We start from the raw sequence: 57,092 nt of genomic DNA, 5'->3' as shown, positions 1-57,092 counted from the left end.
ACCGCCAACCGCCAACAACCCCTAGTGCTGGTGGTAGTCCACCAGGAAGTTGCCCAGTCGCTCGATGGCGTTTTCCAACTGTGACGCCCACGGCAGGGTGACCACGCGGAAGTGGTCGGGGGTGGGGTAGTTGAAGCCGGTGCCTTGGACCATGAGGATCTTCTCGGATTTGAGGAGGTCGAGCATGAAGCGTTCGTCGTCGTGGATGTTGTACATTTCGGCGTCGATTTTGGGGAAGCAGTACAACGCACCCTTGGGTTCGACGACGGAAACGCCGGGGATTTCGCGCAGTTTGCGGACGGCGATGTCGCGCTGTTTGCGTAGGCGGCCGCCGGCGCCGGTGAGTTCGTAGATGGACTGGCGGCCTCCCAACGCGACCTGGATGGCGTGTTGGCCGGGCACGTTGGCGCACAGGCGGGTACCCGACAACAGATCAAGCCCTTCGATGAATCCCTTGGCGCGGCGGCGCGGGCCGGTTACGACCATCCATCCGGCGCGGTACCCGCAGACACGGTACGCCTTGGACAGGCCGTTGAAGGTGATGCAGAGGAGGTCGGGGGCGACTTCGGCCATGGAGATGTGCTTGGCGTCGTCGTAAAGTACGCGGTCGTAGATTTCGTCGGCAAGGACCATGAGCTCGTGCTCGCGGGCGATGTCGGCGATGCCTTCTAGGATCTCGCGGGAGTAGACGGCGCCGGTGGGGTTGTTGGGGTTGATGACCACGATCGCCTTGGTGCGGTCGGTGACCTTCTCCCGAATGTCTTCCAGGGATGGGTTCCAGTTGTCCTCTTCGTCGCAACGGTAGTGGACGACGTTGCCGCCGGCGAGCGTGGAGGCGGCGGTCCACAGCGGGTAGTCGGGGGCGGGGATGAGGATTTCGTCGCCGTCGTTGAGCAGGGCTTGGGTGACCATGCTGATCAGTTCGGACACGCCGTTGCCGAGGTAGACGTCGTCGATGTCGAAGTGCGGGAAGTCTTCGATCATTTCGTAGCGGGTGACCACTGCGCGGCGGGCGGAGGTGATGCCTTTGGAGGTGGTGTAGCCCTGGGAGGTGGGCAGGTTGGCGATCATGTCGCGCATGATCACGTCGGGCGCTTCGAAACCGAACACGGCGGGGTTGCCGGTGTTGAGTTTCAAAATGGTGTGCCCGTCACGTTCCATCTGCTCGGCGGTGGCGGTGACGGGGCCGCGGATGTCGTAGAAGACGTTCTTGAGTTTTTCCGCCTGGTCGAAGTGGCGGTGCGGTTTCAGTGGCTCGCTCATGGGTTACCACTGTAGGCCGGGTCTACTTCCGGCGGAAGCGATTGACGGTGTCTTGCGCGATGTTGAGCGCGTCGTTGGTCATTTGGTTGATTTGGTCTTTGCGTTGTGCGCGCATGAGGGCCTGCTGGTGGACCTGGGCGGCTTCGATTTCGAGTTGTCGGCGTTTGATTTCTTGGCGGCGCTGTTGTTCGAGTTGGCGCAGGCTGGGGGTGTACCAGGAGTCGGGCCCAACCTTCATTACGTAGAGCAGGATGAACAGGGTGGGGATGATCAGTAGCGACAGGCCGGACAGCGCAGTTGATCCCGCGGCTCCGAAGATGCTCACCAGGCCGATGGTGCCGATGGTGCCCAGCCAAAATACGCCGGCGCGAGTCCTGCGTCCGGAGCGTCGTGCTTGCATGATTTCGGCTTGGCTGTACAGGATCGCATCGTCGGGCATTTGCTTATCGACGACCCCACCGCCCCGGCCCGTCGGCAAATCCCCCAAAATCGGCTGCAGGTCCTGCTGCGTTTGGGCCTCGGCGACGGCTTGGCACCGGTTGTCAAACTCGGCCATGTCCAACCGGCCTTCGCCGAGTGCACGGCCGAGGATGTCCATGGCGTCCATGCGTTCTTGGTCGCCGATGCGGAAGTTGCCGTAGGGGGTGCTCATGGACGTGATGTTAGTTCAATGCGTGCCACTGTTCGTCGATACCTGTGGTGCCGTCGGCGAAGCGCTGCTTTGTGGCGTCGTAGACCTCCTCGGGCAGTTGGTAGAAGTACACGCGCGGCATGACGGCTTCGGCGTTGTCGAGGTAGGTGGTGACAAACTCGCCGACGTTGTCCTTCTTCGCCGATTCCGCGTTGACGTAGATGAACAGCGGGCGCGACAGGGGGTAGTTGCCGCTCTTGGCTTCGTCGGCGGTGGGGGCGATGCCGTCGACGAGTACGTTGTCGATCTTGTTGCGCACCGTGCCCTCGGTGGCTAGGTAGTTGCCGATGCCCATGAAGCTCAGGCCGTTGACGTCTTCGGAGACCCACGTGGACAGTTCTTGGATGTCGTCGCTGGATTGGTAGTCGTCGCGGATGGTGTCGTTGCCAAGCACCATGTCCTCGAACACGCCGAGGGTGCCGGAGCCGGTGGGGCGCCCGTAGAGGTTGATTTTCTCGTTCGGCCAAGATGGGTCGATGTCGGACCAGGTGGTGACGGTGGATTCCTTCGACCAAATGTCGTGGAGTTGCTCGACGGTCAGGTCGGTGGCCCAGTCGTTGTCGGCGTGTTTAACGATGGTGATGGCGTCCAGACCTATCGGCAACTCGAAGAAGTCCACGCCGGCCTCGGCGCATTGTGCCTGGTAGTCGATGGAGGATTCGCTGCCGGGAATGGCGACGGAGGCGTCGTTGATGTCGGCGTCACCGGCGCAGAACTTGTCAAAGCCGTCGGTCGAACCGACCGCCTCAAGCTCGGCGTCGAAGTTGTAGCGGTTGAGCATGTAGCGGGTGATGGGCTCGACTGTCGACGACCCCGTGATGGTGAACGCCTCGCCGGCACCGGAACCGGAGCCAGTGCCAGAGCCGGAACCGGCGCAAGCGCCCAGCGTCAGCGCCGCCGCGGCCGCGAGTGCGGCGGTGAGGGTTTTACGCATCGTTGTGACCCTTTCGCATTTCGACGCGGAACTCGCGAAGCAGTTTGAACAGGCTCGACCAGGACCCTTGCGCGTTGGCCCAGTATTCGGGGAAGTTCTCCAGCTCTTCTTCCTGCTCTGGGGTGACGTTCGGGTTGACCTTCTTGTAGCGCGCGTGGTGGTCGGTGTCGGCGTCGGTGTCGTCGCTAAGCAGTGCTTGGTTGGTGGCGTGGCGGGCGGCGAGTTCGTCGCGAAGTTCTGCGGCGGTTTCCTCGAGCTCGTTGAGCAGTGCCACAAGTGCGTTGTCGGGGGCTTCGTTCTGGATGAGTTCCTGCGCCATGGGCGACAGGTCTGGCGTCTGGTTCGCGTCGGTCATGGTGCTGCTCCTTAGGTGAGCGCGTTGGAGATGAAAACGGCGAGGATTGGGATGGCGAAGAACACTCCGCCGATCCAGAGGAAGACGTAGAGCTTGTTCTTTACGGCGAGGCCGGCGAGCCAGTCAGAACCGGCCGGCGGCAGTTTGCTCATGAACGGGATGCCAAGGATGACGGCTGCGGCGCACACGTTGAATAGGGTGTGCACCAGCGCGCCGGCCATGGCGGCTTCGGCGTCCGCGCCGGAGGCGGCGAACGCGGCGATCAGGCCGGTGACGGTGGTGCCGATGTTCGCGCCGACCACGAACGGGAACAGCGTGCGTACCTCGAACTTTCCGGAGGCCGCCAGCGGCACCGTCAGTGCGGTGGTGGTGGAGGAGGACTGCACCAGGGTGGTGATTACCGCGCCGGAGAGCAGACCAACAAACGAGTTCTTACCCAGCGCGGCGTAGAGGATCTCTTGGGCCTTGCCCACCAGCAGGGCGTTGAGCAGGTTGCCGATGAACTGGATGGACCACAGAATCAGTGCGATGCCGACGATGGACAGGACGATGCCGCCCCACATATCCCCAAGCGGGGAAACAAGACTGCCAGCCAGGGCAACGAGCGGTTCGGTGATGGTATCCAGCCCGTCGCCGATGGCCTCGAAGGCACCGGCGACAACACCTTCGCCCTGGCCGCTCAGCGACGGCGCGATCGCCGACGCGGTGCGCGACAAGAAGCCGGTGAAGATCTCCAGCGGGAAGAAGATCAAGATGGCGATGAGGTTGAAGAAGTCGTGCACGGTCGCCATGGAGAAACCGTTTTTGAACTGGGTCTTGTTACCCGCCAGGCCGAGCGCGACCAGGGTGGAGGTCACCGAGGTGCCCATGTTGGCGCCGAACAGCATCGGCACCGCAATGCTCAGCGGTAGGCCACCGGCGATCATGCCGACCACAATCGAGGTGGTTGTCGACGACGACTGAATAATCGCCGTGGCCACCACACCAATCGCAAGGCCAACGAACGGGTTCTCGGCGAATGAGAACAGTTCTTCGGCCTGGTCGCCGGCGACCATTTTGAAGCCGTCGCCGATCATGCCCACGCCGTTGAGCAGCAGCCACACGCCGAGCGCTACGGCAATCCAGTTCGCGGCTTGCTTGGCGGCGCCGTCGAAAGGCAAAAAGCCCAGTGGATCCTTGGGAGCGTCATCCTCCCGGGTGGCGGTGTTCTCCGGGTTTTCCGGTGCTGCTTCCTTAAGCGCGGTGCCCCCGCCCGCTGCGTGTGTGTTCATGCTCGCCCAATCACTCGTGTACGGCAGTCGTTCGCGCTGACCGTACACACGCAGAGTGAAATCTGGGTGAACGCTGGGAGAACTTTCTAGTCTTCTCCGAACTGCGATTGGTGCAGTTTCCAATACGCGCCTTGCTTTGCGACGAGCTCAGCGTGACTGCCCTGCTCCACAATCGTTCCGTGTTCCATGACGAGGATGGTGTCGGCGCCGCGGATCGTCGACAAGCGGTGTGCGATGACGAACGAGGTGCGGTTGGAGCGCAGCGCGTTCATCGCCTGCTGGACCAGCACCTCGGTGCGGGTGTCCACGGAGGAGGTGGCTTCGTCGAGAATCAGCAGCGCAGGCTGGGAGAGGAACGCGCGCGCGATGGTGATCAGCTGGCGCTCACCTGCGGAGATAGACCCGCCGTCTTGGTCGACGATGGTGTCGTAGCCCTCTGGCAGCGCGTGCACGAAACGGTCCACGTAGGTGGCCTTCGCAGCGGCGATGACCTCCTCGTCGGTGGCGTCGAGGCGGCCGTAGCGGATGTTTTCCATGATCGTGCCCTTGAACAGCACGGCGTCTTGCAGCACCATGCCGATCCGGCTGCGCAGCGCGGCGCGTGGCATGTCGCGGATGTCGGTGCCGTCGATGGTGATCGCACCCGCGTCGACGTCGTAGAACCGCATGATCAGGTTCACCAGCGTGGTTTTGCCGGCGCCGGTCGGTCCGACGATCGCGGCGGTCTGGCCCGGTTCGACGCGTAAGTTCAGGTGTTCGATGAGTGGGGGAGCGTCGCTGCGATCCGTCCCGTAACCAAAGGAGACGTCGTCCAACTCCACCAGGCCTTCGACGCGCTTGCCCTTGCGGTCCGGGGCCTGGTCTTCGGGTTCCTCCTCAGCGTCGAGCAGTTCGAAGACGCGCTCAGCGGACGCGACGCCGGATTGCAGCATCTGCATCATGCCGGCGATTTCGCCGAGCGGCTGGTTGAACTGGCGGGAGTACTGGATGAACGCGGTGGCATCCCCAAGCGTGAGCCTGCCGGAGGCGACCTTCACACCACCGAGTACCGCGATGGCCACGTACGACAGGTAGGAGACGAACTGCATGATCGGGTGCATCGAGTTGGCCAGGAACTGCGCCTTCTGGGCAGCGCCGGCGAGTTCCTCGTTGCGTTCGTCGAACTGGGAGCGCAGCTGGTCGGTGCGGCCGAAGATGACCGCCACGTCGTGGCCGGAGAAGGACTCCTCCACATGCCCGTTGACGTCGCCGGTGGCCCTCCACTGGGTGGTGAACTGCTGCTGCGAGCGCGTACCTACAACCGCCATGGCCAGGCCGGTCAGCGGGATTGCCAGCAGGGCGACCAGTGCCAACTGCCACGAGATGGCGAACATCATCACCAGGATGCCCACCACGGTCAGGATCGCGTTGAACAGTGAGGACAACGACTGCTGCAGGGCTTGCTGGACGTTGTCTACGTCGTTGGTGGTGCGCGACATGACGTCGCCACGCTGACGGGTATCAAAGTAGGACAACGGCAGGCGGTTGATCTTCGCTTCAACCCGTTCGCGCAGGCTGAACACCGCTCGGATGGATAGTTTGTTCAGGATCGCGCCCTGCGCCCACATCAACATCGCAGAGGCTAAGTACAGCGCCAGGACCAGCACGATCAGGTCGCGGAGACGGTCAAAGTCGATGCCGCTGCCCGGGGTGAGGTCCATCGCGCCGGCCATGTCCGCGAACCGATCCTGCCCGGCCGCTCGCATCGCTTCGACGGCTTGTTCCTTGGTGGTGCCGGGCGGGAGTTGCTTGGACACCACGCCGGAGAAGATCACGTCCATGGCGCGGCCCATCACGCGAGGTGCAAGCACGCCCAACAGGACAGACAGGGCGTTCATGACAAACACCGCCGTCAGCGCAGCCTTGTAGGGAGCGAGCAGCCCGAGCAGGCGTTTCGCGGACGGCCAGAAGTTCTTCGCCTTGCGCGGCGCCTTGCCGGAGTAGTCGTCGCCGGCCATTTTCGCTTCGTATTCGGCGAGTTGCTCGTCAGACAACTCGGTCATCTGCTCACTCATGCGTCCACCTCCGCCTGGCTGCGCTCGATCTGACGGTAGGTCTCGGACTGCGCCAGCAGTTCTTCATGCGTGCCGCGGGCGACGATGCGCCCGGCCTCCATGACCAGGATCTGATCCGCATTGCGTATCGACGCCACCTTTTGCGCCACCACAATCACCGTCCGGTCCTGTACCGTCTCGCGCATCGCGGCGTTCAGGTTTGCCTCGGTGGTGGCATCCAGTGCGCTAAACGAGTCGTCGAACACATACACCTTCGGATCCGCCACCAGCATCCGCGCAATGCACAGACGCTGGCGCTGACCACCGGAAACGTTCGTGCCTCCCTGGGAGATCGGCATGTCCAGATCCTCCACGAACGACGCCTGCGCGGTCCGCAGCGCCGCCCACAGTTCCGCATCGGTCGCCTCAGGGTTGCCCATGCGCAGGTTCGACGCCACGGTTCCCGAGAACAGCCACGGTTTCTGCGGCACCATCGCCACCGCCCGCACGAGATCGGGGCGGGGGATGGTGGTCACCGGGGTGTCGTCGATAAGCACACGCCCTGACGTGGGCGAATACAGCCGCGGCAGCAGTCCCACCAGCGTGGTTTTGCCACTGCCGGTCGCGCCGATGATCGCCGTGGTCGTGCCCGGACGCGCCTCAAACGAGATCCCCTCCAGCACTGGCTTTTCCGCGCCGGGGTAGGTGTACGACACATCCTCGAAGCGCACGACGCCATTGCTTATCGACGACCCCATCGTCGCCTGCGCCTTCACCTCATGCCGGAGCACCTCTTCGATGCGGGTGGCGCACACGATCGCGCGCGGCAGCATCATGAGCATGAACACACCCATCATCACCGCCATGAGAATCTGCATCAGGTACTGCATAAACGCGGTAAGCGAACCGACTTCGACCAGGCCGTCGTCGACACGATGCCCGCCGAACCACAACACCGCCGCCGTGGCCAGGTTCAGGATCAGCATGATCGCCGGGAACATCGTCACAAACACCCGGCCGATGTTCAGACTCAGCCTGGAGATGTCCTCGTTGGCCTCCGTGAAACGCTGCGCCTCGAACTCCTCGCGGCCGAACGCACGCACCACACGGATGCCGGCGATCTGCTCACGCAACAGACCGTTGATGTTGTCCAGCTTCGACTGCATCTTGCGGAACATCGGCATCAACAACCCCGCAGTGATACCGACAACCACGGTGAGCACCAACACCGCCGTGACCACCAGCCACGACATACCCGCATCCTGGCGCAACGCCATAATGATGCCGCCGATAGCCATGATCGGCGCCGCCACCATAAAGTTCATGAACAGCAGAAACGTCATCTGCACCTGCTGCACGTCGTTCGTCCCGCGCGTGACCAAGGTGGCGGTGCCGAAGTGTGACATGTCCTCGTGGTCAAAGCCCGTCACGCGCTCGTACACCGCCGCGCGGATGTCGCGGCCGGTGTCCATGGCCACCTGGGAGGCGAACCACACCGCCGCGATCGCCGCGGCGACCTGCACCAGCGCCACCACCAGCATCGTGCGGCCAACCCGCCAGATATACGGCACGTCAGCCTGTGCGACACCGTTGTTGATGATGTCCGCGTTCAAATCCGGCAGGTACAGCGTGGCCAGGGTCGTGACCAGCTGCAGCACGATAACCAGCGCAATCGTCGGCGCGTAGCGTTTTCCAAATCGCGTGGTTAAGCGGATGAGATCCACGTGGGTGCCCTTTCTGTAGGTAACCGGGCAAGTGTAGACGTTTCTGGCGTGCTGCTGCCTAAAAGACGATATCGCCTTTTACAGGGTGCGCCGTTGCAAAACCCCAGGTCGCGGTCCGGTGGTTGGTGTAAAAGACGATATCGCCTTTTGGGCTGTGGTTGTAGCAGCGGTCCGCGGGGTGCGTCATGTCGATTTTGCAACAAAAAATCGACACATCGCGCGGACGTGTTTATTCTTTCGACATGACTGGAAACACAGCGGCGTTCGACCCTGCGAAGCCGTACAACGATCTTCCGCCGCTGCCACCACAGCACACGCTTGAGACCGCAAAGGTGCTCAAGGCTGTTATCGACGCTCGCAGCGAACTGGCCGCCCTCAACACCGCATGCCGGTTGATCCCGAACCCGGAGATCATCACCTCCACTATCCCGTTGCGTGAGGCGCAGGCATCGACAGAGATCGAAAACATTGTGACCACGAACGATGAGCTGTTCCGGGCTCAGTGGAGCATCGATCTGGAGCCTACGCCGGCAACCAAGGAAGCGCTGCGCTACCGCGATGCTCTGCGGCGCGGCGTGGACCTGATCGTGGATAGGCCGGTGTCGGAGAAGGTTGCGGTTGAGGTGTGCTCGACCCTGCAGGGTGGGCAGGCCACGCTCCGCTCAACACCGGGTACCTACATCGGCGACCCGGTCACGGGCACGCGCGCGTACACCCCACCCGAAGGCCTCGACGTGCTGCAACGCCACCTTTCGGCGTGGGAACGCTACATCTACTCGGACCACGGGTTGGATCCGCTGGTGTTGATGGCGGTGACGCATTACCAGTTCGAAGCTATCCACCCGTTTTACGACGGCAACGGCCGCATCGGCCGCATCCTCAACATCTTGTTGTTGCTGCAAGAGCAGGTGTTGTCACTGCCGGTGCTGTATCTGTCAGGGACGATCGTCGATAGGAAAGCGGAGTATTACCGGCTGCTGCGCGCGGTCACCGCAGACGGTGGGTGGGAGCAGTGGATCCTGTTCATGGTCAACGCGGTGACTGAGTCGGCCCGGAGCACAAGCTTGCTTATCGACGACCTCTGCACCCTCCAGGACACCACCACCGCCCGTGTCCGCGAAACCGGCATCTCGCCAGCAGCCGAACTGGCGGAGCTGCTGTTCGTTCAGCCGTATGTCCGCATCACGGACGTGATCGATGCGGGACTGGCGAAGCGGCAGACAGCATCGATGTGGCTGTCGCAGCTGGTCGAGGCCGGCATCCTCGAAGAACAGAAGGCGGGGCGGTCGAAGGTGTTTCTGAACACGGCAGCGCTCGAGGTGCTGACCCGACGCTAAACCCCGATATCGTCTTTTACAGGGTGCGCCGTTGTAGAACCCCAGGTCGCGTCTCGCCGGTCGGTGCAAAAGGCGATATCGCTTTTTGGGCTGTGGGGGCCGCTACGGTGCGCGGGTGCATCATGTCGATTTTGCATCAAAAAATCGACACGTCGCGCGGACGTGTCGATTCGGTGTACATCAAGCGGTGCGCGCTGTTGGGTGTGCGCGGGCCGCGCACCACACGGCGTTACTCGCCGGCGCGGGAGTGACCCAGCATGTCTTCCCACTCGACGATCTTCTTGCGCTCACGCGGGAAGGTCGCGTCGGCGGCGCCGAGGGCGCGCTCGGCCTCGTCGAGCTTGTACCAGCCGGCCCAGGTGGCGTAGTCGATGCCGCGCTCGCGAAGCAGGTCGAGGATCTCGTCCTTGCCGGTGTGGGTCGGGGTGGCGAGCTTGCCGGCGTCGGCGTCGGCGATGAGCATGTCGGTGGTTTCCTTCGCGTCCGACTTGGTGTTGCCGATCAGGCCGACCGGGCCGCGCTTGATCCAGCCGGTGACGTACAGTTTCTCCTCCGGTGCGGCACCCTCTTCGGCGGTGACGAGGACGCGGCCGCCGTCGTTAGGAATGACGTGGCGCTCGAGGTCGAACGGCACGCCCTCGACAGGCTCGGAGCGGTAGCCGACGGCGTGGTAGACCTGCTGGACTGGCCAGTCGGTGAACTTGCCGGTGCCGCGGATGCCGCCTTCGCCGTCGAGTTCCTGGCGCTCGGTGCGTAGGCCGGTGATGTTGCCGGCGTCGTCGGTAAGCACCTCGACCGGTTCCTCGAAGAAGTGGATGTAGATCTTGTGCGGGGAGTCGTCCGGCTCGCGCATGGCGTACTGCTCAAGCACCTGGCAGTTGAGGTCGATGGACTTGTCGGCGCGACGGACCTCTTCGGAGAGCTGGTCGTAGTCGATGTCCTCCGGGTCGACGAGCACCTGGATGGTGTCGGACTCGTCGAGTTCGCGCAGTTCCTTCGGGGTGAACTTCGCCTGGGCGGGGCCGCGGCGGCCGAACATGTGGACCGTCTCGGCCTGGTTCTTCTTCAGGGACTCGTAGACGTTGTCCGGGATCTCGGTGACGGCGAGCTCGTCGGCGGTCTTGGCCAGCACGCGGGAGATATCCAGGGCCACGTTGCCCACGCCGATAACGGCGACTTCCTTGGCCTCGAGGTTCCAATCGCGCTCGAAGCGCGGGTTGCCGTCGTAGAAACCGACGAACTCGCCAGCGCCGATGGACTTATCGCCGCCCGGGATGAGCAGTTCACGGTCGCGTACAGCGCCGGTGGAGAGGACGACGGCGTCGTAGTAGTCGCGCAGCTCATCGATGGTGATGTCGCGGCCGACGGTCACGTTGGCGATGAGGCGCAGCTTGTCCTTGTCCAGCACGTTGTGCAGGGATTTCACAATGCCCTTGATGCGCGGGTGGTCGGGCGCAACACCGTAGCGGATGAGGCCGAACGGGGCGGGCATCTGCTCGAAAAGGTCGACGTGGATGTCGTGCTCTTCGTTGCGGATGAGCAGGTCAGAGGCGTAAATGCCGGCGGGGCCGGCGCCGACTACGGCGACGCGCAAGCTCATGGGTGATGGTCCTTTCGCAAAAGGGGGATTTTCTCGTTGGCCGTTACTATAGCGCATAGACAGAGCGGTCTTAAAGTTTTGGCGATTTACATTCGTGCCCTCAGGGGTGCTTAAAGCTGGCTCGTAAACAAACATTCAATGCATTACATTCACGCGCTTAACCGGCAGTTTCGGCGTTTTGGTTGTGCTAGACAGGCCGGTACGGCATGCTTGCCCATCAACACCGAAATGAACAACATCGCCGAACCGACCGGTCTACTTTTGGAGGGCCCGTGACCGCACCAACGAAAACCGCGAAACCGCGCGCAAAGAAGCCGCAGGGGCAATGGCTTATCGACGGCACCGCGCCGCTCAACCACGATGAAGAAATCAAGCAGGCGTCCCCGGTCCTCGACGTGAAGCAGCGTGTGATCGATACCTATTCCAAGGGCGGCTTCGACTCGATCGATCGCGAGGACCTGTACCCGCGCTTCAAGTGGCTTGGCCTGTACACCCAGCGCAAACAGAACCTGGGTGGCGAGTTCACCGGCGAGGACAACAAGGTGCTTGAGGACAAGTACTTCATGATGCGCATCCGTTTCGACGGAGGCATCTGCTCCACCGCGCAAGCCCGCGCCGTCGGGGAGTTGTCCCGCGATTACGCCCGCTCCACGGTGGACCTGACGGATCGGCAGAACATCCAGTTCCACTGGGTGCGCATCGAGGACGTCCCGGCGATCTGGGAGAAGCTGGAGGCGAACGGCCTGAACACCTGGGATGCCTGCGGGGATGTGCCGCGCGTGATCCTAGGCTCGCCGGTGGCCGGCATTGCCAAGGATGAGATCATCGACGCCACGCCCGCGATTCGGCAGATCCAGGAGATCGTTACCGCAGAGGAGTTCCAAAACCTGCCGCGCAAGTTCAAGTCCGCGATCTCCGGCAACGCACGCCAGGACGTGGTCCACGAGATCAACGATCTCGCATTCATCGGCGTCGAGCACCCTGAACTCGGCCCCGGCTTCGAGTGCTACGTGGGCGGAGGCTTGTCGACGAACCCGATGCTGGCACAATCCCTCGGCGCCTTTGTCGCCCTCGAGCAGGTCCCGGACGTGTGGGCGAACGTGGTGCGCATCTTCCGCGATTACGGCTACCGTCGCCTGCGCAACCGTGCACGTCTGAAGTTCCTGGTTGCGGAGTGGGGTGTGGAGAAGTTCCGCCAGATCCTCGAGGAGGACTACTTGGGGTACAGGCTCCCGGACGGCCCGCACGCCCCGAACAACCTGGTAGACCGCGACCACATCGGTGTGCATGAGCAGAAGGACGGCAACCTGTACATCGGTGTGAAGCCGACGCTGGGCCACATGTCGGGCGAGCAACTCATCGCCCTGGCTGACCTGGCGGAGAAGTACGGCGTGACGGATCTGCGGTTCACCCCGTTCAAGGAGGTCCTGCTGCTCGGGGTTGCGCCAGACACCGCAGCAAACCTCCAGGCGGACCTGGAGGAGATGGGCCTGTACTCCAAGCCCTCCGAATTCCGCCGCGGCCTGCTCAGCTGCACCGGTCTGGAGTACTGCAAGTTGGCGCACGTAACCACCAAGTCCCGCGCCATCGAGCTGGCCGACGAACTGGAGGAGCGCTTCGGGGACCTGGACTCGCCGATCACCATTTCGCTCAACGGTTGCCCGAACGCCTGCGCCCGCCACCAGGTCTCCGACATCGGTTTGAAGGGCCAGATGGTGGATAACGGCCACGGCGAAAAGGTCGAAGGCTTCCAGGTACACCTTGGCGGCACGATCGGCGAGGGCGCGAACTTTGGCCGGAAGCTGCGTGGTCACAAGGTGTTGTCCAGTGAGTTGACGGAGTATGTGGCACGGGTGGTGCAGCGCTTCGTCGATAAGCGTGAAGGCGCTGAGACATTCCGTGACTGGGTCGCGCGCGCCGACGAGGAGGACCTGCGATGAGCTTTCGCCGCGAACCAAACCCGAACCGCAACTTTCCCACCTTCTGCCCGTACTGCGGCGGCGAGGATCTGTGGCCGAACGAACAGACCGAATTCGCGTGGAAGTGCTGCGAGTGCCTCCGCGTATTCGAGGTGAAGTTCCACGGCCAGGACGACCCCGAAGCCGCGCCGTCGAAGGCGCCATCCACGGAAGAGGCGCTGCAGGCCTCGCTCGCACGCCACGGCCACACCGGCGCATTGAAAGGCAACCAATGATCAACCTGCTCAACCAGTCCAGCAACTTCCGCGACCCCGAGGTCAGCCCAAAGGGGCCGAGGCGGACATCGCCGCTGCCACACAGGGTGGCGCAGCAAAACGCATTGCTTGTCGACGACTGGGCCGCAAAACTCCACAACGCCCCCGCCTCCGAGATTCTTCAGTGGGCGAACGAGTACGCGCCGGGCCCACTCGTCGTGACCCTGTCTATGGAAAACACGGTGCTCGCCGAACTGGCCGAGCGCCACCTTCCCGGCGCGGACTTTCTGTTCCTGGACACCGAGTACCACTTCCCGGAAACCCTGGAGGTGGCCGACCAGGTGGAGGCGCGCTACCCCTCGCACCGCTTGGTGCGGGCGAAGGCGCAACTGACCCGCGCACAGCAGGACGAGACGTACGGGCCCAACCTGTACCTGCGCGCCCCGGGTGCGTGCTGCCGCATGCGCAAGGTCGAGCCGCTGGCGGTGCATATGAGCCCGTACGCCGGCTGGATCACGGGGCTGCGCCGCGCCGACGGACCCACCCGCGCCGACACGCCCGCGCTCAGCCTCGATGCGACCGGCCGGTTGAAGATCTCCCCGCTGGTCACCTGGTCCCTGGAAGACACCGCCGCCTTCGAGCGCGACAACGACCTGATCATCCACCCGCTGACCCGACAGGGCTACCCCTCCATCGGTTGCGCCACCTGCACCCTGCCCGTGGCGGAAGGGGAGGACCCACGCGCCGGGCGCTGGGCGTTTGCCACCAAGACAGAGTGCGGCCTGCACGAGTAGCCGAGAAGCGCAACAACCGGACAACAAGGAGCAACACAATGACGCAAGCAACGGCAACGGCAACGCAGCTATCGCCGCACCTGAAGGATTTAGAAAACGAGTCGATCCACATCATCCGTGAAGTGGCGGGGCAGTTCGACAAGATTGGCCTGCTGTTTTCCGGCGGGAAGGATTCCTGCGTGGTGCTGGAACTCGCGCGCCGCGCGTTCTACCCGGCCAAGCCGCCGATTGAGCTGCTGCACGTGGATACGGGGCATAACTTCCCGGAGGTGATTGAGTTCCGGGATGGTGTCGTCGATAAGCATGGGCTCCGCCTGCGAGTCGCCCACGTGCAGGATTGGATCGATCGCGGTGACCTGCAGGAACGCCCCGACGGCACCCGTAATCCGCTGCAGACCGTGCCGCTGGTGGAAACCATCGCGGAGGTCGGATACAACGCCGTGCTGGGCGGGGCGCGTCGCGACGAAGAACGTGCCCGCGCCAAAGAACGCGTCTTCTCCGTCCGCGACTCCTTCGGCGGCTGGGATCCACGCCGCCAACGCCCCGAACTGTGGGACCTCTACAACGGCGCAACCCTGCCCGGCGAAAACGTCCGCGTGTTCCCAATCTCCAACTGGACCGAAGCCGACGTGTGGGAATACATCGGCGCGCGAGGCATCGAACTGCCATCCATCTACTACGCCCACGACCGCGAAGTGTTCGGCCGCGACGGCATGTGGCTCACCCCCGGCGAATGGGGAGGCCCCCGCGACGACGAACAGCTTCACACGCGCCGGGTGCGCTACCGCACTGTCGGCGACATGTCCTGCACCGGCGCCGTCGATTCCGACGCCGAAACGATCGACGAGGTCCTCGTCGAGATCGCCAATTCCACCCTGACCGAACGCGGCGCCACTCGTGCCGACGACCGCCTGAGCGAATCCGCCATGGAAGACCGCAAGAAGGAAGGCTACTTCTGATGACCGCCCCAACCATCGCACCCGCTACTACCTCCGAAAACGCCCCTGAAACCGGCGCTGCCGAAACTGCCACCGCCGCACTGTCCGCCCGCGAGACGCTGCGCCTGTGCACCGCCGGCTCCGTCGACGACGGCAAGTCCACCTTCGTCGGCCGCCTGCTGCACGACACAAAGTCGGTGCTCGCCGACCAACTCGCCTCCGTGGAGCGCACCTCCGCCGACCGCGGCTTCGAGGGCCTGGACCTGTCGCTGCTGGTTGATGGCCTGCGCGCTGAGCGCGAGCAGGGCATCACTATCGACGTGGCCTACCGCTACTTCGCCACCGACAAGCGCACGTTCATCCTCGCCGACACCCCAGGCCACGTGCAGTACACGCGCAACACCGTCACCGGCATGTCCACGTCGCAAGTGGTGGTGCTGCTTGTCGACGCCCGCAACGGCGTCGTCGAACAAACCATCCGCCACCTCACCGTGGCCAAACTGCTCGGCGTGCGCACCGTGATCTTGGCGGTGAACAAGATCGACCTCGTTGACTATTCGCAGCAGCGTTTCGACGCAATCCGCACCGAGTTCGACGCCAAGGCCGCAGCGTTGGGCATCGAAGACCCTCACGTGGTGCCGATCTCCGCCCTGCGGGGCGACAACGTCGCGGAGCGCAGCGACGCGACGCCCTGGTACACCGGCCCGACCGTGCTCGAACTGCTGGAGAGCATCCCCGTGCAGCGCGGCCGCGCCGATGACCTGGACTTCCGTTTCAACATCCAGGTCGTGCTGCGTGAACACGCCTCCGACTACCGTGCCTATGCTGGCCGCGTCAACGCCGGCTCGATCACGGTTGGCGACGAGATCCTCGCCCCCTACGGCCGCACCACCACCGTTGCCGGCATCGACACCGCCGACGGCCCCGTGGACACCGCCCATGCCGGCGACTCCGTAGCGCTGCGGCTGACCGACGATATCGACCTGACCCGCGGTGACCTGCTGGCCTCCGGCTCGCGCCCCGAGGACGTTCGCGAGTTCGACGCCACCGTCGTCGGCCTCAACGAGAAGGACCTGCGCGCAGGCCAGGCCGTGAAGCTCCGCATCGGCACCACGTTCGTCCGCGCCCGCGTGGCCAGCGTCGAGCGTGTCTTAGACATCGACGGCGCCGACGGTGACAACACCGCACCCGAGGCGGTTGCGCTCAACGACATCGCACACGTGACCATCCACACCGCCGACGAACTGCCCGTCGAGCAGTACGCCGCCCGCGGTGCGGTGGGTAACTTCCTGCTCGTCGACCAGTCAACTGGCAACACGCTGGCGGCTGGGCTCGTCGGAAAGCGCCTGCGGTAACACCCATGACCGCGCTGATCACCCTTTCCCACGGCTCGCGGCACCCCCGCGCCAAGGAAGGCATCCGCGCGCTCACCCAAGCCGCGGCCGCGCAACTCGGCGTGGAGTGGGCCGACGCCCACCTGGAGTTCGATACACCCACACTCGCAGAGGCAGCTGCTTGCTTATCCTCGTCGCGCGCGATCGTGGTCCCGCTGCTGTTTACCCGCGCATTCCACGCCAAAGTCGACGTGCCGCGCCACCTCGCCGAAGCCCGCCAGCACTGCGACCTCGTGCTCGCCGAGCCGCTCGGCACCGGCAGCGACATCGCCGATGTCCTTGCGCGCCGCTTGCGTATCGACGACCCCACCGCCACCCACGCAACCCTCTTCCCAGTCGGCACCTCCAACCCTGAACAAGCCGCCAACTACGACCGCCTCGCCGCCGAAGTGGCCAAGCGTGCCGGGGTGGAAACGGCAGTGGTGTCGGCGACGCGAGGCCAGCGCCGCTTCGGCAATACACATGTGCTCCCACTGTTTGTCACCCACGGAACCCTGCTCGACCGGATCCCAGACCACCTGCCGGCATCCGGGCCGCTGACCACAGACCTCGCGCGGATCGTCGCCAACCGATACCGCGCCGCCGAGAAAGGCGCCTGACATGTACAAACTCGAAACACTGCTGCTCATCGCAGTCACAGGTCTTGCCGCGCAACTTGTCGACGGCGGCCTCGGCATGGGCTTCGGCGCCACCTCTTCCACCATGCTCATCGCGCTCGCCGGTATCACCCCGGCCGCTGCGTCCGCCGTCGTCCACACCGCGGAGCTGGGCACGACACTGGCCTCCGGCGTAGCCCACACGCGCTTCGGCAACGTGGACTGGCGCACCGCCTGCGCGATCGGCATCCCCGGCGCCATCGGGGCGTTTATCGGCGCAACCGTGCTCGTGCGACTCTCCACCGACGCGGCGCGCCCGGTGATGTCGCTGATCCTCGCACTGATCGGCCTGAACCTCATGCTGCGCTTCGCCCGGGGGCTCACCCAACGCAAACTCGCCGCGAAGCCTCACTCGCGCGGCTTTCTCGCAGGCCTCGGGCTCTTCGGCGGGTTTATCGACGCTACCGGCGGCGGAGGCTGGGGACCCGTGACCACCTCCACGTTGCTTACCGCAGGGCGTGCCGAGCCGCGCCGCATCGTCGGCACCGTCAACACCGCCGAGTTTTTGGTCACCCTCGCCGCAACACTCGGGTTCGCGGTTGGGATGTGGCGTGACCTCGTCGCAAATCTCGCGGGCGTGCTGGCCCTGCTCATCGGCGGCGTGATCGCAGCACCCATCGGAGCGTGGATGGTCAGCCGTATGAACCCCATCGCGCTCGGCGGCGTCGTCGGCACCCTGATCGTGCTGCTGAACCTGCCCGTCGTCCTGTCGTATGCCGGCATGACCAGCGGACTCTGGGTCGTCCGCTTGCTTATCGTTGCAATCGGAGCCGCCCTCTCCTGGCGAGGCATCCAACGCGCCCGCGCCAACTCCCGCGCCGCATCCGAGCGCGAAGGCGCAACAGTGGTGGAGCCGCAGCCCGCCCGCATACGATAAGCAACTATGTCTGATTTGCTCATCGTTGCAGCCATGAAAGAAGAAGCCGCCGACATCATGTCCGGAGGCGACCATGAGGTACTCATCACCGGCATCGGCACCCTGCCCGCCGCGATCGCCCTGACCCGCCGCCTCTCCGAAGGCCCACTGCCGTCGCGCGTGATCAACGTTGGCACCGCAGGCGCGCTTGTGGACCTCGCCCCCGGCGTCTACGAGATTTCCGACGCCGTCAAGCACGACTTCAAGGTTGGCGGCACCTCCGACATCACCGACTTCGTCTACCCGCGCTGGTTCTCCTTCGAGCCCCTCACCGACCTGCCGAAAGCGAAGCTGGCCACCGGCGATGCGTTTGTGAACCGCTCCGATCTTCGCGACGAGCTCGCCAAAGAATGCCAACTCGTCGACATGGAGGGCTACGCGCTTGCCGCCGTCTGCTCCACCTTCAACGTTCCGCTGACCTTGCTCAAGCAGGTTTCGGACTCCGCCGACGAAGGCGCCTCCGCTGTTTGGGAAGCAGCCCTCGAGCGCGCCCGCGTCGAACTCGAGCAGGCGCTGCGTGAGCACCTTCGCTGAAGACGCGGGCATTTCGCTTGACGACGACCCCACGTCCCTCTTCCAGCTCCTCGTCCTGTGCATGCTGCAAGCGAAGCCCATACGCGCCACCGTCGCCGTCGACGCCGCACGCGGACTGTTCGACGCCGGCCTGACCTCACCATCTGCACTGGTTGAAGCGCCGCGCTCGCAATTGATCCGCATCTTCGGCGCCGCCGGCTACGCCTGCGCAACCATGTTCGCCCGCGAGGCGCAGGGGGTGTGGCCGGAGTTGGCGCCGGTCTTCGACAAGAAGGCACTGCAGGGGGCCGCGAAGTTGGGACTGCCGGAAGATGCGCAGGAGCTCGAATCGCACGCCCGGTCCGAGGGTGTTGCCTTGCCCGCTTTCGCTGCCCACCTAGTCAAAGTGTGTCATGTCTCATGACTTTTTGGACATGGAGTCCAGTCACTTATTGGACACGATGTCTAGAGACTTTTTGGACACTGAACCGGTGAAATGGTCGGATGGCTATTTCATCGCACACACGCAGAAAGATCGCGGATTTCGATCCGGTTCGCGACGGAAAAACTATCAAGCAGTTTTGCAAGGATGAGAAGACCTCTCGGCAGACGTTTCATAACGTCAGGGATCGTATTGCTCGCCGTGGGCGGGCGGGTATTTTGCCGGACAGTACCGCGCCGAAAAATCCCGCCCGCAAATACACCGAAGCGGATCGCCAAGCAGTCATCGACGCTAGAGTCACGTTGCAAGAGCAGGGGCTAGACTACGGCCCGTTGTCGATCTTTTACCACCTGTTCGACACAATCGGCCCGGAGCGCACTCCATCTCGGTCGACCATCGCGGATTGGCTGCACGACGCTGGAGTAGTTGACGCGAATGCCCGCAAGCGCCCACGCAGTTCGTATAAGCGGTTTGCCCGCGACTTTGTGTGTGAACTGTGGCAGATCGATGCTGTGGTCTACCGGCTATTCGACGTCGAACATACCCAGGTCACGATCTATCAAGTTATTGATGACGCCAGCAGATTCGATGTTGGCACAAAAGCGTTTCCCCGGCCTGAAAACGGCGAGGATGCTCGCATCACCTTGAAAGAAGCATTCGACCGATACCGCAAACCGCAGGAAATCTTGTCGGACAACAGTGAAGCGTTTGCCACCTACCACCGCGGTCGTCTATCAGCCACAGAAGTTTGGTTGGCGAAGCAAGGTGTGCTGGCAATTGCTGGCTTCGCCCCAACTACGCAAGGCAAAGACGAACGCTCCCACCGCACGTTGGTGCAGTTTCTCGACGCACGCACACCGGAAACATTCGACGAACTGCAAAAAGCGCTTGCGGCCTACCGCGAGGTCTACAACAAACATCGGCGACATCAAAGCCTGCTCGTCGGCAAGATGCACATCACGCCCGAACAAGCCTGGGAAACGTTCCCGCAGGCTGAATCACCTACAACTCCGCTTGATCCTGAAGCGGTCTGGCAGCGCGTTGTCGACTACAACCTCGCCAACAACCCCCATGCAAAGCCGAAGCATGCATACACAAACGACCCCGGGGAAGCTGCCACTTCACCCAGGGTCAACACCGATCGTGCAATCACCACGCCAGGTGCATCGCATACGGATACGACCAGCATAGACCCGTATGAAGCAGTCAAAAAGCAGCGCTTTGATATCCCCTTGGAACTGACCATCAGCCGCCACGGGGCAGTTCACATCCTCGGATACCCGCTGTATGTCGGATTGAGATTCAAAAGCCGCAAACTGCTCAGCCACGTTACTGCCGATAACGTCGCTGAATTCTTCACCGCACACGACGGAGAATTCCTCTTCAGTGTGCCGCTACCGATCAAGCTCAAACACCGCCCAGCCGGCGGAGTAATCAACATCAACCACGTCGAAGGCATGAAACACCGCCAACCACCCCAGCTGCGCCCCAACCTATCCAAACCCCGGCCAAAAAGACGCAAACCGAAACACTAGCCAAAGTCCAAAAAGCTCCTGGACTCCGTGTCCAATAAGTGGCTGGACTCCATGTCCAAAATGTTCATGGACATAACACGTCTAGCAGCATCAGAAGCGAGCTAGACGATCCGCTCCGAACAGCTCCCAGACATGCAGAAAGCCCGCCGGCGTAAACGCGCCAGCGGGCTAAAAGCAGCTACCTCGCAGAAGTTACTTTGCAAACTCCTCGACGAGTGCGGCGTTGAAGGCCGGCAGGTCGTCCGGGGTGCGCGACGAGATGACGCCGGAGTCGATGACAACTTCCTCGTCGACCCACTCGGCACCGGCGTTGACCAGGTCGGTCTTGACGTTGGCAACGGAGGTGATCTTCACGTCCTTCAAGATGTCGGCATCCGTCATGATCCAGCCTCCGTGGCAGATCACGCCGATCGGCTTGCCTGCGTCCTTGAACGCCTTGACCAGGGCGACGGCGTCGGAATCAACGCGGATGGCATCCGCGTTGAGGGTGCCGCCCGGGAGGATGAGGGCGTCGTAGTCGGCAGCCTTGGCATCGGCGGTGGTGACGTCGACGGCGACCTTGGCGCCCTTCTTGCCCTCGATCTCACCGGTTTCGGTGGAGACGACCTTGGTGGTTGCGCCGGCTTGTTCGACGGCCTCCTTCGGGGAGGTCAGTTCGGAATCTTCAAAGCCGTCGGTCGCGAGGATTGCGATGGTCTTGTTATTCAGATCGGCCATTGGTATTTCCTTTCGTCGATAACCAATTGCGGCACACCACCGTACCTAGTCTTCGTCGTTCACGCCGGGGAGGCGTCCGGGTGGGTTGGTGTCGATGTCGGACGGGGTGTCGTCGTCAAGCGGGACGCGCGTGGAGCCAAGCCCCTCTTTCACGGGCTCCTTCTCGCGTTTGGCCAGGCGCATCATGTGGTCGCGCACGGCGAGGAAGGATTCCTTGGAATCCATGGTCTGAGTTTGTTGGGTGGCCATGGCTATCTCGTCGGCGGTGATCTCGCCGGAGCGCAGCGAGACCATTTCAGCCCAGTAACGCAGCCACACGGCGGCGACAGCGGCAACCGGAACCGCGAGGAACGCGCCGACGATGCCGAACAGGGTGCCGCCGACAGCGACGGCGAGCAGGACCACGGCGGCGTGTAGGCCCATCGCCTGGGACTGCAGGATCGGCGAGAGAACGTTGCTCTCCAGCTGCTGTACGGCGATGATGAGGATGAGCACGAACACGGCGTTCATGAACCCGTTGGACACCAACGCGATGATCACCGCCAGAGCGCCTGCAGAAATCGCACCGACGATCGGGATGAAGCCGGCGAAGAACGTGATCACCGCGAGCACCGGCCACAGTGGCACGCCGAGGAACAGTAGGCCGAGACCGATGAAGATGGCGTCAACACCGGACACGATGGCCTGGGTGCGGATGAATCCGGACAGGGTGTTCCAGGAGCGGCTGCACACTTCGGTGAGGTGCCAACCAGCGCGCACGCCGGTGTACTTGCGCACCCATGGCAGGAAGCGGTCGCCGTCTTTGAGGAAGAAGAAGGTGAGCACCAGGGTCAGTGCGAGCGTGGTGCCTACCGACGCAATCGCGCCCAGGCCCGAGAACACTCCCGACGCAATGTTGGAGGCCTGGCCCTTGGCAAAGGCGGTGACTTGATCGACGGTTTCTTGGATCTTTTCCGGCTCAAGGAATGCCAGGTCGCGCTGTTTCAGCCAATCGACGATCTGATTGAGGCCCTGCTCAGTCTGACGTACGAGCTCGCTGCCTTGGCTTTTCACGGTTGGGGCCATGGCGGCGAAGATGCCGCCGATGATGCCGAAGAAGCCGATCAGGGTGATGAACGTGGCCAGGGATGCGGGGACCTTGTGGTCGCGCATCCAGCGCACCGGTGGCCACAGGACGGTGGACACAATCAGTGCTAGAAGAATCGGCAGAAGGCCCATCCAGACCCATTTGAGCAGGTAGAGAAGGATGGCCGTGGCTGCGACAACGATGATGAAGCGCAGTGCCCACGCGGCGGCGGTGCGGCCGTCGGAGGCGATGACCTCGCCGCGGTCAACCGGCTCGCGGGAGAGGTCTTGGGCGGCGTCGGCCGTGGTGGGCAGTGTCTGGATCGGGTCTACAGCCGTATCCAGAGCTCCCACATATTTTGGTTTTTTACGTTCACTCACGTGGTCATTGTGTCAGAGATGTGGGGTTATGCATAAGGGGAAGGGGCGTGGGGTCGTCGAAAAGTGCGCGCAAGGAAGAGTTGTCCTAGACCACAAAGAGATTTGGGTGTAGTGTGGCCCACAATTCATTCCACGACCGAGAAAGGCCACAACGATGACTGTGTTTCCCAACCCTGGCACCGAGGGCTCGAACGTCAAGTTCCGCAAGCGCTACGACAACTACATCGGCGGCGACTGGGTTCCGCCGGTAGATGGCGAGTACTTCGAGAACATCACCCCGGTCACCGGCGAGGTGTTCTGCGAGGTTGCACGCGGTAAGGAAGCCGACATCAACCTGGCGCTCGACGCCGCACACAAGGCCGCACCCGCGTGGGGGAAGACCTCCCCGCAGGAGCGTTCCGGCGTCCTGCTGAAGATCGCGGACCGCATGGAGGAGCACCTTGAGGAGCTCGCCGTTGCGGAAACGTGGGAGAACGGCAAGGCTGTGCGTGAGACGCTCGCTGCCGATATTCCGCTGGCGATTGACCACTTCCGTTACTACGCAGGCGCGCTGCGTGCACAGGAAGGTCGTCTGAGCCAGATTGACGAGGACACCGTCGCCTACCACTTCCACGAGCCGCTCGGCGTTGTTGGCCAGATCATTCCGTGGAACTTCCCGCTGCTCATGGCGGCCTGGAAGCTTGCTCCGGCGCTGGCTGCAGGTAACGCGATCGTGCTCAAGCCGGCGGAGCAGACCCCGGCGTCGATCCTGTATCTGATGGATCTGATCGGCGACCTCATTCCGGCGGGTGTGCTAAACATTGTCAACGGTATGGGCGACGAGGCCGGCGCGGCACTGTCTGGTTCTGACCGCATTGCCAAGATTGCGTTCACCGGCTCGACTGAGGTGGGCAAGATCATTAACAAGGCCGCGGCCGACAAGATCATCCCGGTCACCCTCGAGCTTGGTGGCAAGTCCCCGGCACTGTTCTTCGAGGACATCTTTGCCAAGGATGATGACTTTAAGAAGAAGGCCATCGAGGGCTTCGCTATGTTCGCCCTGAACCAGGGGGAGGTCTGCACCTGCCCGTCCCGTGCGCTGGTGCATGAGTCCATTGCCGACGAGTTCCTTGAGCTGGGTGTGCAGCGCGTCAAGCAGATCAAGACCGGCAACCCGCTGGACACCGAAACCATGATGGGTGCGCAGGCCTCCACCGAGCAGATGGACAAGATCAAGTCCTACCTCGAGCTTGGGCCCCAGGAAGGTGCTGAGGTGCTCACCGGCGGCGGCGTGAACAAGATTGAGGGCCTGGAAAACGGCATGTACATCGAGCCGACCGTGTTCAAGGGCACCAACGACATGCGTATCTTCCAGGAGGAGATCTTCGGCCCGGTCATGTCCGTCACCACGTTCAAGGACTTCGACGAGGCCATCCGCATTGCCAACGACACCATCTATGGTCTCGGCGCCGGTGTCTGGGCGCGCTCCGGCACCACCGCATACAAGGCGGGTCGCGCGATCCAAGCGGGTCGTGTGTGGGTGAACCAGTACCACTCCTACCCGGCTCACGCGGCGTTCGGTGGTTACAAGAAGTCCGGCATCGGCCGCGAAACCCACCTGATGATGCTCGACCACTACCAGCAGACCAAGAACCTCCTCTGGTCCTACTCCGAGAAGGAAACCGGCCTGTTCTAAGAGCATTTGCTTAGCGACGACACCCTCATCGCCCACTTATGCTCCCGGTCGGTGAGGGTGTTTTTGCGTGCTTCTACCTGCGGAAACAAATAAAGTTGCGTCGAGTGGGAACAACTTTGGGTACAGTGTCGTTACATAGATTGAGTGCAACAGGCTCAAGGATGTGTCCGCCGGTGTTATAGTGGTGGCCGTCAAGTTGAGCCGGAGCGCATCAACTTACTGATAAACCACATTTCAACAGGAGGAATTACTTTTATGGCACGCGCAGTTGGTATTGACCTTGGCACCACGAACTCGGTTGTTTCCGTCCTTGAGGGCGGCGAGCCGGTAGTTATCGCTAACGCTGAGGGTTCCCGCACCACCCCGTCGGTTGTCGCTTTTGCGAAGAACGGTGAGGTGCTTGTTGGTCAGTCTGCAAAGAACCAGGCGGTGACCAACGTCGATCGCACGATCCGCTCCGTGAAGCGTCACATGGGCGAGGACTGGACCGTAGATATCGATGGCAAGAAGTACACCCCGCAGGAGATTTCCGCTCGTACGCTGCAGAAGCTGAAGCGCGACGCGGAGGCTTACCTGGGTGATGAGGTCACTGAGGCTGTTATTACCGTTCCGGCTTACTTCGAGGACGCTCAGCGTCAGGCCACCAAGGAAGCTGGCCAGATCGCGGGCCTGAACGTCCTGCGTATCGTGAACGAGCCGACCGCTGCGGCTCTGGCTTACGGCCTGGATAAGGCTGAGAAGGAAGAGACCATCCTGGTCTTCGACCTCGGTGGCGGCACCTTCGACGTGTCCCTGCTGGAGATCGGCGACGGTGTCGTTGAGGTCCTGGCTACCGCTGGTGACAACGAGCTCGGTGGCGACGACTGGGATAACCGCGTAGTCGAGTGGCTCGTGGACAAGTTCAAGTCCCAGAACGGCGTTGACCTGTCCAAGGACAAGATGGCTATGCAGCGTCTGCGCGAGGCTGCGGAGAAGGCCAAGATTGAGCTCTCGTCTGCACAGCAGGCTTCCATCAACCTGCCGTACATCACGGTTGACTCCGAGAAGAACCCGCTGTTCCTCGACGAGACCCTGACCCGCACCGAGTTCCAGAAGATCACCTCCGACCTGCTGGATCGCACCAAGAGCCCGTTCAACCAAGTGATCAAGGACGCTGGCCTGTCTGTCGGCGATATTGACCACGTTGTTCTGGTTGGTGGCTCGACCCGTATGCCGGCTGTGACCGAACTGGTCAAGGAGCTCACTGGCAAGGAGCCGAACAAGTCCGTGAACCCGGACGAGGTTGTGGCTCTGGGTGCTGCTCTGCAGGCTGGTGTCCTGCGCGGCGATGTCAAGGACGTGCTGCTGCTCGACGTCACCCCGCTGTCCCTCGGTATTGAGACCAAGGGTGGTGTGATGACCAAGCTCATCGAGCGCAACACCACTATCCCGACGAAGCGTTCGGAGACCTTCACCACGGCCGAGGACAACCAGCCGTCCGTGCAGATCCAAGTCTTCCAGGGTGAGCGCGAGATCGCTTCCGCGAACAAGCTGCTCGGCTCCTTCGAACTGGCAGGTATCGCTCCGGCACCGCGTGGTGTTCCGCAGATCGAGGTCACTTTCGACATCGACGCCAACGGCATCGTGTCCGTGTCCGCGAAGGATAAGGCCACCGGCAAGGAGAACACGATCAAGATCCAGGACGGCTCTGGTCTGTCTGATGAAGAGATCGATCGCATGATCAAGGACGCTGAGGCTCACGCTGACGAGGACAAGAAGCGTCGCGAGGAGCAGGAGACCCGCAACAACGCGGAGACCATGGCGTACCAGACCCGCAAGTTCATGGACGAGAACGGCGAGAAGCTTTCCGAGGACATCAAGACCCGCGTCACCGAGGCTGCCGATGCTGTCGACGAGGCCCTCAAGGGCGAGGACCTGGATGCCATCAAGTCTGCAGTGGAGAAGCTGACCACCGAGTCCCAGGCAATGGGCACCGCGCTCTACGAGGCTCAGGCCAACGAGGGTGCTACCCAGGCTGATGCTGGCGACGACAACGTTGTGGACGCCGAGGTTGTCGAGGACGACGACACCGACGCCGACAACAAGTAATCCAACCCAGTACGTGTAAGGAGGCGACGTCTGATGACGAACCCGAACAACGAGCAGATGCCCGACAACCCGGGTAATCCGGAGGCGACGGACGAACAGTACGTCTCCCCGGATCAGGCGGAAGCCCTGGCCGACGAGGCGGCTGAGTCCGAGGCACTGTCCACGGACGAGGACCCCCTCGTTGCCGCGGAAGCTGAGTTGAAAGACTTGGAAGATGCAGCGCAGATCGCCGACGGCGAGGTAGACCCGGACGCCGATGGCGACGGCACGGTCAGCGACATCGAGTTGCAGCTCGCAGAGCGCACCGAGTCCCTGCAGCGCGTCAGCGCCGAATACGCCAACTACCGCCGTCGCACGGAGCGTGAGCGTGGCGAGATTGCCACCACCGCGAAGGCAAAGTTTGCCACCGACCTGCTGCCGCTTCTCGACGATCTCGATCTCGCCCAGCAGCACGGCGACCTGGAAGAAGGCCCGCTGAAGGCTTTCGCGGATAAGTTCCGTTCCATCGTCGCTGGCCAGGGTGTGAAGGAGTTCGGTGCCGAAGGCGACGAGTTCAACCCGGAGGTCCACGAGGCCGTGCAGGATCTGTCCCAGGGCGATGAAAAGGTTCTGGGAACGGTGCTGCGCAAGGGCTACACGGTGGGTGACCGCTTGGTGCGAAACGCCATGGTGATCATCGCCGATCCGGCCGAAAGTGCCGATACCACCGAGTAACAACAACTTGGTGGCAGGGCCGGGGAATGGGTACACGCAAACAAGAAGCGGCCTGATCCCCGGCCTTTTTACTTAGATTATTTAGTGAACGAAATTTTAGAAGACAACAACTCCACACCGATATACAGCGAAAGGAGGGTGCGAGATGGCTATGCAACAGGAATGGGCCGACAAGGATTATTACGGCGACTTAGGCGTGTCGTCGTCGGCAAGCCAAGCTGATATTAAGAAGGCGTATCGCAAACTCGCACGCGAAAACCACCCAGATTCGAACCCCGGCAACAAGAAGGCTGAGGAGAAGTTCAAGCGGGTCGCGGAAGCGTACGACGTTATTGGCGACGAGCAGAAGCGCAAAGAATACGACCAGTTGAAGTCCATGATCGGCTCGGGCGGCTTTGGCCGGTTCGGGCGGGGAGGAGCGTCCGGTTTTCCGGGCGGGTTTCGCGGCACGGAAACGGAATTCGACCTCTCGGACATCTTCGGATCAGCCACTGGTGGACAAGCTGGAGACGGCGGCCTTGGTGATATCTTCGGTGGCTTCTTTGGCGGCCGCGGCGGTGCTGGCAGGAACGCTCGGCCGTCGCGGGGGGCCGACGTCGAAACGGAAATAACCCTCGACTTCCGCGAAGCAGCCAAGGGCACGACGTTCCCCGTCGAGCTCACCGGCGACGCACCGTGCACCACCTGCCACGGCTCTGGTTCGAAGTCCGGCAAGACGCACACGTGCGAGGTCTGCTCCGGCTCCGGTTACATCCGGGAGAACTCCGGCGCGTTCGGCATGGCTCGTCCCTGCACGAACTGCCACGGCACCGGCGAGGTCATCGAGGATCCGTGCACCACATGCAACGGCACCGGCACCGTCCGACGTACCCGTTCGATCACGGTCCGCATCCCCGCAGGCGTCATCGATGGTCAGAAGGTGCGCCTTGCAGGCCAAGGCGAAGCAGGTCCCAACGGCACTCCCGCAGGCGACCTGTTTGTCACTGTGCATGTGCGTAGCGACGACACCTTTACCCGCTCCGGCGACGACCTCGAAGTCACGGTCCCCGTCTCGTTTGCAGAGGTCGCCCTCGGTTCCACTATCACGGTGCCGACCCTAGACAACCCGGTGAAGGTCAAGGTCCCCGCTGGCACCCCGAACGGCCGCACCTTGCGCGTGCGTGGCCGTGGTATCCCGAAGCGTTCTGGCAACGCCGGCGACCTGTTGGTCACGGTTGAGGTGAAGGTGCCGAAGGATCTCGATCCGTCCGCAACCAGTGCGCTGCGCGCATACGCCCAGGCCGAGAAGGATTCTGGTTTCGACCCGCGCGCCGGCTGGTCCGAGCGCTAGACGGCGAAAGGAGGTGTAACCATGGCAGAAGAGAAGGAATACTTCGTCATCTCTGTCGCCGCCGAGCTCACCGGTATGCACGCGCAGACCCTGCGCACCTACGACAGGCTGGGCCTGGTCACCCCGAAACGCACCAAGGGTGGAGGCCGTCGCTACTCCAGCCGTGACATCTCGATGCTGCGCCGCATTCAGTACCTCTCCCAGGAGGAAGGCGTGAACCTGGCGGGCATCAAGACGATCATTGAGCTCTCCGCGCAGATCGAGGAACTGCAGGACGAGTTGGATGCCCAGCGCGGTCACAACGAAGAGCTGCGCCAGAAGTTGCGCAACGGTTCTCGCCGTGGTGGCGAGTTGGTGCACGTGCCGCGTTCCACCGCGGTCGTGGCATGGGAGCCAGCTGCTTCACGACGACGCCGTCGCCGCAACCTCACCCCCGACGCCTAGTCGGCGGCCGCACCTGAGGCGGCGGCGCCGACGGAAACGACGCTGGCAACGACAAACAAGAAATGCCCGCGCTACCCATCAAGGGCAGCGCGGGCTTTGTCGCGTCTGAACTACAGCGACCTACCCGCCGAACTCGATGGCAGCAGCACCGCCGATGTGGCGGAGGTTGGACTTGGCCAGGTTGAACAGTCGGCCGACGCCACCTTCAAGGAAGGCGGTGCGGGCGCCAGACTTGGCAAAGCCCTTCATCATGTCCCAGGTGATTCCCGGTGGCAGGGAGAGAGCCTCGGGGTCGGTGACGATGTCGACGACCACGGGGCCGTCGTAAGCAAGTGCCTCCTTGAGCATCGGCTCGAGGTCCTCGGGCTCCTCGATGCGGAAGGACTTGATGCCGACACCCTTGGCGATCTCGGCGAAGTTGACCTGTTCGTGGTCGGTGCCGAAGTAGGGCATGCCGGCGACCATCATCTCGAGTTTGACCATGCCGAGGGAGGAGTTGTTGAAGCAGATCACCTTCACCGGCAGCTGGTGCAGTTTGATGGTGAGCAATTCGCCCATAAGCATGCCCAGGCCGCCGTCGCCGGACCAGGAGATGACCTGACGGTCCGGCTGTGCTGCCTGGACGCCGATGGCCATCGGCAGAGCATTAGCCATGGTGCCGTGGAGGAAGGATGCGCCTTCGTCGCGCTTACCGTTCGGGGTGAGGTAGCGCGAGGACCACACGTTGCACATGCCGGTGTCGACGGTGAAGTAGGCGTCGTCGTCGGCAAGCTTGTCCAGCACGGAGGCAGCGAGCTCGGGGTGGATCGGCTTCTTCGACTCGAAGGCTTCCTCGGTGTAGCTCTTCACCACGTGGTCCAGCAGCTGGTAGTGGCGCTTGAGCATCTTGTCCAGGAACTTGCGGTCCTTCTTCTCCTCGACGTGGGGGAGGATGTTTTCGATGACGCTCTTCACGTCGCCGACGACGGGGTAGTCGACCTTGGTGCGGCGGCCGATGTGGGTGCCGTTGATGTCGATCTGGGCGACGTTTTCCTCCGGCAGCCAGTCGGTGTACGGGAAGTCGGTGCCGACCATGATGAACAGGTCGGACTCTTCCATGGCGTCGAGGCAGGCGCCGTAGCCAAGGAGGCCGGACATGCCGACGTCGTAAGGGTTGTCGTACTCGAAGTACATCTTGCCGCGGAAGGAGTGGCCGATCGGGGACTTGATCTTCTCGGCCAGGGCGAAGACTTCGTCGCGGGCGTCGCGTGCACCGTAGCCGCAGAACAGGGTGACCTTGTCGGCGTTGTTGATGGCCTCGACAAGCCGTGCGGCCTCAGCGGGGTCGGGGTAGACGCGCTTGTCCTTGCCGGTGGCGTAGACGGAGTCGGCGGTGTGAGGACCGTCGGCAACGTCGGCGGCGAACACGTCGCCAGGCACGACCATCACGGACACACCGTTGCCGGCGAGTGTGTTCTGCAGGGCGTTGTGCAGCACGCGCATGCCCTGGTCGGCGGTGTGGACGACCTCGCAGTAGGAGGAGCACTCCTGGAACAGCATCTCCGGGTGGGTCTCCTGGAAGAAGGAGGAACCGATCTCGGCCGTCGGGATATGCGATGCAATGGCGAGTACCTTCGCGCCGTTGCGGTGGGACTCGAACAGGCCTTGGACGAAGTGGGTGTTGCCCGGGCCGCAGGACGCGCCGCAGACGGCGAGTTCGTCGGTGGCTAGCGAGTCTGCACCGGCAGCAAACGCTGCGGCTTCCTCGTTGCGGACGTGGACCCACTCGATGTCGCTTTCGCGCACGGCGTCAGAAAGCGGGTTGAGCGAGTCGCCCACCAGACCGTAAATGCGTTTAATGCCGAGGGCCTCGAGGCGCTCGACGACTTGCTCTGCAAAGTTTGCCATGGTTTATCAGACTCCTAAAGGTAGTTTCTTTAAACGTTCGCCATGGTAACGCCATTTCTTAAGTTGTGCTTGCGCGCTGTTGCAAAGCAGACACAAAGGCCGGGTCTGTGAAGTAGTCGGAGTGTCCGCCACGCACGCCCTCCACGCGCTGTGCGCCCCACCCTACATACGACGGCGACGCGCCGAGCACCGCCGACGGACCAGAGCGCAGCAACAGGATGGGGTCCTGTGGCGAATCGACGACGTGAACGGTGGCGTGCTCATCCGCAAGTGTGAGCTCGGAGACGTGCTGGCCTGCGACGCCGGCGCTGCCGAGAACCCATAAGTCATCCGCTATAAGTCCATGGTCGCGCGCCGCCGTGGTGGCCAGCAGCGTGCCGTAACTGTGGGAGACGACGGTCTTCTGCGCGTCCGGGAAGCGCTCTTCGATTGCAGCTTGGAACATCGCCAGATCATCCGCACCGGCCGACGCGCGCAGGGGAGAGACCGCCCGCGGCACCGAGCGTGGCGGCGCATAACCCTGCCACACCACCACCGCAGCACCGGTCTGCTGGGCCAACCGCGACGCCTTTGCCAACTCACCCTCCAACTTCGCGGGCGCGCCCGTGGTCGCGCCGGCCACCATGGTGATCACCCGCGCCGGTTCCACAACGTCACCGACGACAACAGTGGTCGAAGCAGGTCCGGCCTCGAGAACGGTCCCGCCCGCAGCCTCCACAGCAGCGAGGGTTGCAGCGGGCAACGTCGGCGCATGACGTGCGTGCAGGTCTGCAAACGACTCATCCGGGTGGGCGAACAACGGGTCGTAGTCCTGCTCGTGCCCGCCCAACCGCAGCAAGGACCGTGCGAGTTCCAGGTCCAGCGCCATCGACATCGCATTGAGCCACAGCACGGTGCGCGAGTGCAGGTAGAGGGTGGCAAACATGGCGGCCTCGTCCAACTGCCGTTGCAGCCCCGCCGCCGTGGAGACAAGCGCAGCAGCCGTGGCCAAGTCGTCGGCACCGCGCGCAAACACAGACCCGAACGCATCTAACCGCGCGTATGCCGCATCCGCCGCCACGCCCCGAAAGCCCGTGGACACCAACGCCTCGCGTGAGGTTGGAACATGGGCGGCGCGCTCCCGGGCGGCATCAGCAGCAAGGCGCAACGCGGCCGCTGCCGCCGTAAGTTCCGCCGCGTCCAGCGCCGGGCGGTACGTGGCAACACTCATGGCGCAAGCCTCGCTTCCAGGTCGGCGTCCACGCCCTCCACCGCGCGGGCAAAGCGCGCGATGGAATTGAGGTGGGTGTTGAGGTGGGCGGTGGTGTCGTCGATAAGCATGTGCGTGCTGTTGCGTATCGACGACAACGCTTCCGCCGTCCGCGACACCCCCACCTGCGCAAACGGTAACGGTGTGAACGTTCGGGTGAGGCCGCGGGCGACGGGTGCTGTGCGTGTTGAGATTTCAAGAGTCATGGGCCGAATCCTCTGCGCACCAGCACACAACCACAAGGGGCGAAGAAAAATCTGTGGATAACTGCCCCGAACTCCACCTAAAGTTATCCACATGAAGATCGCGTTGGTGCAAACGGTCACAGGCAGTGACACAATGGACAACTTTGCCCACCTTGCTCCGCTGGTGCGCGACGCCGCCGCCCAAGGCGCGAGCCTGATTGTGCTGCCAGAGGGTGCCAGTCAGGCCTTTGAGCAGGGCCGATTGGATACGCAGGCGGCGGGCCTCGACGGCGCGTTTGCCACCAACATGCGCGACCTTGCAGGCGATCTGGGCGTGACCGTCGTGGCTGGCATGTTCCGGCCCGCCGATATTGTGCAGCGCGGCGAGAAAACCATCAACCGCGTCTACAACACCGCCCTGATCACGGGAAATAGCCTGCATGAGGGGTACGACAAGATCCACACGTACGACGCGTTTAACTACCGCGAGTCCGACACCGTGCGCCCCGGCGAACGCCTGGTCACCTTCGAACACGACGGCGTGACGGTGGGCGTGGCCACCTGCTTCGACATTCGCTTCCCCGAGCAGTTCCAGGCGCTCGCGGACCGCGGCGCCCAAGTCATTGTCGTACCCACAAGCTGGGCCGACGGGCCCGGCAAGGTGGAGCAGTGGCGCATCTTAACCGCCGCGCGCGCACTCGACGCCGGGGTGTTCATCGCGGCCGCCGGCCAGTCGCGCCCCGACTTCGAAACCAAAGCGGGCGAGCCGTCCGGTCCCACCGGCGCGGGCCACTCAACCGTGGTCGACCCTTCCGGCGTGCGCATCGCCGAAGCCGGCTACGGGCCCGAAACCCTGGTCGTAGACATCGACCCCGAAGAGGCCGCCAAGCAGCGCAAACGCCTTCCGCTCGGCCAGATCCGCGCGGACACTACGATGCGCTAAACCACTCCGGCGTCGCGTCGTGGGCGATGACCTGCACGCCCTCGGCCCCGGCCTCCCGAAGCGCTGCCGTAATCGCGGCCGCGCGCACCTCGTCCGCGCACACGATCACGTCGCGGCCCCACCACATTCCCGGCCCCGACACCACCTGCTCCAGCGACGCACCCAGCCGCGACTCCACCACCCAACTCACGTCCAGCCAGTCCTGCGCGCCAGCCAACGCGTCCAGCGCCGCGCGGTCGTACGTCACATCCGAAACCAGGTGCACATCGGGGCGCTCCTCGCATTCCAACCAGTGAAAAACCAGCGCCTTCGCCGCAGCCAACCCCGTCCCCGCGGCCACCAAGAGCACTTGCTTATCGACGAACCCCTGCAGACCCCCGCGCGCCACACCCAATGTCAACCACGCGCCGGGCGCAACCGCAAGATCGGTGCCGGTGCTGATGTGAAACTCCATTTGTCCGAATGGGTTCGACGGCAGCGCCGGGATCAGTCCGGTCCACATGCCGGGGGCCTCCGGCGACATTACGGGCAGCGTTTCACCGGGGGCGTAGATGATGCGCGTGCCTGCCTCGAGGCGCACGATCTGCACCCCGTCGCGCTCCTCCACGCTGGTGACCTGCGCCGCTGAGGCCGCCGGCACGCCCGCGTAGTCGGCTTGGGATGCTGCCTTGCGCATCACCTCACCCGCTGCCACGAGCGTCGGAGTGGGGTCCTCGGTGCCACCGCCAGCACCGGTGCCGACCTCGGCGCCGGTTTCTTCGGCGACGGTGCGGATGGCGTCGCCAAGCAACTGCATCGCGTTGGGGTACTCCTCGGCGGGGAAGCCGGTGCGGCGCAGGTCCAGCGCGATCGCGCGCAGGCGGTCGGTGGTTTCGGTGGGGGAGTGGCTGAGGAGGAACGTGGTGGCGTCGATAAGCATCTGCGGCATGCGCTCACCAGGAGCAAGCATCATCGACGCATGTGGATACGCCTCCACGAACCTCGCGCGCCACACCTCACTCACGCGCGATCCGTGGGTGCGCAACAACTCAACGGACTCCGGAAAAGTCATGAAAACAGCGTACTGGGTTAGAGTACAGACTGTTTTATATGCGATAAGTGGATAAAGGAAGGTGCTGCGATGGAATTCACCCCATACACGCTGCTTACCGACATCGGATGGATCTCCCTCCTCCTCATCGTCGGCAACGTCCTGCGCAACCGACTGCGCGTACTGCAAGCATTGCTGCTGCCTGCACCGATCACCGCGGGCCTTATCGGGCTCATCCTCGGGCCGGAAGTCCTCGGCCTGATTAACTGGTCCGACCAGGTGGGCACGTACACCACGCTGCTCATCGCGGTGGTGTTCGCGTCGATGGCGTACTCGATGCAATTCGGCGGGTCCGTGGCCACCGGTGCGCGCAACATGTGGGGCTATTCCACCGCAATGTTCATGGGGCAATGGGGCCTATTCATCCTGCTTGGCATCTACCTCTTCGCACCCGTATTCGGCACCGAGCCGTGGTTCGGCATGATGCTGCCCGTCGGCTTCGTCGGCGGCTTCGGCACCGCAGCGGCCGTCGGCTCCGCGCTTGAGGAGATCGGCGTTGAAGGCGCATCCTCTCTCGGCTTCACCTCCGCCACCGTGGGCACCCTCGTGGCGATTGTCGGCGGCGTGATCATGGCCAACTGGGGCATCCGCAAAGGCAAGGCGTCCCAGCTCGCGGGCGATCTTCCCGACGACCTGCGCACCGGCTACATCCGCAACGAGGAAGAACGCCCCTCCATCGGCAAAGCCACCACCAACCCGTCGTCCATCGAACCGCTCGCACTGCACGCCGGCTTCATCGTGTTCACCGTGCTCATCGCGTACCTGCTGAACACGCTGATCAAGGGGCAGTGGCCAAACGTGTCCATTCCGCTGTTCGCCATGTCGTTCGTGGTCGGCCTCATCGGTCGCCTTGCCTTGCGACTCGCCGGCCGCCCGAACTACCTCGACGGCTCCACCATCAACTCCATCTCCGGCGCCGCCACCGACTACATGATCGCCTTCGGCATCGCGTCTATCGTCCCCGCCGCACTCGCCGGCTACTGGCAGGCCCTGGTTGTCATGTTCGTCCTGGGTACCGTGTTCTGCGTGGTCTGGATGCTGTGGGCCGGCCCGACCTTCTTTGGCGAAAACTGGCTCGAGCGTGGCCTGTTCGGCTGGGGCTGGGCCACCGCCGCCGTGGCCACCGGCATCGCGCTGCTCAAGATGGTCGACCCGAAACTCAAGTCCGGCACCCTCAACGAGTACGGCGTGGCCTACGTTGGCTTCGCCCCCTTCGAGATCGGCATGACCATCCTCGCACCGATCGCCGTCATCGCCGGCTTCACCACCGGTTTCGGCTGGGTGTCCTTCGCCGTCGCCGTGGGCGTGGTCGTGCTCGCCTACGTGCTCAAGTGGGTGCCCGTGCGTAACGACGACCGCAGCGCCGCCCCGGCAAGGGAGTAGCTACACGGGTTTCCTTTTAAGCACTGAATGGATGTATTGCTGCCCCGCTAGCCAGGATGCGGCAGCGGGGTTCATTGAATGCATAAGGCGTGCGGATATTCGATGAACACGGATCAATTGCCCAGGGTCAAGCAGCGGTTCTAGATGGCTTGCACGATTTCGTGCGTGCCGTACTGCATTTGCCCACTGGTAAATGACAGCGGGATTAGCGCTCTGGAATTCGGAAGCGTTCCGAGCAGTAAATGCATGCTTGAGAGTCTCGTCCCAAATCCGCATCCGGGGATTTTGAGGAGAAGAAACCTGGGGTTGAGGCAAGATGAAAAGCCATGAACCGAAAGGCAAAGCCGCGACAAGGTCGTCATGAGAAGGATTCGGCTTTGCACAATTGCCAAGTTCGTCTCGTAGGGCTGGTTCCGCTTTTTGCCAAAGTGGCCTTTTGCGTGGTGGCGAAATAATCTGGCGAAGTCGAGGTGCAGGATCCTTTAGCCAGTCCCTTGTGTACGCACAAGTACGGTTTGGATCATTAACCGGTTGGGATGCATTCCAAGTTTGAAGGCGTGAATTGATGCTGTTTCTGAGTTGTACTTCGACCATACCTGTGGTCGCAGCGACAGCTCCCGCCATCTCGATATTCCAAAGGTAGAGCAGAAGTGCTTGTTTTTCTGAGCCCCCGGCTGCCTGTATGTAAGTTTTGAAGCGAGGGTCAGAAAGAGCACGCGTAATCGAATATGTAGTTTGCTTCTGCACAAAACTATATATACAGTTGGTTCTCACAAGACGGGTTAAAATCCGGTAATTAAGAGAATGTCCGCTAGGTGCAGTCGCGCCCAGCGGCTTTCTTTTTGTCGCTTAACCCGTAACAACCGTGAGGCAAACGCGCCCCTGATCGTCTAGCTGCGTTTTTGTGCAACTAGACGATCTTTCTTTTATCGACCATCGTTTCCATCATCACCTGGGGAAACATTTTCGACGAAAGCTGATCGTCTAGCACGCACTGCCGCGCAACTAGACGACCAGCACTAAGGGCGTCGCGTTGATCGTTAGACTGAGTCGTTATGGAAATGGGGTATGAAGAGATCGTCCAGCGCCTTTTGGAGAAGAGTAAAGAAGCCTTCATTCTTGCGTTGGAGCTTTACAACCGTCCGACTCTGAAATATCACGCTGAGTCCTGCTCGATATTTCTTTGTAATGCTTGGGAGCTCATGCTCAAGGCGTACTTAGTCAAAGAACGAGGAGTCGAGGCTATCTACTACCCCGATGAGCCGGGGAAGACAATCGCGCTTGCGGATTGCCTGAAGAAAATTTTTACGAACGACAAAGATCCATTACGGGTGAACATGGCTGAGATCATCCGCTTCCGTAACATCAATACGCATTTCATTACTGACGAGTATGAGATCTTTATCGGTCCATTCCTGCAGAAGTCAGTGATGAACTATGCAGACAAACTGCTCGAGCTGCATGGCGAGTCTGTAAGTGAATTAATTCCGGAAAATCACCTCACGCTTGCTGTGCGTCGTGGTGCTATTGATCCCGACGTAATCCGGGCAAAATATGAACCACACGTCGCGGAGAAGCTCCTAAAAATGAGACAGTTTGCAGCAGACGCGGCTGGTACAGGTGAAGGGGGAGCCGCTGCTGCGATTTATGAGACGAACCTCCGCATCGTCAAGAAGTCGAAGGATGCTGATCTCAATGTCTACATCGATAGCGATGCTGATGCGGGCATTGCCATTGTCAAGGATGTCCGCGATGCAGCTAGTTACTATCCATACACCAAAAAATTGGCGGTTAACGAGGTGCTCAAGCGCCTCGCTAAGTCGAAGACAACCATCTATCACCGTGGAGAAAAACGCAGATTTAACAAATATGACTTCGACCTCTTCATCAAGGTTTTTCAACTCCGGGACGATGAACGATACGCCTACGACCGCAGTACGGCTGGTGAGAATGCGACAATGTGGACATATTCTCAGCAGGCCGTCGAGCTAGTAGTTGGTTATCTGCAGAAGGACCCAGAAGGGTGCCTCGACGCACTTAAGAGAAAAGCAGGAAAATAAAAACGCCAACCCTCGGAGCAAAGGAGTTCTCAGGCCGAAGCCCTACTCCCATTCGGGAACCCAGCTTTATCCTTCTCGGGTTGGCGCTGTAGTCATAATGCTAATTGCACATGTTGTCTTGCACAACACTTATTTGCCTATCGGGGAGCAGTGTTGGGCAAAAAACATGAGGTAAAAACGTTGAAAAACGTGTCTTCAAAGCCCTTTGGTCTTTTAAAGGAGCTGGCCTCCCCCTGATCGTCTAGCTGCTCTTTTGCGCGACTAGACGATCTTTCTTTTATCGACCATCGTTTCCATCATCACCTGGGGAAACATTTTCGACGAAAGCTGATCGTCTAGCACGCACTGCCACGCAACTAGACGACCAGCGAAAACACCCCACCAACCCCACCTTGAGCTATCCCCGCGCAACTTTTTTCGTGTTGACAGGAACAGACTCAACTTCTCGTGCGTTACACATAGTGCGAAACAAAATTTAGGCACGAAAGGATGATGTGATATGGCATCGAAGTACACACAGAAAACGCAGGAGGCTTTGCAGCAGGCGCAGATGCGTGCGTCGGCTGCGGGGAACCCGGATATGCGCCCGGCTCATGTGCTTGAGGCGTTACTGAAGCAGGACGGCGGCATTGCTGCCCCGGTGCTCAAGGCCACGGGTGTGGATCCGGAGACGGTGGCGCGCGAGGCTGGCGAGCTGATTAGTGGTTACCCGAGCGCGGAGGGCCAGGGCATGGCCAACCCGGGGATTAATAGGGATCTGCAGACGGCGCTGAGTGTTGCGCAGGATCTTGCAAGTGAACTTGGGGACGAGTACGTTTCCGCCGATGTTCTCCTCGCCGCGGTTGCGAAGGGTAAGGACGATGCGGCTGAGTTGCTGCAGAAGCGTGGCGCAACGTTTGAGGCGCTCAAGGAGGCGTTCCCGTCGGTTCGTGGTGGCAAGAAGGTCACCTCGGAGAATCCGGAGGATCAGTTCCAGGCGCTGCAGAAGTACTCGACGGACCTGACTGCTCGTGCGCGTGAGGGCAAGATTGATCCGGTGATCGGCCGCGATTCGGAGATTCGCCGTGTGGTTCAGGTGCTTTCCCGTCGTACGAAGAACAATCCGGTGCTGATCGGTGAGCCGGGCGTCGGTAAGACTGCGATCGTTGAGGGGCTTGCGCGCCGCATTGTGGCGGGCGACGTCCCGGAGAGCCTGAAGGGCAAGACCCTGATTTCGTTGGATCTTGGCTCGATGGTCGCGGGTGCGAAGTACCGCGGTGAGTTCGAGGAGCGTCTGAAGGCTGTGCTCGATGAGATTAAGGAGTCGAACGGCCAGATCATTACGTTTATCGACGAGCTGCACACCATCGTCGGCGCCGGCGCCACCGGTGATTCCGCGATGGATGCCGGCAACATGATTAAGCCGTTGCTGGCTCGCGGTGAGCTGCGTCTGGTCGGTGCGACGACGTTGGATGAGTACCGTCAGTACATTGAGAAGGATGCCGCCCTGGAGCGCCGCTTCCAGCAGGTTTACGTTGGGGAGCCGACGGTCGAGGACACGATCGGCATTCTGCGTGGCCTGAAGGAGCGCTACGAGGTGCACCACGGCGTGCGTATCCAGGACTCGGCACTGGTGTCGGCGGCGGAGCTTTCCAACCGCTACATCACGAACCGGTTCCTGCCGGATAAGGCGATCGATCTTGTGGACGAAGCCGGCTCCCGCCTCCGTATGCAAATCGATTCTTCCCCGCAGGAGATTGATGAGCTGGAGCGTATTGTTCGTCGTCTAGAAATCGAGGAGATCGCGCTGCAGAAGGAGTCCGACGCGGCGTCGAAGCAGCGCCTCGAGCACCTGCGCGAGGAACTCGCTGACCAGCGTGAACGTCTCGGTGAGATGAAGGCTCGTTGGGAGAACGAGAAGGCTGAGGTGAACAAGGTCCAGTCCGCGAAGGAGGAGCTCGAGCGTCTGCGCAACGAGTCCGAGATTGCGGAGCGCGACGGCGACTACGCCAAGGTCTCCGAGCTGCGCTACGGGCGCATCCCCGAACTGGAGGCGGAGGTAGCCAAGGCGGAGTCTGAGGCCAGCAACAAGACGATGCTGGAGGAGGAAGTCACGCCGGACATCATCGCCGATGTCGTCTCTTCCTGGACGGGCATTCCGGCCGGCAAGATGATGCAGGGTGAGACCGAGAAGCTGCTCAACATGGAATCTGTGCTGGGTGAGCGTGTCGTCGGCCAGAAGGAAGCCGTCGTCGCGGTGTCGGACGCGGTGCGTCGCTCCCGTGCGGGCGTGGCGGATCCGAACCGTCCGATCGGCTCGTTCCTCTTCCTCGGCCCGACGGGTGTGGGTAAGACGGAGTTGGCCAAGTCGCTTTCGGAGTTCCTTTTCGACGACGAAACCGCAATGATCCGCATCGACATGTCCGAATACGGTGAGAAGCACTCGGTTGCGCGCCTGGTCGGTGCCCCTCCGGGATACGTCGGCTACGACGCTGGCGGCCAGCTCACTGAGGCTGTTCGTCGTCGTCCGTACTCGCTCGTGCTTTTCGACGAGGTAGAGAAGGCCCACCCCGACGTCTTCGACGTGCTTCTCCAAGTGCTGGACGAGGGTCGCCTCACCGACGGCCAGGGCCGCACGGTCGACTTCCGCAACACGGTGGTGATCCTGACCTCCAACCTGGGCGCCGGTGGCGACCGCGACCAGATCATGGAGGCTGTGAAGCGCCACTTCAAGCCGGAGTTCATCAACCGTCTCGACGACGTTGTGGTGTTCGACCCGTTGAGCAAGGACCAGTTGGTCGGCATCGTCGACATCCAGCTGGAGGGCCTGGCCGAGCGTCTCGCCGCCCGCCGCCTGGTGCTGGAGGTGTCGGATTCGGCGAAGTCCTGGCTCGCAGATCGCGGCTACGACCCGGCCTACGGCGCTCGTCCGCTGCGTCGCCTGATCCAGCAGGCCATCGGTGACCGTCTGGCGAAGAAGTTGTTGGCCGGTGACATCCGCGACGGTGACACCGTCCATGTCGATGTTGCCGACGGCGGCGAGTTCCTCGACGTCACTGCTGGCGTCAGCGCCGCTTAGTTCGGTGCTGTCGCTGTAAGCCCAGGTCGGGTGGAGAAAATCCGCCCGGCCTTTTCTTCTACCGGCCCCATTTTCCTAAACATTTGTCGCTTAATGAAAACGTGTTTCAATTCACTCGACGTACCCCGGTGTGAGCCGTATCATTCATGACGACCGTCCCCTTTAGGAAAGGAGCACCACATGTCCACCCCAACTTCTATGCGCGCAGCAGTTGCCGAACAGTTCGGCCCAACCGTCAATGTCAAGGAAATCGACCTTCCCAAGCCGGGCCCGTTCCAGGCACTGGTGAAGCTCTCCGCCAGCGGCATCTGCCACACCGACCTCCACGCAGTGGAAGGTGACTGGCCGGTGAAGCCGGCTCCGCCGTTCGTGCCTGGTCACGAGGGCGTCGGTGAGGTCATCGAGTTGGGGCCGGGTGAGCATTCGGTCAAGGTTGGCGACATGGTCGGCAACGCTTGGCTCTGGTCCGCATGTGGTGAGTGCGAGTTCTGCCGCACCGGCCGTGAGACGTACTGCAAGCAAGCAGAATACGGCGGCTACACGGTGAATGGATCCTTTGGTGAGTACATGCTCGTGGATACGCGCTACGCCCCGCGCATCCCGGAAGGCGCCGACCCGGTCGAGGTCGCACCGATCCTCTGCGCTGGCGTCACCGTGTACAAGGGCCTGAAGGAAGCGCAGACGAAGCCAGGCCAGTTCATGGTCATCTCCGGCATCGGCGGCCTCGGCCACCTTGCGGTGCAGTACGGCGTGGCCATGGGCATGCGCGTGATCGCAGTGGACATTGCCGACGAAAAACTGGAACTGGCCAAGGAACTCGGCGCCGAGTTCACCGTCAATGCGGCGAACACTGACCCGGGTGAGGCTGTGCAGGAGTTCACGGACGGCGGCGCCCACGGCGTGCTGGTCACGGCGGTGCACCCGGCTGCATTCGGCCAGGCCATCGCGATGTGCCGCTCCAACGGCACGATCGTCTTCAACGGCCTGCCTCCGGGGGAGTTCCCGGCACCGATCTTCGACATCGTGCTGCGCGGCATCACCATCCGCGGCTCGCTGGTCGGCACCCGTCAGGACATGGCGGAGGCGCTCGACTTCTACGCCCGCGGCGAGGTGAAGCCGCATGTCACGGCGTGCGAGCTCGACGACGTGAACAAGGTGTTTGAGGACATGCGCAACGGCAAGATCGCTGGCCGTATGTCCATCAAGTACTAGGCGTTCCGCTCTTCGCCTGTGGCGTGTTTTTCTGTACACTAGCCGACAGACCGTCTTGATAGACCTTGTCTTCGGCGGTGAGGGTCTTGTTGAAGCATTTGTTGCTTGCAAGGCCCTCGTTTCGTTTAGCACTGTGACTTCGTCGAAGGGGGCGACGGCGCACAGCCACCGAAAGCCCACAAACCAACAACCCTTCCACCAACCCTTCCAACAATCCGGCCACTCCGCGATACACTGCCCTTTATGCAGCCGACTACGACGATTCTCACCCGTGTTGTCATTCCTGGTGTGGAGAGTGAGCAGCTTCGGGCTCAGCAGATTGGGTCGAATTTGTTTGTGGTGGCGAGTGTGCCGTTCGTCGATACGACGCTCGCATTGGGGGACATTGTGGAGTGCGTGCTGGTTGGGGGTGCGTTCCACGTGGATCGTGTGGTGGTGCGTGGGGGCGCGTCGACGGTGCGTGTGTTGCCGGAGGATGAGAGTCCGCAGGAGATTGCGGCGACGCTGCTGGCGTTTGGTTGTCGCGTGGAGTTGGGCCCTGGTGGCATGTTGGCGGCGAGCATTGGTGCGGATTGTCCGCGCGAGGGAATCGCGGAGTGGCTTGGCGGTTTGGCGGAGCAGGGTGCGATTCAGCTTGCTCCGGGCTACATGGCTTAGCAGCGGCACCAACCGCCTTACACCGCGCCCCGACCCTGAAACCTCGTTACACTTGCGCGCATGAGCGTTTTCGTTTCTGCCGCGGATCTCAATGAACGTATTCAGGCTGGCCTGAAGCAGACCGTTATTGCTTCGCTGTGGGAGCCGGAGGCCGGTAAGGCGTGGTCGAAGTTTCAGTCCGAGCATGTGCCGACGGCGTTGTTTTGTGATCCGTCGTCGCAGTTGGCGGGGCTGCCGGGGCGCAAGGCGGGGCGTAACCCGTTGCCGGCGTTTGGTGTGGTGAAGAAGGCGGTTGCGAATTGGGGGATCGAGGAGGATCGCCCGGTGTACATCTACGACGGTGGCAACGGGCTGTTCGCGGCGCGCACGTGGTGGATTTTGCGTTGGGTGGGCGTGACTGATGTGCACATCGTGGATGGTGGGTTTGCGGCGTGGAAGCGCGAGAAGCTCCCCACGGTGGCGGGTCCGGGTGGCATTGTGGTGCCGCGCGAGCCGGAGCGCCTGGAGCCGGGGAGTATGCCGACGGCGTCGATGGAGGATGTCCGCGAGTTTGAGGGCATGATCCTGGACGCGAGGAGCGCGCGCCGTTTCGCAGGCCGCCGCGAGATCCTGGACCTGCGCGCGGGTCACATTCCGGGTGCGGTGAATCTGCCGGTGACAGATCTTTTCGACGACACCACGCACCTGATCAAGGACACCAACACCATCCGCGGCCGCCTGGCGGAGGTCGGCATTACCCAGAACACGGACCCGCAGAGCGTGATTACGTATTCGGGTTCGGGCAACCACTCGGCGAAGTTGTTGGCGGCGATGGAGCACGCTGGCCTGCCGGTGTTGACGCACTATGTGGGCGGTTGGTCGCAGTGGAGTGCGAATAAGGAGAACCGCGTGGTTACGCGTGTTTAGCGTGTCGTGTCGGCGGGCGCTGTAACATCGTCGCTGATGATTGCTGTGCTGTTAGTTCTCGCGTTTGTGGCGCTCGCCGCTGGTGTTGCGCTGTTTGTCGCTGATGCGCGTGAACGAAGCCCACGGCGTACGTGGGCGCGGCAGCACGGGTTTACGTTTGCCAAGGTAGACGATCTGCTGGCGGCGGAGTGGCGCCGTGGTGCGGCGTCTGCGGGGGCGACGGCGCGCGAGGTCGTGTCGGGCTCCGCGTTCGGCCATGATCTGCATTTGGCGGATTTGGGGGAGACGACGGTGCTTGCGGTACCCACCGGCCGCGAGGCGGATGTTGTGGTGGATATGCGCCGCGACGGGTTCGAGCCGACACAGCGCGACGATGACCTGGTGGAGGCCACCCGCGAGGGTGCGTTCACGGTCCATGCCACGAGTGTTGGCCCTGCGCGCAGGCTTATCGACGACCGCGTGCGCACCGCCCTATCCACCCTCCCGCCCGCAGTCAACGCGGTGTGGTTCGAGGGGGCGTGGGTGATTGCCCAGTTCGCGCCGGGGTCAACGGCGCAGGATTGGGATGCGTCGTTGGCCGCGGTGGCGCTGCTGGCGGATGCTGCGCGCACACTCCCGCCGGTCGAGGATGCTCCGTTGTGGGTGGGGGAGGAGAAGGTGCAGGGGGTCGTCGAAAAGCAAGCGGGCCCTGAGCGGCCGGAAGATCCGGTGGAGCTGCCCACGCGGGTCACGGGTGGGGAGCGCGGTGAGGTCGAGGAGCGCGATCTTGGTGGCGACGATGTTGCCGCGATTGCTGGCGACGAGCGCACCGGCACCGACCTGACACGGGTAAAGCGTGTGCAGGGACCGTCGTCGATTTTTGATTCTGAGGAGAAATGATGAAAGAACAACTTGCTGAACTGGTCAAAGAGCTTGCCGTGGTGCACGGGAAGGTAACGCTGTCGTCGGGCAAGGAGGCTGATTACTACGTGGATCTGCGTCGCGCGACGCTGCACCACGAGGCCAGCCCGCTGATCGGCAAACTGCTGCGTGAACTGACCGCTGATCTGGACTTCGACGCTGTTGGCGGCCTGACCCTGGGCGCGGACCCAGTGGCTACTGCCGTGATGCATGCGGAGGGGCGCCCGATCGACGCGTTTGTGGTGCGCAAGGAAGCGAAGAAGCACGGTATGCAGCGCCGCATCGAGGGCCCGTCCATCAAGGGCAAGCGCGTGCTGGTGGTGGAGGACACCACCACGACCGGCAACTCCCCGCTGACCGCCGTGGAGGCCTGCCGTGCGGAGGGCGCCGAGGTGGTTGCGGTGGCCACGGTGGTCGATCGTGCGACGGGTGCGGACAAGGTGATTGCGGACGCCGGCCTGGAGTACCGCTACCTGCTGGGCCTGGAGGATCTCGGGCTTGCCTGAGTTAGATAACGGGAAGGGCCCGACCGAGTGGATGGAGGGCCGCCACGGTGTGGGCCCCTGGGAGGGCGAGTGGCCGGATGATCCGCGCTACGACCCGGAGTACCTCGAACACGGCGACACCCGAAACGTTGTCGATGCCTACCGTTACTGGTCGCTGGACGCGGTCGTCGCAGATCTGGATACGCGCCGGCACCCGTTCCATGTCGCGATTGAGAACTTTGAAAACGACATGAACATCGGCACGGTCGTGCGCACCGCGAACGCGTTTCTGGCCAAGGAGGTCCACATCGTGGGCCGGAAGCGTTGGAACCGGCGCGGCGCGATGGTGACGGACCGCTACCAACATATTCGTCACCACGAAACGGTCGCGGATCTCATCGAGTGGGCGAACGGCGAGGGCATCGCTGTCGTGGCCATCGATAACACCCCCGGATGCGTACCCCTGGAAACAGCCGAGCTGCCCCGCGAGTGCGTGCTCCTCTTCGGGCAGGAAGGCCCCGGCGTGACCGAGGCCGCCCAGGAGGCGGCGGTGATGACCTGCTCAATCGCCCAATTCGGCTCGACGCGCTCGATTAACGCGGGCGTGGCGGCGGGGATCGCCATGCATGCCTGGATCCGCCAGCATGCAGACCTGTCTCACGCGTGGTAGCAAAACGGCGCGGTCTGGCAATATAACAGGCAAAATAACTGGCAACACACGTGGAAACGTCACTACTTAGAGGAGACATCAGTGCCTGAAACCTGGGCGCATCGTGCTGATTTGGCGGAATCGGCAATTACTGAACGTCACGCCCAGAAGCTCTGGATGTTGCCGAAGACCAACATGGCCGTCGTCGCCTGGCCGCCGGGGCTGAAAGACAAGCTGTTTTGGCACTGGCACTACTGGTGGCAGGCGCAGTACCTGGATTGCCAGGTGGATGCGGCGATGCGACGTCCGACGAAGACGCGTCGGCGCCGGATCCTCCAGACGATGCGCACGATCCAGGGGCGTAGCCGCGGCCGCTTGACCCGCAACATTTACTACGACGACAAAGCGTGGCTCGCGCTTGCTTGGGCGCGTGCGGGGCAGTTGCCGAAGAATAACGGCAAGGTGTCGTCGAAACGCTCGAAGGTGCTCGAGGATCTGGAGTTTGACCTGCTCTCGGGCATCGACCCGGTGGTGGGCGTGCTGCCGTGGCGTACGGGGGAGACGTTCTACAACATTCCGTCGAACGCGACCGCCGCGATGGTGTTCGCGCGCACGGGCCGGTTGGATAAGGCGCGCGAGATCGTCGACTGGATCTTTGACAACCTGGTGCGCGAGGACGGTCTGCTCAGCGACGGTGTTCGGATGCGCATGTCGGGGCCTGAGGTCGTCGATAAGATTTACACCTACAACCAGGGCACGGTGCTCGGCGCGAGCCTGGAGATCGCGCTCGCGCTGCGCGAGGATGTCGGCCTGGCCCACGACGAACCCATCGACTCGTTCGAGAACTCGGAGCGCGCCGATGCTTCCATGTTCTACATCACCCACATCCGCGCGATCGTGCAGGCCATCGCACTGGAGATGGCCACCCCGCACGGCGTGCTGCTGAGCCCACCGGAGGAGTCCGGCGAGGGCGACGGCGGCCTGTTCAAGGGCATCCTCGCGCGCTACCTCGCCGACGTGGCCACGCGTCTGCCGGAGGATTCGAAGGAGAACATCGCCACGAAGAAGATCGCGGCGCGCCTGGTCATGCAGTCCGCCGAGTCGCTGTGGTCGCACCGCCTGGAGGTCGACGGCCTGCCGGTTTTCGCCGCGGAGTGGACCGAGGATGCGCGGCTGCCGCATAACTATGGGTTGGGGCCGGCGTCGATTAGCGAGGCCGTGGGGCTCGTGCGTATCGACGAACGCGACCTCTCCGTCCAACTCTCCGGCTGGATGCTGCTTGAAGCAGCGGCGAAGGTGTCTGCAGCAATGGCGTAAAACGGGCATACTGGTGTGCGTAAACGGTCCCAATCCCAGGAGGATTTTCATGCCTATCGCAACCCCCGAGGTCTATAACCAGATGCTGGATTCCGCCAAGAAGGGCGGCTACGCGTTTCCAGCGATTAACTGCACGTCTTCGGAGACGATCAACGCGGCCATCAAGGGGTTCGCGGAGGCGGAGTCGGACGGCATCATTCAGTTCTCCATCGGTGGCGCGGAGTTTGCGTCTGGTCAGGCTGTGAAGAACAAGGTGACGGGCGCGAAGGCGTTGGCTGCGTTTGCGCATGAGGTGGCGAAGCATTACGACGTCAACATTGCGCTGCACACGGATCACTGCCAGAAGGAAGTGCTGGATGACTATGTGCGTCCGCTGATTGCGTACTCCCAGGAGCGCGTGGACGCTGGCGAGTTGCCGTTGTTCCAGTCCCACATGTGGGATGGTTCCGCGGTTCCTATCGACGAGAACCTGGAGATCGCCCAGGAACTCCTTGCTAAGGCTCGCGCTGCGAACATCATTCTCGAGGTGGAGATTGGTGTCGTCGGTGGTGAAGAGGACGGCGTTGAGGCGAAGGCCGGCGCGAACCTGTACACCTCGGAGGAGGACTTCGCCAAGACCGTTGATGCCCTGGGTACCGGCGAGAATGGCCGCTACCTGCTGGCTGCCACCTTCGGCAATGTCCACGGCGTGTACAAGCCGGGCAACGTGAAGTTGCGCCCCGAGGTCCTGGATATGGGCCAGAAGGTTGCGGAGAAGAAGCTCGGCCTGGCTGAGGGCACGAACCCGTTCGACTTCGTCTTCCACGGCGGCTCCGGCTCCGAGAAGGAGAAGATCGAGGAGTCCTTGCGTTACGGCGTGATCAAGATGAACGTGGACACGGATACTCAGTACGCGTTCACTCGCCCGGTTGTGTCGCACATGTTTGAGAACTACGACGGTGTGCTCAAGATTGATGGCGAGGTGGGCAACAAGAAGATGTACGACCCGCGTTCCTACCTGAAGAAGGCCGAGAACGCTATGGCTGCGCGCGTCATCGAGGCGTGCCAGGACCTCCACTCGGTGGGCAAGTCGGTTTCCAAGTAAGCCACTGCTTATCGACGACACCACCTCCCCGGGCCCCACAGCCCAGGGAGGTTTTCCCTTTCGGGCCTAAGCTGTTTAACCATGGCTAAGCAGAGGATGGGCACGCGCGCGCGTCTGCAGTTGGTTGATAAGTCGCTGCAGTCGCGGGTGAAGCGTGTGCGGAAGCGGTTGTTGCCGATTTTGCAGATCGCCTTGGCCGCCGGGTTCGCGTACTACATTGCGCACGACGTGATGGGTCACGCCCGGCCGTTTTTCGCCCCGATTGCCACGGTGATCATCATTGGCATGACGGGCGGCGACCGTGTGTCGAAGTCGGTGGAGATGGCCATGGGCTGCGTGCTCGGCGTGCTGGTGGGCGACCTGATTTTCTACCGGCTCGGCGCCGGCGGCTGGCAGATCGCGGTGATTGTCGCCGGGTCGTTGTTGATCGCGTCGTTTTTGAGCAAGTCAGTTCTGGTGAATAACCAGGCCGCGATCGGTTCGATCCTGATCGCGACAATCATGCCGCCTGGTAGCGAGTTCACCGGCGTGGACCGCACTATCGACGCCATCATCGGCTGCCTGATTGCAATGGCAGTCATCGCCCTGGTGCCTCAGGCTCCGATGTCGGAGGCCCGCGCGGAAGTGTCCAAAGTGATGGGCATCGTCTCTTCGGTTCTCGACGACGTGGCCACCGGCCTCCGCGAACGCAACCCCAACATCATTGATGAGGCCCTCGAGCAGATCCGTGGCACCCAAACGGGTATCGATGACCTGGCTGCCGCGATCAAGTCCGGCGAAGAAGCCAGCCGTGTCTCCCCGTTTTTGTGGGGCACTCGCCGCTACATCAACTCCCTGGCACGCGTGATCCCGCCGGTGGATAACGCGGTGCGTACCTCCCGTGTGCTCGCGCGCCGGGCTCACGTTCTTGTCGAGGACAGCGACACCATCACCGAACAACAAATCGAGCTCTTGGACACCTTGTCCCGCGTCTGCCTCGAACTTTCCGAGGTCTACGACGTGAACTCCCGCGTCGCCCAAGCCACCGTCATCCCGGAGTGCGTCAACGAGTTGCGTGCTGCGGGCCAGGCCGCCGGCATGGATATCGTCCCCAAGGATGCCGTCCTGTCCGCCTACGCCATCCTCGCGCAGACCCGCTCCCTGATCGTGGACCTGCTGATGGTGTGCGGCATGTCCCGCGAGTCCGCCCTCGCCGCCCTGGTGCCTACTTCCACGACGCCGAAGTACGAGCCCGAAACCTTCGACTTCGACTAGTTTCACGCCGCCCTGTTGCCGGCGCCGGTGAGCCGCCCTTCCGCCGCGCCGCCCTGTTGCCCGCCCTGCTCCCTGATCGTCTAGCTCCCTCGCGGCACAACTAGACGATCTCGCCGCTACCGAACATCATGTGCAATATCACCTGGGAAAACTTCGAACCCGAATGCTGATCGTCTAGTAGGGAGCCTAGCCGAGCTAGACGATCAGCAAAACGAACAGCAAAAAGCCCCGGTTAGGAACATTCCCAACCGGGGCGAAAGCCAGGGGCGAACGCCAGGGGCGAAAGCCAGGGGCTAAACCCCTATACAGGTTTTACTTGTTGTCTTCGACGACGCCGTCGGTCTCGAAGCGCTCCTTGCGCACCTCTTCAGAGACGCGCTCGGTGTCGCGGACGGTGTCCTTCTCCAGGGAAACCTTCTCTACCGGGACGGATTCCTTGGATACGGTGACGCGGTCCTCGTGAAGCGTGACGGATGCTTCCTGCTCACCGATGTTGCCGTCGTAGTTTGCGCGGTCTGCGTCGGTGATCGGCTCGCGTACGATGCGGACTTCCTCGCGCTCGACCGGGACCTCGACGGTTTCGGTCTCCTCGACGACGTACTTACGCAGGCTGACCTGGCCGGATTCGACGCGGTCCTTGGAGACGTTGAGCTGCTCCTCGGAGCGGATCAGTTCGCCGTCGACGTCGGTGGTGCGGTCTGCGGCAGCGGCGCGCTCATTATCGACGACACCACGCTCACCGGCACCAGCACCAGCACCCGCGGCACCAGCACCCGCAGCACCAGCAGCACCGACACCGGCACCAGCAGCGGCATGCTTACCGGTCTCGTAGGTGGTCACGTCCTCGGTGGCCTCCAGGCCGTAGTGGCGGTAGAAGGCGTCCTGGTCCTGGGTGGTCAGGTGGCCGTTTTCGTCGAGATCCGGTGCGTCCTCGATGCGGTCCTTGGAGAATGCGAGGTGCAGGTCGCCGTCGCGAAGCGTGTGGCCACGCAGCGGGACGATGGAGTCGCCGCCACCGAAGAGGCCGTGGCTAACGGAGACGAAGTCCGGCTGGCCGGTGGAGTCGTTGACGTAGACGTCCTTGACGCCGCCGACTTTGTCGCCGTTGACGTCGTATGCGGTTGCGTTTGCAAGATCCTCGATGCGGTTGAGGTTAGTCATTGTTGTTTCTCCTTTTGATTTGTTGTTGCGAGAACGATTCCGACCGTAACGACGATCAACCGTTCTGGCAGCGGACCCAACCAGAGCCTCGAAAAGTAGAACGGGTGTTCGAGCGACAAACACGACAAGTTCAGGTAGTCCCATGGAAACCGCCAACAGCCAGCGGAAACGAAAATCTGAAAGGTGGCAAAACGTTCAGCGAAATGAACGCAATGTGTCAGTTAGGTAACAGCGAGCTACCAATCGCATAGAGAAAACGCGAAATGTGAAGTCCGCCAGAGCGTGAATATAATTCCTGAAACTATGCCGAACGGACCGCTTGGATGTCGCGCAGGTGGCGGTAGAAGGTGACGCGGGAGACGGGCCGGGGGCGCAGGTGGTCGTCGATACGCACTGCGATCTCATTGCCGCCGGATTGCAGGGCGCGCCCGGTGAGGGTGCGGCTGCCGTCGAGGCGTGCGACGGGTTGGCGGCGTAGGAAGCGGCGGGTGGGTACGAGTGGGCTGGTGAAGGGGGCGGCGGCGATGCCGGGCGCGTCGACGGTGGGCACGAGGCGTGCGCCGTATTCGACGCCGGGGTGGACCAGCACGTCCGAGTCGACGACGACTTCGCCGTAGTAGGGCGTGGCGCCGTCGTCAGTAAAGAGCTCCGCGGAACCTGCGACGACCTCACCGAAGTCGGTGCGGATGCAGGGGATGGGCCGCACGGGCCCGTCCACGGCAAGGTCCACAGACCCCGCGCCCCAGAGCACCGCCGCGGGCGATTGCGGATCCGCGGGCACGTACCCGACCTCCACCCACATGCAATCCGCGCGCATCAGGCGGGTGAGCACGAGCCCGAGGGCACGGTCGCTGCCGGACACCACAACACGCAACGGCTCAGAGGGTTGCTGTGGCGCAAACGTGGGTGCGCCGAGGTGGTCGACGGCGGGGTTTTTCTGGATCTCGTCAAGCGACGGGGTGGGATCTGAGGGGAGCACTTCGCGCGCGATGGCGTCGAGAAACTTGAGGTCGCGCTGGGTGGGGTGCGCGGGGAGTTGGAACGTTTCTGCGCCCGGAATTGAGGGTTCGGGGGACGCGCCGCATGCGCAGTGGATGAGCCGCATGGCGCTCACGGTACAATATGCCCGTTCATACGCCATATTTAAGGAGTGCGTGATGTCCGCCATCATCATCGTGGGCGCCCAGTGGGGCGACGAGGGCAAAGGCAAAGCAACTGACATTCTCGGCGGTCGGGTCGACTACGTGGTTAAGCCCAACGGCGGTAATAACGCTGGGCACACGGTGGTTGTCGGTGGGGAGAAGTACGAGCTGAAGTTGTTGCCCGCCGGCGTCCTGTCCGAAAACGCTACCCCGATTCTGGGCAACGGTGTGGTGGTGAACCTTGAGGCGTTGTTCGAGGAGATTGACGGCCTTGAGGCGCGCGGGGCGAATGCGTCGCGGTTGAAGATCAGTGCGAATGCGCATTTGGTGGCGCCGTATCACCAGCAGTTGGATCGTGTGCAGGAGCGTTTCTTGGGCAAGCGCGCGATTGGCACGACGGGTCGCGGCATCGGCCCGACCTACGCCGACAAGGTCGCGCGCGTGGGCCTGCGCGTGCAGGACGTTTTCGACGAGTCCATCCTGCGCCAGAAGATCGAGTCTGCGCTCGATGTGAAGAACCAGATGCTGGTCAAGATGTATAACCGTCGCGCGATTTCGGTCGAGGAGACGATGGATTACTTCGGTCGTTACGCGGAGCGCCTCGAGCCGATGGTGATTGATGCGGAGCGCATGCTTAACGACGCCCTCTCCGCCGGCAAGCACGTCCTCATGGAGGGCGGCCAAGCCACCATGTTGGACGTGGACCACGGCACCTACCCGTTCGTGACGTCCTCGAACCCGACCGCCGGCGGCGCGTGCGTGGGTGCGGGTATCGGCCCGACTCGCATCACGGGCGTGCTGGGCATTATCAAGGCGTACACCACCCGCGTTGGGGCGGGTCCGTTCCCGACGGAACTGTTTGACAAGTGGGGCGAGTTCCTGCAGGTCACCGGCGGTGAGGTCGGCGTGAACACCGGCCGCGTGCGCCGCACCGGCTGGTACGACAGCGTGATCGCGCGCTACGCCTCCCGCGTCAACGGCTTTACGGACCTGTTCCTGACCAAGCTCGACGTGCTCACCGGCATCGGCGAGATCCCGATTTGTGTGGCCTACGACGTGGACGGCAAGCGTTTCGACGAAATGCCGATGACCCAGACCGACTTCCACCACGCAACGCCGATCTACGAGACGATGCCGGCCTGGGACGAGGACATCACCGGCTGCCGCACCTTTGAGGAGCTGCCGCAGAAGGCCCAGGATTACGTGCTGCGCCTCGAGGAGCTCTCCGGCGCGCCGATCTCCTATATCGGTGTCGGCCCGGGCCGCGACCAGACCATCGTGCGCCACGACATCATGGAGCGGTAGGGAAAGTGGCACAGGGCGGACGTGATCTGGCCGATTATGTTGCCGCTGCCAGCCAAGAATGTAGCGTCACTGACCATCGGTTGTGCAACGGGCTACGGACTTGTGAAACACTAAGTGAGTTACTCGTTTCCTCGGCTGATCACTCAGAGGGCGTAGGGGCAGATTATGTGCACCTCCCGGGTGAGCCAACGAGCTGCTGGACGACTGCGCAGCTCCTTCGGCTTGTCTCGGACAATCTGCGGCGATTGAACGTCCCAGACAGGTTGCGTCGTGATACTCAAATCACGTCCGCACTTGGCAAGTTGGCCGATCGCGGTCTGTCCGCCGATGCGATCATCCGAACTGGATTCGGGCCGATGTTGATCGATTTTGTCCTTGAAGGAGCGTTAGCGTGCCGGCAGCTCGTGCTGGAAAAAGAACGCGGGAGTGATGAACTGCTTCTGGGAGAATGGGCTGATCTTCTTATTGCAAGTCCAGAGCTTCAAGGCGTAGCAGCAGGAGACCGGAGCTTGGCCCGAGCTAGGGCGATGAATGGGTCTTTTGTTCGGGAGGTGCAACGTTGGCTTCAAGAGGCGCCTATTGCGCATCTCGTTGGGTGGTGTTACTCAACAGACCAGTCTCTTGCCGATGATGAGGATCTGTTTTTGCTCAATGGCCGTGACGCAACGGTTTGGGTATGTGAGCGGTTTACAAAAACGTATCTAGACGAGTGGGCTAGTGAGTCCCTGCTGTGGGAGCTGACTTTCATAACGAAGCCCGGTGCGGTTCAGGGATTAGCCCAATTTGACGTTGGTCTTCTGGAGGAACGCAGAGTCTCTTTGTTTGATGTAACCCAAGAGCTCGCTAGGCGCGCGACTTCACAAATTGCGCCCTATCAGCGGGGGCCATTGGCTGAGCTGGAGAAAGCACAGAAATCCGTAATTGCCGCATTAGACAAAGGTGACGTGGACCAGGCGATCAACCTGGCAAGTGAAAACATAAACCTGTTTCCTAATGAGCCAGAGGTGAAGAGAAACTTCGGGTTCTGCATTATTGGAGAAAACCCGGAGCGCGCCTTGGAGACGTTGAAGCTCTACCAACCGGTAGAGGAGGGGTCGCTGGTCAGCACGCTCAATCATTTCAATCTCGTCGCCGCTTCATACCGCTGCAATAGGGATGCGCCACTAGAGAGTATCCAGTTTCTGATTGATGCTTTGCCCGCCGGTATGCCGACGGGATCGATGTGGTTGTGGGAGCCTGAAACCCTGAGGGATACGCCTACCGTTGTGCCGATTGAGTTGGAAGCGTGGAGGCGCCGCATGCTAAGAGTTCTGGGCTTGTTGGATCAGTGATTCCACCGGCAGGAGGAGATGGAGCGGTTCTCCTGGCATTTCATGAAAGTTAGCGTTATGGAGGTAGAACTGTTTTGCGCTTTCATCGTGTGCGTGGATGAGGATCGCTGCCGCACCGATTATCTCCGCTGCGGCGATCGCGCGTCTAAACATGTCCTGTAATAGGGATTTGCCTAGTTGTCTGCCTTGAGCGCGCGAATCGACAGCGAACCGCCCCAGAAGGATGATCGGAACATCCTTGGGACGGTTGTTGCGGAATCGCTTGGGCAGGGCATCTCGGCTGACTCCGCCCGATGCGAGAGCGTAGTAACCAACTACCTTGTCGTTAAGCGTTGTCACGTAGGTGACAGAATTGTTGGCGCGTTGGTTTTTCCAAGCGTTTTCTTTGAGCCACTTGTCTAGGCTTTCCACCCCGCAGGAGAAACCTGCAACATCATCTTCCTTTTCGATCGTTCGCGGAGGTTGGATGATGTCCCTAGTCAAGGTGGAACTCCTTTCCGAAGACGGAGTCGGATGCGAGAAGGCGCGCTAGTTTCGTGCCGTCGACGGGGGTATCGAGGGCTTTCTCGAATTTGGCGAAGTCTTCGTCGCTCAATTCGAACCAACGGCGATCGGCAAGAATCTTTTCCGCTTCGATCATTGCGCTGCCGAGCACGAAATCGGACACCGGAACATCCTGGGCTTCGGCGGCACTTCGTAGCGTCTCGTCCTGGACCTCTGTTGTCCTGAGGTGAAGTCGCTTAACTTTTGGCTGAGTCATAGGGACCACTGTCCTTACTTTTGTGTGGTGAGGTCTTCAAGCAACGTGTAGAACCTGTGCGCACAATGTACGCCAAGCTGCCTCGCGCCTCAAGTTGAGGGGTGAGAACGTGCGTTGATGGCACTATGTGATCGTCACCAACCCCACCGTCAGCAAGCGACCCTATGCAAAGTTTCACAACCTAAGAAAAGGGGGATTGCGGTGTGGGTTTTGCCATGTGGAGCGGTGCGAACGCTTTGAAGAAGCTTGAAGAATTAAAAGCATCCTCAAGACCGTCTACGGCAAGACCGATAACGAAGGCCGCTACACCCTGCGCTTTGGCAACTACGAGAAGGGCCAGGTCCGCGAGGATATCCTCAACCCGAACCACATGTTCGTGTGGGTGGAGAACAAGGACGGTGTGGTCCAGAACGGCTACACGGGCTTCCACACCCCGATCTTCCAGAAGTACAACGACGGCGGTAACTTCCGTGCATCAGCTGTCCCAGCTAGGAACGTCACTGTAACTTCTCGGATTGAGGACCAGGGCAAGCCTCGCTACGGCAAGCAAATTAACTCGATCTACAACGTTAACTACGCGGTCATGCCGTATACCCCGGTGTCGATCACGGCTGATTACAACGCGACGGATAAGCCAGCCGCGCCTGGCGTCACGGTGACCCCGGAGTTCCACGGCAATCTGTCCACGCTGCCGTCGAAGGTGGAGTGGCGTGACTCTAAGGGCAAGGTGCTCAAGGAGTGCGACCTCGACCAGTCCAAGGGCATCAAGGCCCAGGTTGCAGCGTGCACCTTCGACATCCCGGATGATGCGAAGAAGGGCGACTTCTTCAACGTGGTCCTGGTCTCTGGCGGCAATGATGTTTCCGCATGGACCGTGCTGGTCACCCGCGACGCGGACGAGTACACCCCGTCCTATGAGGACAAGCTCGTTGTCCCGGGCGAGGAGACGAAGTCTGCTCCGACCTTTACCAAGGTCGACGAGGATGGCAACGAGACCGAGGAGAAGGTCGACGCTCCGGAGGGCTCCAAGTTCGCAATTCCAGGGGACTTCAAGGCTCCTGAGGGCTACGTGGTCATTATCGACGAGAACACCGGCGAGATCACCGTGACCTTCCCGGACAAGTCCAAGTTGAACAAGGACACCGTTGAGGAATTCGACGTTCCGGTTGTTGTGACCTACCCGGATGGTTCCACCGACGACGCGACTGCGAAGTTCAAGCTGGACACCGATGGCGACGGCACACCTGATACCGAGGATCCAGACGATGACGGTGATGGCATCCCGGATGATAAGGAGATTGACGACGACACCAACCCGAAGGTTCCGAACCAGAACCTGGACTACGAGCCGGAGTACAAGGATGGTTCGGGTAAGCCTGGCGAGGACGTGACCGTTCCTGCTCCTGAGTTCAAGGACAAGGATGGCAACCCGACCACGCCGCCGGAGGGCACGAAGTTCACCCCGGGTGAGAATGTTCCGGACGGCGTGACCATCGATGAGAACACCGGTGAGATCACGGTGACCATCCCGGAGGATGCGAAGCCGGGTGACAAGATCACGGTTCCGGTGGTTGTGACCTACCCGGATGGTTCTAAGGACAACGTTGACGTCACTGTCACGGTGACCGACAAGGACGTTCCGGCTCCTGTCGATAAGGACGCTGACCTTTACGAGCCGTCCTACGAGGACAAGCTTGTTGTCCCGGGCAAGGAGACGAAGTCTTCGCCGACCTTCACCGACAAGGATGGCAAGGAGGCAACTGCTCCTGAGGGCTCGAAGTTCAAGATCACTGATGGTTTCACGGCTCCCGAGGGCTACGTGGTCACTATCGACGAGAACTCCGGCGAGATCACCGTGACGTTCCCGGATAAGTCGAAGCTCAACGCGGACACCGTTGAGGAGTTTGATGTTCCGGTGACGGTGACTTACCCGGACAAGTCCACCGACAGCACGACGGCGAACTTCAAGTTGGATACCGACGGTGATGGCACGCCTGATACCGAGGATCCGGACGATGACGGTGATGGCATCCCGGATGAGAAGGAGAAGGAAGACAAGACCAACCCGAAGGTTCCGAACCAGAACCTGGA

Annotated in this window: 50 protein-coding genes; 32 read left to right on the top strand and 18 right to left on the bottom strand. The window is 62.1% G+C overall.

The features are described 5' to 3' along the window. Positions 1–21: 21 nt before the first annotated feature. From HMPREF2785_RS10895 to HMPREF2785_RS10865, 7 genes are all read right to left on the bottom strand, one after another. Complete coding sequence (locus tag HMPREF2785_RS10895; protein ID WP_070615524.1) at positions 22–1,263, bottom strand: pyridoxal phosphate-dependent aminotransferase; 1,242 nt, start codon at positions 1,261–1,263, stop codon at positions 22–24. 22 nt (positions 1,264–1,285) lie between these two features. Continuing rightward, on the bottom strand, positions 1,286–1,915 hold the full coding sequence (locus tag HMPREF2785_RS10890) for a DUF1707 SHOCT-like domain-containing protein (protein WP_070615521.1): 630 nt from the start codon (positions 1,913–1,915) through the stop codon (positions 1,286–1,288). Between the two features lie 10 nt (positions 1,916–1,925). Continuing rightward, the gene (locus HMPREF2785_RS10885) at positions 1,926–2,888 is read right to left on the bottom strand and encodes a substrate-binding domain-containing protein (protein ID WP_070615518.1); all 963 of its coding nucleotides are present in this window, start codon (positions 2,886–2,888) and stop codon (positions 1,926–1,928) included. After that, positions 2,881–3,243, bottom strand: coding sequence for a hypothetical protein (locus HMPREF2785_RS10880; RefSeq protein WP_070615516.1), 363 nt, complete (start codon positions 3,241–3,243; stop codon positions 2,881–2,883). The genes HMPREF2785_RS10885 and HMPREF2785_RS10880 overlap by 8 nt, the downstream gene beginning before the upstream one ends. Before the next feature lie 11 nt (positions 3,244–3,254). Then, the gene (locus tag HMPREF2785_RS10875; protein ID WP_070615513.1) at positions 3,255–4,514 is read right to left on the bottom strand and encodes a Na/Pi symporter; all 1,260 of its coding nucleotides are present in this window, start codon (positions 4,512–4,514) and stop codon (positions 3,255–3,257) included. A gap of 86 nt (positions 4,515–4,600) precedes the next feature. Then, positions 4,601–6,568, bottom strand: a complete 1,968-nt coding sequence (locus HMPREF2785_RS10870) for an ABC transporter ATP-binding protein (RefSeq protein WP_070615511.1) — start codon at positions 6,566–6,568, stop codon at positions 4,601–4,603. Continuing rightward, positions 6,565–8,271, bottom strand: coding sequence for an ABC transporter ATP-binding protein (locus HMPREF2785_RS10865; RefSeq protein ID WP_070615508.1), 1,707 nt, complete (start codon positions 8,269–8,271; stop codon positions 6,565–6,567). Before HMPREF2785_RS10865 ends, HMPREF2785_RS10870 begins: the two co-directional genes overlap by 4 nt. Before the next feature lie 242 nt (positions 8,272–8,513). Here HMPREF2785_RS10865 and HMPREF2785_RS10860 point away from each other — a divergent pair, with 242 nt between their 5' ends. Beyond that, positions 8,514–9,608, top strand: a complete 1,095-nt coding sequence (locus tag HMPREF2785_RS10860) for a Fic family protein (RefSeq protein ID WP_246821244.1) — start codon at positions 8,514–8,516, stop codon at positions 9,606–9,608. Between the two features lie 229 nt (positions 9,609–9,837). On the opposite strand, the gene HMPREF2785_RS10855 is transcribed toward HMPREF2785_RS10860, so the two are convergent. Continuing rightward, positions 9,838–11,208: an FAD-dependent oxidoreductase gene (locus HMPREF2785_RS10855; protein ID WP_070615502.1), complete on the bottom strand. Its 1,371-nt coding sequence runs from the start codon at positions 11,206–11,208 to the stop codon at positions 9,838–9,840. A 272-nt stretch (positions 11,209–11,480) separates the two neighbouring features. On the opposite strand from HMPREF2785_RS10855, the gene HMPREF2785_RS10850 reads away from it, so the two are divergent. The 10 genes from HMPREF2785_RS10850 to HMPREF2785_RS10805 all read left to right on the top strand — a co-directional run bounded on the left by HMPREF2785_RS10850 (position 11,481) and on the right by HMPREF2785_RS10805 (position 20,569). After that, positions 11,481–13,148: a nitrite/sulfite reductase gene (locus tag HMPREF2785_RS10850; RefSeq protein WP_070615499.1), complete on the top strand. Its 1,668-nt coding sequence runs from the start codon at positions 11,481–11,483 to the stop codon at positions 13,146–13,148. After that, complete coding sequence (locus HMPREF2785_RS10845) at positions 13,145–13,402, top strand: hypothetical protein (protein WP_070615496.1); 258 nt, start codon at positions 13,145–13,147, stop codon at positions 13,400–13,402. The genes HMPREF2785_RS10850 and HMPREF2785_RS10845 overlap by 4 nt, the downstream gene beginning before the upstream one ends. Beyond that, positions 13,399–14,175 (top strand): phosphoadenylyl-sulfate reductase, encoded by a 777-nt coding sequence (locus HMPREF2785_RS10840; RefSeq protein WP_070615493.1) that lies wholly within the window; start codon positions 13,399–13,401, stop codon positions 14,173–14,175. The genes HMPREF2785_RS10845 and HMPREF2785_RS10840 overlap by 4 nt, the downstream gene beginning before the upstream one ends. A 38-nt stretch (positions 14,176–14,213) precedes the next feature. After that, positions 14,214–15,134, top strand: coding sequence for a sulfate adenylyltransferase subunit CysD (gene cysD / locus HMPREF2785_RS10835; RefSeq protein WP_070615490.1), 921 nt, complete (start codon positions 14,214–14,216; stop codon positions 15,132–15,134). Further along, positions 15,134–16,468, top strand: a complete 1,335-nt coding sequence (locus tag HMPREF2785_RS10830; protein ID WP_070615487.1) for a sulfate adenylyltransferase subunit 1 — start codon at positions 15,134–15,136, stop codon at positions 16,466–16,468. Before cysD ends, HMPREF2785_RS10830 begins: the two co-directional genes overlap by 1 nt. Before the next feature lie 5 nt (positions 16,469–16,473). After that, positions 16,474–17,106 carry a sirohydrochlorin chelatase gene (locus tag HMPREF2785_RS10825; protein WP_070615482.1) on the top strand — a complete coding sequence of 211 codons (633 nt, stop codon included), beginning with the start codon at positions 16,474–16,476 and terminating at the stop codon, positions 17,104–17,106. A 1-nt stretch (position 17,107) separates the two neighbouring features. After that, the gene (locus HMPREF2785_RS10820) at positions 17,108–18,040 is read left to right on the top strand and encodes a sulfite exporter TauE/SafE family protein (protein WP_070615480.1); all 933 of its coding nucleotides are present in this window, start codon (positions 17,108–17,110) and stop codon (positions 18,038–18,040) included. A 6-nt stretch (positions 18,041–18,046) separates the two neighbouring features. After that, the gene (locus tag HMPREF2785_RS10815) at positions 18,047–18,613 is read left to right on the top strand and encodes a nucleosidase (RefSeq protein ID WP_070615477.1); all 567 of its coding nucleotides are present in this window, start codon (positions 18,047–18,049) and stop codon (positions 18,611–18,613) included. After that, positions 18,597–19,016: a hypothetical protein gene (locus tag HMPREF2785_RS10810; protein WP_070615474.1), complete on the top strand. Its 420-nt coding sequence runs from the start codon at positions 18,597–18,599 to the stop codon at positions 19,014–19,016. Before HMPREF2785_RS10815 ends, HMPREF2785_RS10810 begins: the two co-directional genes overlap by 17 nt. An 80-nt stretch (positions 19,017–19,096) precedes the next feature. Beyond that, positions 19,097–20,569, top strand: a complete 1,473-nt coding sequence (locus HMPREF2785_RS10805) for an integrase core domain-containing protein (protein WP_070615471.1) — start codon at positions 19,097–19,099, stop codon at positions 20,567–20,569. A 192-nt stretch (positions 20,570–20,761) separates the two neighbouring features. Here the strand turns inward: HMPREF2785_RS10805 and HMPREF2785_RS10800 are convergent, their stop codons facing one another. Together HMPREF2785_RS10800 and HMPREF2785_RS10795 are read right to left on the bottom strand one after the other, a co-directional pair. Beyond that, complete coding sequence (locus HMPREF2785_RS10800; protein WP_070423283.1) at positions 20,762–21,286, bottom strand: type 1 glutamine amidotransferase domain-containing protein; 525 nt, start codon at positions 21,284–21,286, stop codon at positions 20,762–20,764. Positions 21,287–21,331: 45 nt separating this feature from the next. Further along, the gene (locus tag HMPREF2785_RS10795) at positions 21,332–22,732 is read right to left on the bottom strand and encodes an AI-2E family transporter (RefSeq protein ID WP_101741022.1); all 1,401 of its coding nucleotides are present in this window, start codon (positions 22,730–22,732) and stop codon (positions 21,332–21,334) included. A 154-nt stretch (positions 22,733–22,886) separates the two neighbouring features. Here HMPREF2785_RS10795 and HMPREF2785_RS10790 point away from each other — a divergent pair, with 154 nt between their 5' ends. From HMPREF2785_RS10790 to HMPREF2785_RS10770, 5 genes are all read left to right on the top strand, one after another. After that, a complete protein-coding gene (locus tag HMPREF2785_RS10790) occupies positions 22,887–24,407 on the top strand; it encodes an acetaldehyde dehydrogenase ExaC (RefSeq protein ID WP_070615468.1) in 1,521 nt (506 codons plus the stop codon). A 255-nt stretch (positions 24,408–24,662) separates the two neighbouring features. Continuing rightward, positions 24,663–26,495 carry a molecular chaperone DnaK gene (gene dnaK, locus HMPREF2785_RS10785; protein WP_070615465.1) on the top strand — a complete coding sequence of 611 codons (1,833 nt, stop codon included), beginning with the start codon at positions 24,663–24,665 and terminating at the stop codon, positions 26,493–26,495. Between the two features lie 33 nt (positions 26,496–26,528). Further along, positions 26,529–27,209: a nucleotide exchange factor GrpE gene (gene grpE, locus HMPREF2785_RS10780; protein ID WP_070615462.1), complete on the top strand. Its 681-nt coding sequence runs from the start codon at positions 26,529–26,531 to the stop codon at positions 27,207–27,209. A 145-nt stretch (positions 27,210–27,354) separates the two neighbouring features. Continuing rightward, on the top strand, positions 27,355–28,539 hold the full coding sequence (gene dnaJ / locus HMPREF2785_RS10775; protein WP_070615459.1) for a molecular chaperone DnaJ: 1,185 nt from the start codon (positions 27,355–27,357) through the stop codon (positions 28,537–28,539). Between the two features lie 21 nt (positions 28,540–28,560). Next, positions 28,561–28,983: a heat shock protein transcriptional repressor HspR gene (locus tag HMPREF2785_RS10770; RefSeq protein ID WP_070615456.1), complete on the top strand. Its 423-nt coding sequence runs from the start codon at positions 28,561–28,563 to the stop codon at positions 28,981–28,983. A 120-nt stretch (positions 28,984–29,103) separates the two neighbouring features. Here HMPREF2785_RS10770 and HMPREF2785_RS10765 read toward each other — a convergent pair whose 3' ends face one another. Genes HMPREF2785_RS10765 through HMPREF2785_RS11875 form a run of 3 tightly spaced genes read right to left on the bottom strand, consistent with a single transcriptional unit; the run spans position 29,104 to position 32,325 of the window. Next, a complete protein-coding gene (locus tag HMPREF2785_RS10765) occupies positions 29,104–30,870 on the bottom strand; it encodes a pyruvate dehydrogenase (RefSeq protein WP_070615453.1) in 1,767 nt (588 codons plus the stop codon). 58 nt (positions 30,871–30,928) lie between these two features. Further along, positions 30,929–32,080, bottom strand: coding sequence for an alpha/beta hydrolase (locus tag HMPREF2785_RS10760; RefSeq protein ID WP_070615452.1), 1,152 nt, complete (start codon positions 32,078–32,080; stop codon positions 30,929–30,931). Further along, positions 32,077–32,325, bottom strand: coding sequence for a hypothetical protein (locus HMPREF2785_RS11875; protein ID WP_070452523.1), 249 nt, complete (start codon positions 32,323–32,325; stop codon positions 32,077–32,079). The genes HMPREF2785_RS10760 and HMPREF2785_RS11875 overlap by 4 nt, the downstream gene beginning before the upstream one ends. A 91-nt stretch (positions 32,326–32,416) precedes the next feature. Here HMPREF2785_RS11875 and HMPREF2785_RS10755 point away from each other — a divergent pair, with 91 nt between their 5' ends. Further along, positions 32,417–33,247 (top strand): carbon-nitrogen hydrolase family protein, encoded by an 831-nt coding sequence (locus HMPREF2785_RS10755; protein ID WP_070615449.1) that lies wholly within the window; start codon positions 32,417–32,419, stop codon positions 33,245–33,247. Here HMPREF2785_RS10755 and HMPREF2785_RS10750 read toward each other — a convergent pair. Next, positions 33,234–34,298 (bottom strand): ferredoxin reductase domain-containing protein, encoded by a 1,065-nt coding sequence (locus HMPREF2785_RS10750; protein WP_070615446.1) that lies wholly within the window; start codon positions 34,296–34,298, stop codon positions 33,234–33,236. The two genes, HMPREF2785_RS10755 and HMPREF2785_RS10750, sit on opposite strands and share 14 nt — an antisense overlap. Positions 34,299–34,367: 69 nt before the next feature. Here HMPREF2785_RS10750 and HMPREF2785_RS10745 point away from each other — a divergent pair, with 69 nt between their 5' ends. From HMPREF2785_RS10745 to HMPREF2785_RS10690, 12 genes are all read left to right on the top strand, one after another. Beyond that, a complete protein-coding gene (locus HMPREF2785_RS10745; RefSeq protein ID WP_070615443.1) occupies positions 34,368–35,720 on the top strand; it encodes a sodium/glutamate symporter in 1,353 nt (450 codons plus the stop codon). Positions 35,721–36,775: 1,055 nt separating this feature from the next. Beyond that, entirely contained in the window at positions 36,776–37,780 is a 1,005-nt protein-coding gene (locus HMPREF2785_RS10740; RefSeq protein WP_141739417.1) for a DUF3644 domain-containing protein, read from the top strand. A gap of 499 nt (positions 37,781–38,279) precedes the next feature. Then, a complete protein-coding gene (gene clpB, locus HMPREF2785_RS10735) occupies positions 38,280–40,838 on the top strand; it encodes an ATP-dependent chaperone ClpB (RefSeq protein WP_070484527.1) in 2,559 nt (852 codons plus the stop codon). A gap of 180 nt (positions 40,839–41,018) precedes the next feature. Then, entirely contained in the window at positions 41,019–42,050 is a 1,032-nt protein-coding gene (gene adhP / locus HMPREF2785_RS10730; RefSeq protein WP_070615441.1) for an alcohol dehydrogenase AdhP, read from the top strand. A 243-nt stretch (positions 42,051–42,293) separates the two neighbouring features. Beyond that, the gene (locus HMPREF2785_RS10725) at positions 42,294–42,707 is read left to right on the top strand and encodes a DUF4265 domain-containing protein (protein WP_070450118.1); all 414 of its coding nucleotides are present in this window, start codon (positions 42,294–42,296) and stop codon (positions 42,705–42,707) included. 60 nt (positions 42,708–42,767) lie between these two features. Further along, a complete protein-coding gene (locus HMPREF2785_RS10720; RefSeq protein WP_070450114.1) occupies positions 42,768–43,613 on the top strand; it encodes a sulfurtransferase in 846 nt (281 codons plus the stop codon). Positions 43,614–43,649: 36 nt separating this feature from the next. Next, positions 43,650–44,492 carry a type III secretion system chaperone family protein gene (locus tag HMPREF2785_RS10715; protein ID WP_070615438.1) on the top strand — a complete coding sequence of 281 codons (843 nt, stop codon included), beginning with the start codon at positions 43,650–43,652 and terminating at the stop codon, positions 44,490–44,492. Continuing rightward, complete coding sequence (gene pyrE, locus HMPREF2785_RS10710; RefSeq protein WP_246821242.1) at positions 44,492–45,019, top strand: orotate phosphoribosyltransferase; 528 nt, start codon at positions 44,492–44,494, stop codon at positions 45,017–45,019. The genes HMPREF2785_RS10715 and pyrE overlap by 1 nt, the downstream gene beginning before the upstream one ends. Positions 45,020–45,050: 31 nt before the next feature. After that, positions 45,051–45,668, top strand: coding sequence for a TrmH family RNA methyltransferase (locus HMPREF2785_RS10705; protein ID WP_070423341.1), 618 nt, complete (start codon positions 45,051–45,053; stop codon positions 45,666–45,668). An 81-nt stretch (positions 45,669–45,749) separates the two neighbouring features. Then, positions 45,750–46,964 (top strand): glycoside hydrolase family 76 protein, encoded by a 1,215-nt coding sequence (locus HMPREF2785_RS10700; RefSeq protein WP_070615435.1) that lies wholly within the window; start codon positions 45,750–45,752, stop codon positions 46,962–46,964. 49 nt (positions 46,965–47,013) lie between these two features. Beyond that, entirely contained in the window at positions 47,014–48,048 is a 1,035-nt protein-coding gene (gene fbaA / locus HMPREF2785_RS10695) for a class II fructose-bisphosphate aldolase (RefSeq protein ID WP_070615432.1), read from the top strand. Positions 48,049–48,129: 81 nt separating this feature from the next. Continuing rightward, positions 48,130–49,302: an FUSC family protein gene (locus HMPREF2785_RS10690; protein WP_070569065.1), complete on the top strand. Its 1,173-nt coding sequence runs from the start codon at positions 48,130–48,132 to the stop codon at positions 49,300–49,302. A gap of 312 nt (positions 49,303–49,614) precedes the next feature. Here HMPREF2785_RS10690 and HMPREF2785_RS10685 read toward each other — a convergent pair whose 3' ends face one another. Both HMPREF2785_RS10685 and HMPREF2785_RS10680 read right to left on the bottom strand, forming a co-directional pair. Continuing rightward, positions 49,615–50,463 (bottom strand): PRC and DUF2382 domain-containing protein, encoded by an 849-nt coding sequence (locus tag HMPREF2785_RS10685; RefSeq protein ID WP_070615429.1) that lies wholly within the window; start codon positions 50,461–50,463, stop codon positions 49,615–49,617. Positions 50,464–50,764: 301 nt separating this feature from the next. Then, positions 50,765–51,568, bottom strand: coding sequence for a hypothetical protein (locus HMPREF2785_RS10680; protein WP_210385596.1), 804 nt, complete (start codon positions 51,566–51,568; stop codon positions 50,765–50,767). 52 nt (positions 51,569–51,620) lie between these two features. On the opposite strand from HMPREF2785_RS10680, the gene HMPREF2785_RS10675 reads away from it, so the two are divergent. Together HMPREF2785_RS10675 and HMPREF2785_RS10670 are read left to right on the top strand one after the other, a co-directional pair. Then, entirely contained in the window at positions 51,621–52,910 is a 1,290-nt protein-coding gene (locus tag HMPREF2785_RS10675; protein WP_070451081.1) for an adenylosuccinate synthase, read from the top strand. 245 nt (positions 52,911–53,155) lie between these two features. Next, positions 53,156–54,241 (top strand): hypothetical protein, encoded by a 1,086-nt coding sequence (locus HMPREF2785_RS10670; protein WP_141750696.1) that lies wholly within the window; start codon positions 53,156–53,158, stop codon positions 54,239–54,241. On the opposite strand, the gene HMPREF2785_RS10665 is transcribed toward HMPREF2785_RS10670, so the two are convergent. Both HMPREF2785_RS10665 and HMPREF2785_RS10660 read right to left on the bottom strand, forming a co-directional pair. After that, positions 54,212–54,724, bottom strand: coding sequence for a GNAT family N-acetyltransferase (locus HMPREF2785_RS10665; RefSeq protein WP_070422117.1), 513 nt, complete (start codon positions 54,722–54,724; stop codon positions 54,212–54,214). The genes HMPREF2785_RS10670 and HMPREF2785_RS10665 overlap by 30 nt on opposite strands. Beyond that, on the bottom strand, positions 54,717–55,001 hold the full coding sequence (locus HMPREF2785_RS10660) for a type II toxin-antitoxin system TacA family antitoxin (RefSeq protein WP_070422119.1): 285 nt from the start codon (positions 54,999–55,001) through the stop codon (positions 54,717–54,719). Before HMPREF2785_RS10660 ends, HMPREF2785_RS10665 begins: the two co-directional genes overlap by 8 nt. Before the next feature lie 370 nt (positions 55,002–55,371). Here HMPREF2785_RS10660 and HMPREF2785_RS10655 point away from each other — a divergent pair. Continuing rightward, positions 55,372–57,092 (top strand): YPDG domain-containing protein (locus HMPREF2785_RS10655; protein WP_210386119.1); only part of this gene is annotated, 1,721 nt, incomplete at its 3' end.

It is taken from the genome of Corynebacterium sp. HMSC067D03 (assembly GCF_001811185.1).
Classification (GTDB): Bacteria; Actinomycetota; Actinomycetes; order Mycobacteriales; family Mycobacteriaceae; genus Corynebacterium; species Corynebacterium coyleae.
The sequence above is the reverse complement of the archived record's forward strand: the minus strand, read 5'-3'. Positions and strand labels throughout refer to the sequence as shown.

Excerpts from the sequence above, each read along its gene's own strand:
- HMPREF2785_RS10720 (WP_070450114.1), top strand. The coding sequence starts at position 42,768 with ATGAGCGTTTTCGTTTCTGCCGCGGATCTCAATGAACGTATTCAGGCT.
- dnaK (WP_070615465.1), top strand. The coding sequence starts at position 24,663 with ATGGCACGCGCAGTTGGTATTGACCTTGGCACCACGAACTCGGTTGTT.
- HMPREF2785_RS10770 (WP_070615456.1), top strand. The coding sequence starts at position 28,561 with ATGGCAGAAGAGAAGGAATACTTCGTCATCTCTGTCGCCGCCGAGCTC.
- clpB (WP_070484527.1), top strand. The coding sequence starts at position 38,280 with ATGGCATCGAAGTACACACAGAAAACGCAGGAGGCTTTGCAGCAGGCG.
- HMPREF2785_RS10800 (WP_070423283.1), bottom strand. The coding sequence starts at position 21,286 with ATGGCCGATCTGAATAACAAGACCATCGCAATCCTCGCGACCGACGGC.
- HMPREF2785_RS10840 (WP_070615493.1), top strand. The coding sequence starts at position 13,399 with ATGATCAACCTGCTCAACCAGTCCAGCAACTTCCGCGACCCCGAGGTC.
- HMPREF2785_RS10660 (WP_070422119.1), bottom strand. The coding sequence starts at position 55,001 with ATGACTCAGCCAAAAGTTAAGCGACTTCACCTCAGGACAACAGAGGTC.
- HMPREF2785_RS10875 (WP_070615513.1), bottom strand. The coding sequence starts at position 4,514 with ATGAACACACACGCAGCGGGCGGGGGCACCGCGCTTAAGGAAGCAGCA.
- HMPREF2785_RS10715 (WP_070615438.1), top strand. The coding sequence starts at position 43,650 with ATGATTGCTGTGCTGTTAGTTCTCGCGTTTGTGGCGCTCGCCGCTGGT.
- HMPREF2785_RS10750 (WP_070615446.1), bottom strand. The coding sequence starts at position 34,298 with ATGACTTTTCCGGAGTCCGTTGAGTTGTTGCGCACCCACGGATCGCGC.
- HMPREF2785_RS10690 (WP_070569065.1), top strand. The coding sequence starts at position 48,130 with ATGGCTAAGCAGAGGATGGGCACGCGCGCGCGTCTGCAGTTGGTTGAT.
- HMPREF2785_RS10815 (WP_070615477.1), top strand. The coding sequence starts at position 18,047 with ATGTCTGATTTGCTCATCGTTGCAGCCATGAAAGAAGAAGCCGCCGAC.
- cysD (WP_070615490.1), top strand. The coding sequence starts at position 14,214 with ATGACGCAAGCAACGGCAACGGCAACGCAGCTATCGCCGCACCTGAAG.
- fbaA (WP_070615432.1), top strand. The coding sequence starts at position 47,014 with ATGCCTATCGCAACCCCCGAGGTCTATAACCAGATGCTGGATTCCGCC.
- adhP (WP_070615441.1), top strand. The coding sequence starts at position 41,019 with ATGTCCACCCCAACTTCTATGCGCGCAGCAGTTGCCGAACAGTTCGGC.
- HMPREF2785_RS10755 (WP_070615449.1), top strand. The coding sequence starts at position 32,417 with ATGAAGATCGCGTTGGTGCAAACGGTCACAGGCAGTGACACAATGGAC.
- HMPREF2785_RS10820 (WP_070615480.1), top strand. The coding sequence starts at position 17,108 with ATGTACAAACTCGAAACACTGCTGCTCATCGCAGTCACAGGTCTTGCC.
- pyrE (WP_246821242.1), top strand. The coding sequence starts at position 44,492 with ATGAAAGAACAACTTGCTGAACTGGTCAAAGAGCTTGCCGTGGTGCAC.
- HMPREF2785_RS10765 (WP_070615453.1), bottom strand. The coding sequence starts at position 30,870 with ATGGCAAACTTTGCAGAGCAAGTCGTCGAGCGCCTCGAGGCCCTCGGC.
- HMPREF2785_RS10880 (WP_070615516.1), bottom strand. The coding sequence starts at position 3,243 with ATGACCGACGCGAACCAGACGCCAGACCTGTCGCCCATGGCGCAGGAA.
- HMPREF2785_RS10860 (WP_246821244.1), top strand. The coding sequence starts at position 8,514 with ATGACTGGAAACACAGCGGCGTTCGACCCTGCGAAGCCGTACAACGAT.
- HMPREF2785_RS10760 (WP_070615452.1), bottom strand. The coding sequence starts at position 32,080 with ATGAGTGTTGCCACGTACCGCCCGGCGCTGGACGCGGCGGAACTTACG.
- HMPREF2785_RS10745 (WP_070615443.1), top strand. The coding sequence starts at position 34,368 with ATGGAATTCACCCCATACACGCTGCTTACCGACATCGGATGGATCTCC.
- HMPREF2785_RS10895 (WP_070615524.1), bottom strand. The coding sequence starts at position 1,263 with ATGAGCGAGCCACTGAAACCGCACCGCCACTTCGACCAGGCGGAAAAA.
- HMPREF2785_RS10685 (WP_070615429.1), bottom strand. The coding sequence starts at position 50,463 with ATGACTAACCTCAACCGCATCGAGGATCTTGCAAACGCAACCGCATAC.
- HMPREF2785_RS10680 (WP_210385596.1), bottom strand. The coding sequence starts at position 51,568 with ATGCGGCTCATCCACTGCGCATGCGGCGCGTCCCCCGAACCCTCAATT.
- HMPREF2785_RS11875 (WP_070452523.1), bottom strand. The coding sequence starts at position 32,325 with ATGACTCTTGAAATCTCAACACGCACAGCACCCGTCGCCCGCGGCCTC.
- grpE (WP_070615462.1), top strand. The coding sequence starts at position 26,529 with ATGACGAACCCGAACAACGAGCAGATGCCCGACAACCCGGGTAATCCG.
- HMPREF2785_RS10855 (WP_070615502.1), bottom strand. The coding sequence starts at position 11,208 with ATGAGCTTGCGCGTCGCCGTAGTCGGCGCCGGCCCCGCCGGCATTTAC.
- HMPREF2785_RS10890 (WP_070615521.1), bottom strand. The coding sequence starts at position 1,915 with ATGAGCACCCCCTACGGCAACTTCCGCATCGGCGACCAAGAACGCATG.
- HMPREF2785_RS10870 (WP_070615511.1), bottom strand. The coding sequence starts at position 6,568 with ATGAGTGAGCAGATGACCGAGTTGTCTGACGAGCAACTCGCCGAATAC.
- HMPREF2785_RS10830 (WP_070615487.1), top strand. The coding sequence starts at position 15,134 with ATGACCGCCCCAACCATCGCACCCGCTACTACCTCCGAAAACGCCCCT.
- HMPREF2785_RS10845 (WP_070615496.1), top strand. The coding sequence starts at position 13,145 with ATGAGCTTTCGCCGCGAACCAAACCCGAACCGCAACTTTCCCACCTTC.
- HMPREF2785_RS10675 (WP_070451081.1), top strand. The coding sequence starts at position 51,621 with ATGTCCGCCATCATCATCGTGGGCGCCCAGTGGGGCGACGAGGGCAAA.
- HMPREF2785_RS10740 (WP_141739417.1), top strand. The coding sequence starts at position 36,776 with ATGGAAATGGGGTATGAAGAGATCGTCCAGCGCCTTTTGGAGAAGAGT.
- HMPREF2785_RS10885 (WP_070615518.1), bottom strand. The coding sequence starts at position 2,888 with ATGCGTAAAACCCTCACCGCCGCACTCGCGGCCGCGGCGGCGCTGACG.
- HMPREF2785_RS10725 (WP_070450118.1), top strand. The coding sequence starts at position 42,294 with ATGCAGCCGACTACGACGATTCTCACCCGTGTTGTCATTCCTGGTGTG.
- HMPREF2785_RS10805 (WP_070615471.1), top strand. The coding sequence starts at position 19,097 with ATGGCTATTTCATCGCACACACGCAGAAAGATCGCGGATTTCGATCCG.
- HMPREF2785_RS10790 (WP_070615468.1), top strand. The coding sequence starts at position 22,887 with ATGACTGTGTTTCCCAACCCTGGCACCGAGGGCTCGAACGTCAAGTTC.
- dnaJ (WP_070615459.1), top strand. The coding sequence starts at position 27,355 with ATGGCTATGCAACAGGAATGGGCCGACAAGGATTATTACGGCGACTTA.
- HMPREF2785_RS10705 (WP_070423341.1), top strand. The coding sequence starts at position 45,051 with ATGGAGGGCCGCCACGGTGTGGGCCCCTGGGAGGGCGAGTGGCCGGAT.
- HMPREF2785_RS10825 (WP_070615482.1), top strand. The coding sequence starts at position 16,474 with ATGACCGCGCTGATCACCCTTTCCCACGGCTCGCGGCACCCCCGCGCC.